At 43.6% G+C, this 55,932-nt stretch carries 63 protein-coding genes, 1 rRNA gene, 1 pseudogene, 1 riboswitch and 1 other annotated feature (1 of these 67 only partly in view); of the genes and pseudogenes, 41 read left to right on the top strand and 24 right to left on the bottom strand.

Annotated elements, in window-relative coordinates; all coding sequences use genetic code 11:
• From LCL89_RS08420 to LCL89_RS08380, 9 genes are all read left to right on the top strand, one after another.
• Positions 1-773 carry the final stretch of an AMP-binding protein gene (locus LCL89_RS08420; protein ID WP_224809715.1) on the top strand. It extends 1,105 nt beyond the left edge of the window, so the window shows 773 of its 1,878 coding nt (coding positions 1,106-1,878); its start codon lies beyond the left edge, outside the window; it ends in the stop codon at positions 771-773.
• Between the two features lies 1 nt (position 774).
• Positions 775-1,659, top strand: a complete 885-nt coding sequence (locus LCL89_RS08415) for a branched-chain amino acid ABC transporter permease (RefSeq protein WP_197317792.1) — start codon at positions 775-777, stop codon at positions 1,657-1,659.
• Between the two features lie 4 nt (positions 1,660-1,663).
• The gene (locus LCL89_RS08410) at positions 1,664-2,725 is read left to right on the top strand and encodes a branched-chain amino acid ABC transporter permease (protein ID WP_224809714.1); all 1,062 of its coding nucleotides are present in this window, start codon (positions 1,664-1,666) and stop codon (positions 2,723-2,725) included.
• Between the two features lie 57 nt (positions 2,726-2,782).
• On the top strand, positions 2,783-3,976 hold the full coding sequence (locus LCL89_RS08405) for an ABC transporter substrate-binding protein (protein WP_224809713.1): 1,194 nt from the start codon (positions 2,783-2,785) through the stop codon (positions 3,974-3,976).
• Positions 3,977-4,037: 61 nt separating this feature from the next.
• Complete coding sequence (locus LCL89_RS08400; protein ID WP_224809712.1) at positions 4,038-4,826, top strand: ABC transporter ATP-binding protein; 789 nt, start codon at positions 4,038-4,040, stop codon at positions 4,824-4,826.
• Positions 4,827-5,115: 289 nt separating this feature from the next.
• Positions 5,116-6,699: a BCCT family transporter gene (locus tag LCL89_RS08395; RefSeq protein ID WP_224809711.1), complete on the top strand. Its 1,584-nt coding sequence runs from the start codon at positions 5,116-5,118 to the stop codon at positions 6,697-6,699.
• Between the two features lie 102 nt (positions 6,700-6,801).
• Complete coding sequence (locus LCL89_RS08390; RefSeq protein WP_224809710.1) at positions 6,802-7,281, top strand: hypothetical protein; 480 nt, start codon at positions 6,802-6,804, stop codon at positions 7,279-7,281.
• A 71-nt stretch (positions 7,282-7,352) separates the two neighbouring features.
• On the top strand, positions 7,353-8,042 hold the full coding sequence (locus LCL89_RS08385; RefSeq protein WP_224809709.1) for a phosphatase PAP2 family protein: 690 nt from the start codon (positions 7,353-7,355) through the stop codon (positions 8,040-8,042).
• 60 nt (positions 8,043-8,102) lie between these two features.
• Positions 8,103-8,261 carry a YqaE/Pmp3 family membrane protein gene (locus LCL89_RS08380; RefSeq protein ID WP_197317785.1) on the top strand — a complete coding sequence of 53 codons (159 nt, stop codon included), beginning with the start codon at positions 8,103-8,105 and terminating at the stop codon, positions 8,259-8,261.
• Positions 8,262-8,377: 116 nt separating this feature from the next.
• Here LCL89_RS08380 and queE read toward each other — a convergent pair whose 3' ends face one another.
• From queE to queC, 3 genes are read right to left on the bottom strand one after another with little or no spacing between them, the layout of a single operon-like run.
• A complete protein-coding gene (gene queE, locus LCL89_RS08375; protein ID WP_224809708.1) occupies positions 8,378-9,106 on the bottom strand; it encodes a 7-carboxy-7-deazaguanine synthase QueE in 729 nt (242 codons plus the stop codon).
• A complete protein-coding gene (queD, locus tag LCL89_RS08370) occupies positions 9,103-9,567 on the bottom strand; it encodes a 6-carboxytetrahydropterin synthase QueD (RefSeq protein ID WP_224809706.1) in 465 nt (154 codons plus the stop codon). The genes queE and queD overlap by 4 nt, the downstream gene beginning before the upstream one ends.
• Complete coding sequence (gene queC, locus LCL89_RS08365; protein WP_224809704.1) at positions 9,567-10,235, bottom strand: 7-cyano-7-deazaguanine synthase QueC; 669 nt, start codon at positions 10,233-10,235, stop codon at positions 9,567-9,569. Before queC ends, queD begins: the two co-directional genes overlap by 1 nt.
• An 85-nt stretch (positions 10,236-10,320) precedes the next feature.
• A riboswitch (PreQ1 riboswitch) is annotated at positions 10,321-10,365 on the bottom strand.
• Between the two features lie 138 nt (positions 10,366-10,503).
• On the opposite strand from queC, the gene LCL89_RS08360 reads away from it, so the two are divergent.
• Positions 10,504-10,923, top strand: coding sequence for a hypothetical protein (locus LCL89_RS08360; protein ID WP_224809693.1), 420 nt, complete (start codon positions 10,504-10,506; stop codon positions 10,921-10,923).
• A 295-nt stretch (positions 10,924-11,218) separates the two neighbouring features.
• On the opposite strand, the gene LCL89_RS08355 is transcribed toward LCL89_RS08360, so the two are convergent.
• Entirely contained in the window at positions 11,219-11,845 is a 627-nt protein-coding gene (locus LCL89_RS08355) for a SurA N-terminal domain-containing protein (protein ID WP_224809691.1), read from the bottom strand.
• A 487-nt stretch (positions 11,846-12,332) separates the two neighbouring features.
• Positions 12,333-12,551: a binding site (T-box leader), on the top strand.
• 52 nt (positions 12,552-12,603) lie between these two features.
• Here LCL89_RS08355 and LCL89_RS08350 point away from each other — a divergent pair.
• From LCL89_RS08350 to LCL89_RS08340, 3 genes are all read left to right on the top strand, one after another.
• Complete coding sequence (locus tag LCL89_RS08350) at positions 12,604-13,839, top strand: argininosuccinate synthase (RefSeq protein ID WP_197317780.1); 1,236 nt, start codon at positions 12,604-12,606, stop codon at positions 13,837-13,839.
• Positions 13,832-15,202, top strand: a complete 1,371-nt coding sequence (gene argH / locus LCL89_RS08345) for an argininosuccinate lyase (protein ID WP_224809690.1) — start codon at positions 13,832-13,834, stop codon at positions 15,200-15,202. Before LCL89_RS08350 ends, argH begins: the two co-directional genes overlap by 8 nt.
• Before the next feature lie 169 nt (positions 15,203-15,371).
• Positions 15,372-15,716: a hypothetical protein gene (locus LCL89_RS08340; RefSeq protein WP_224809688.1), complete on the top strand. Its 345-nt coding sequence runs from the start codon at positions 15,372-15,374 to the stop codon at positions 15,714-15,716.
• A 30-nt stretch (positions 15,717-15,746) separates the two neighbouring features.
• On the opposite strand, the gene LCL89_RS08335 is transcribed toward LCL89_RS08340, so the two are convergent.
• Positions 15,747-16,934, bottom strand: a complete 1,188-nt coding sequence (locus tag LCL89_RS08335; protein ID WP_224809686.1) for a M14 family metallopeptidase — start codon at positions 16,932-16,934, stop codon at positions 15,747-15,749.
• 196 nt (positions 16,935-17,130) lie between these two features.
• On the opposite strand from LCL89_RS08335, the gene LCL89_RS08330 reads away from it, so the two are divergent.
• The 7 genes from LCL89_RS08330 (at position 17,131) to LCL89_RS08300 (ending at position 23,197) form a co-directional block, all read left to right on the top strand.
• Positions 17,131-17,793, top strand: a complete 663-nt coding sequence (locus LCL89_RS08330; RefSeq protein ID WP_224809684.1) for a peroxiredoxin — start codon at positions 17,131-17,133, stop codon at positions 17,791-17,793.
• A gap of 158 nt (positions 17,794-17,951) precedes the next feature.
• Positions 17,952-19,088, top strand: coding sequence for a DEAD/DEAH box helicase (locus LCL89_RS08325; RefSeq protein ID WP_224810049.1), 1,137 nt, complete (start codon positions 17,952-17,954; stop codon positions 19,086-19,088).
• Between the two features lie 159 nt (positions 19,089-19,247).
• A complete protein-coding gene (locus LCL89_RS08320) occupies positions 19,248-19,889 on the top strand; it encodes a class I SAM-dependent DNA methyltransferase (protein ID WP_224809682.1) in 642 nt (213 codons plus the stop codon).
• Positions 19,890-19,893: 4 nt separating this feature from the next.
• Complete coding sequence (locus LCL89_RS08315) at positions 19,894-20,355, top strand: S-ribosylhomocysteine lyase (RefSeq protein WP_224809680.1); 462 nt, start codon at positions 19,894-19,896, stop codon at positions 20,353-20,355.
• A gap of 17 nt (positions 20,356-20,372) precedes the next feature.
• Positions 20,373-21,290, top strand: a complete 918-nt coding sequence (locus LCL89_RS08310; RefSeq protein ID WP_224809678.1) for a PLP-dependent cysteine synthase family protein — start codon at positions 20,373-20,375, stop codon at positions 21,288-21,290.
• Between the two features lie 4 nt (positions 21,291-21,294).
• Positions 21,295-22,431, top strand: coding sequence for a bifunctional cystathionine gamma-lyase/homocysteine desulfhydrase (locus LCL89_RS08305; RefSeq protein WP_224809676.1), 1,137 nt, complete (start codon positions 21,295-21,297; stop codon positions 22,429-22,431).
• Positions 22,432-22,528: 97 nt separating this feature from the next.
• Positions 22,529-23,197 (top strand): TraR/DksA C4-type zinc finger protein, encoded by a 669-nt coding sequence (locus tag LCL89_RS08300; RefSeq protein WP_224809674.1) that lies wholly within the window; start codon positions 22,529-22,531, stop codon positions 23,195-23,197.
• Between the two features lie 47 nt (positions 23,198-23,244).
• Here the strand turns inward: LCL89_RS08300 and LCL89_RS08295 are convergent, their stop codons facing one another.
• Together LCL89_RS08295 and LCL89_RS08290 are read right to left on the bottom strand one after the other, a co-directional pair.
• Entirely contained in the window at positions 23,245-23,604 is a 360-nt protein-coding gene (locus LCL89_RS08295) for a Lin0512 family protein (protein ID WP_224809672.1), read from the bottom strand.
• A gap of 49 nt (positions 23,605-23,653) precedes the next feature.
• Positions 23,654-24,466: a GNAT family N-acetyltransferase gene (locus LCL89_RS08290; RefSeq protein ID WP_224809670.1), complete on the bottom strand. Its 813-nt coding sequence runs from the start codon at positions 24,464-24,466 to the stop codon at positions 23,654-23,656.
• A gap of 139 nt (positions 24,467-24,605) precedes the next feature.
• Here LCL89_RS08290 and LCL89_RS08285 point away from each other — a divergent pair, with 139 nt between their 5' ends.
• Positions 24,606-25,277, top strand: coding sequence for an RsiV family protein (locus LCL89_RS08285; RefSeq protein ID WP_224809668.1), 672 nt, complete (start codon positions 24,606-24,608; stop codon positions 25,275-25,277).
• Positions 25,278-25,923: 646 nt separating this feature from the next.
• Here the strand turns inward: LCL89_RS08285 and LCL89_RS08280 are convergent.
• The 5 genes from LCL89_RS08280 to LCL89_RS08260 form a co-directional block, all read right to left on the bottom strand.
• Complete coding sequence (locus LCL89_RS08280; RefSeq protein ID WP_197317767.1) at positions 25,924-26,475, bottom strand: GNAT family N-acetyltransferase; 552 nt, start codon at positions 26,473-26,475, stop codon at positions 25,924-25,926.
• Between the two features lie 280 nt (positions 26,476-26,755).
• The gene (locus LCL89_RS08275) at positions 26,756-27,439 is read right to left on the bottom strand and encodes a class F sortase (RefSeq protein ID WP_224809666.1); all 684 of its coding nucleotides are present in this window, start codon (positions 27,437-27,439) and stop codon (positions 26,756-26,758) included.
• 3 nt (positions 27,440-27,442) lie between these two features.
• The gene (locus tag LCL89_RS08270) at positions 27,443-28,237 is read right to left on the bottom strand and encodes a DUF4397 domain-containing protein (protein WP_224809664.1); all 795 of its coding nucleotides are present in this window, start codon (positions 28,235-28,237) and stop codon (positions 27,443-27,445) included.
• A gap of 201 nt (positions 28,238-28,438) precedes the next feature.
• The gene (locus LCL89_RS08265) at positions 28,439-29,560 is read right to left on the bottom strand and encodes an amidohydrolase (RefSeq protein ID WP_224809662.1); all 1,122 of its coding nucleotides are present in this window, start codon (positions 29,558-29,560) and stop codon (positions 28,439-28,441) included.
• A gap of 104 nt (positions 29,561-29,664) precedes the next feature.
• The gene (locus tag LCL89_RS08260) at positions 29,665-30,570 is read right to left on the bottom strand and encodes a TIGR01777 family oxidoreductase (protein ID WP_224809661.1); all 906 of its coding nucleotides are present in this window, start codon (positions 30,568-30,570) and stop codon (positions 29,665-29,667) included.
• An 86-nt stretch (positions 30,571-30,656) separates the two neighbouring features.
• On the opposite strand from LCL89_RS08260, the gene recX reads away from it, so the two are divergent.
• Positions 30,657-31,469, top strand: a complete 813-nt coding sequence (gene recX, locus LCL89_RS08255) for a recombination regulator RecX (protein ID WP_224809660.1) — start codon at positions 30,657-30,659, stop codon at positions 31,467-31,469.
• A gap of 73 nt (positions 31,470-31,542) precedes the next feature.
• On the opposite strand, the gene LCL89_RS08250 is transcribed toward recX, so the two are convergent.
• On the bottom strand, positions 31,543-32,334 hold the full coding sequence (locus tag LCL89_RS08250) for an HAD family hydrolase (RefSeq protein WP_224809659.1): 792 nt from the start codon (positions 32,332-32,334) through the stop codon (positions 31,543-31,545).
• 218 nt (positions 32,335-32,552) lie between these two features.
• Here LCL89_RS08250 and glcT point away from each other — a divergent pair, with 218 nt between their 5' ends.
• The 4 genes from glcT to LCL89_RS08230 all read left to right on the top strand — a co-directional run bounded on the left by glcT (position 32,553) and on the right by LCL89_RS08230 (position 36,312).
• Entirely contained in the window at positions 32,553-33,395 is an 843-nt protein-coding gene (gene glcT / locus LCL89_RS08245; RefSeq protein ID WP_197317762.1) for a glucose PTS transporter transcription antiterminator GlcT, read from the top strand.
• A gap of 245 nt (positions 33,396-33,640) precedes the next feature.
• A complete protein-coding gene (ptsG, locus tag LCL89_RS08240; protein ID WP_197317761.1) occupies positions 33,641-35,677 on the top strand; it encodes a glucose-specific PTS transporter subunit IIBC in 2,037 nt (678 codons plus the stop codon).
• 17 nt (positions 35,678-35,694) lie between these two features.
• Positions 35,695-35,961 carry a phosphocarrier protein HPr gene (locus LCL89_RS08235; protein WP_197317760.1) on the top strand — a complete coding sequence of 89 codons (267 nt, stop codon included), beginning with the start codon at positions 35,695-35,697 and terminating at the stop codon, positions 35,959-35,961.
• 159 nt (positions 35,962-36,120) lie between these two features.
• On the top strand, positions 36,121-36,312 hold the full coding sequence (locus LCL89_RS08230; RefSeq protein WP_197317759.1) for a hypothetical protein: 192 nt from the start codon (positions 36,121-36,123) through the stop codon (positions 36,310-36,312).
• A gap of 147 nt (positions 36,313-36,459) precedes the next feature.
• On the opposite strand, the gene LCL89_RS08225 is transcribed toward LCL89_RS08230, so the two are convergent.
• Positions 36,460-37,119, bottom strand: coding sequence for an SDR family NAD(P)-dependent oxidoreductase (locus tag LCL89_RS08225; RefSeq protein ID WP_224809658.1), 660 nt, complete (start codon positions 37,117-37,119; stop codon positions 36,460-36,462).
• Positions 37,120-37,240: 121 nt separating this feature from the next.
• On the opposite strand from LCL89_RS08225, the gene LCL89_RS08220 reads away from it, so the two are divergent.
• Positions 37,241-37,576, top strand: coding sequence for a YfhH family protein (locus LCL89_RS08220; RefSeq protein WP_197317757.1), 336 nt, complete (start codon positions 37,241-37,243; stop codon positions 37,574-37,576).
• 41 nt (positions 37,577-37,617) lie between these two features.
• Here the strand turns inward: LCL89_RS08220 and LCL89_RS08215 are convergent, their stop codons facing one another.
• Positions 37,618-37,761, bottom strand: coding sequence for a hypothetical protein (locus LCL89_RS08215; protein WP_197317756.1), 144 nt, complete (start codon positions 37,759-37,761; stop codon positions 37,618-37,620).
• Positions 37,751-37,927 (bottom strand): small acid-soluble spore protein K, encoded by a 177-nt coding sequence (gene sspK / locus LCL89_RS08210; RefSeq protein WP_197317755.1) that lies wholly within the window; start codon positions 37,925-37,927, stop codon positions 37,751-37,753. The genes LCL89_RS08215 and sspK overlap by 11 nt, the downstream gene beginning before the upstream one ends.
• Before the next feature lie 115 nt (positions 37,928-38,042).
• Between sspK and LCL89_RS08205 the strand changes: the two genes are divergently transcribed.
• Entirely contained in the window at positions 38,043-38,309 is a 267-nt protein-coding gene (locus tag LCL89_RS08205; RefSeq protein WP_197318168.1) for a YfhJ family protein, read from the top strand.
• 40 nt (positions 38,310-38,349) lie between these two features.
• Here the strand turns inward: LCL89_RS08205 and LCL89_RS08200 are convergent, their stop codons facing one another.
• Positions 38,350-39,354 (bottom strand): metal-dependent hydrolase, encoded by a 1,005-nt coding sequence (locus tag LCL89_RS08200; protein WP_197317754.1) that lies wholly within the window; start codon positions 39,352-39,354, stop codon positions 38,350-38,352.
• A 62-nt stretch (positions 39,355-39,416) separates the two neighbouring features.
• On the opposite strand from LCL89_RS08200, the gene mutY reads away from it, so the two are divergent.
• Positions 39,417-40,505 (top strand): A/G-specific adenine glycosylase, encoded by a 1,089-nt coding sequence (gene mutY, locus LCL89_RS08195; RefSeq protein ID WP_224809657.1) that lies wholly within the window; start codon positions 39,417-39,419, stop codon positions 40,503-40,505.
• Here the strand turns inward: mutY and LCL89_RS08190 are convergent.
• Positions 40,495-40,719: a cytosolic protein gene (locus tag LCL89_RS08190; protein WP_197317752.1), complete on the bottom strand. Its 225-nt coding sequence runs from the start codon at positions 40,717-40,719 to the stop codon at positions 40,495-40,497. The genes mutY and LCL89_RS08190 overlap by 11 nt on opposite strands.
• 218 nt (positions 40,720-40,937) lie before the next feature.
• Between LCL89_RS08190 and LCL89_RS08185 the strand changes: the two genes are divergently transcribed.
• The 4 genes from LCL89_RS08185 to LCL89_RS08170 all read left to right on the top strand — a co-directional run bounded on the left by LCL89_RS08185 (position 40,938) and on the right by LCL89_RS08170 (position 44,800).
• Complete coding sequence (locus tag LCL89_RS08185; protein WP_197317751.1) at positions 40,938-41,858, top strand: C40 family peptidase; 921 nt, start codon at positions 40,938-40,940, stop codon at positions 41,856-41,858.
• A 205-nt stretch (positions 41,859-42,063) separates the two neighbouring features.
• A complete protein-coding gene (locus LCL89_RS08180; RefSeq protein WP_197317750.1) occupies positions 42,064-42,237 on the top strand; it encodes a gamma-type small acid-soluble spore protein in 174 nt (57 codons plus the stop codon).
• Positions 42,238-42,429: 192 nt separating this feature from the next.
• Positions 42,430-42,957, top strand: coding sequence for a nucleoside tri-diphosphate phosphatase (ntdP, locus tag LCL89_RS08175; RefSeq protein ID WP_197317749.1), 528 nt, complete (start codon positions 42,430-42,432; stop codon positions 42,955-42,957).
• Positions 42,958-43,033: 76 nt separating this feature from the next.
• Positions 43,034-44,800, top strand: a complete 1,767-nt coding sequence (locus tag LCL89_RS08170) for an ABC transporter ATP-binding protein (RefSeq protein ID WP_197317748.1) — start codon at positions 43,034-43,036, stop codon at positions 44,798-44,800.
• Between the two features lie 419 nt (positions 44,801-45,219).
• Here the strand turns inward: LCL89_RS08170 and LCL89_RS08165 are convergent, their stop codons facing one another.
• The 3 genes and pseudogenes from LCL89_RS08165 to LCL89_RS08155 all read right to left on the bottom strand — a co-directional run bounded on the left by LCL89_RS08165 (position 45,220) and on the right by LCL89_RS08155 (position 47,979).
• Entirely contained in the window at positions 45,220-45,576 is a 357-nt protein-coding gene (locus tag LCL89_RS08165) for a hypothetical protein (RefSeq protein ID WP_224809656.1), read from the bottom strand.
• An 18-nt stretch (positions 45,577-45,594) separates the two neighbouring features.
• Positions 45,595-45,811, bottom strand: a pseudogene (locus LCL89_RS08160) (IS1595 family transposase); the annotation flags it as partial.
• A 1,100-nt stretch (positions 45,812-46,911) separates the two neighbouring features.
• A complete protein-coding gene (locus LCL89_RS08155; protein WP_197317747.1) occupies positions 46,912-47,979 on the bottom strand; it encodes an FUSC family protein in 1,068 nt (355 codons plus the stop codon).
• Positions 47,980-48,330: 351 nt separating this feature from the next.
• On the opposite strand from LCL89_RS08155, the gene LCL89_RS08150 reads away from it, so the two are divergent.
• A complete protein-coding gene (locus LCL89_RS08150) occupies positions 48,331-48,702 on the top strand; it encodes a hypothetical protein (RefSeq protein WP_224809655.1) in 372 nt (123 codons plus the stop codon).
• Positions 48,703-49,004: 302 nt separating this feature from the next.
• Here LCL89_RS08150 and LCL89_RS08145 read toward each other — a convergent pair whose 3' ends face one another.
• Together LCL89_RS08145 and LCL89_RS08140 are read right to left on the bottom strand one after the other, a co-directional pair.
• Complete coding sequence (locus LCL89_RS08145) at positions 49,005-50,300, bottom strand: glutamate-1-semialdehyde 2,1-aminomutase (RefSeq protein WP_224809654.1); 1,296 nt, start codon at positions 50,298-50,300, stop codon at positions 49,005-49,007.
• A gap of 230 nt (positions 50,301-50,530) precedes the next feature.
• Complete coding sequence (locus LCL89_RS08140) at positions 50,531-50,617, bottom strand: YjcZ family sporulation protein (protein ID WP_074735040.1); 87 nt, start codon at positions 50,615-50,617, stop codon at positions 50,531-50,533.
• A gap of 227 nt (positions 50,618-50,844) precedes the next feature.
• On the opposite strand from LCL89_RS08140, the gene LCL89_RS08135 reads away from it, so the two are divergent.
• From LCL89_RS08135 to perR, 5 genes are all read left to right on the top strand, one after another.
• A complete protein-coding gene (locus tag LCL89_RS08135) occupies positions 50,845-51,240 on the top strand; it encodes a potassium channel family protein (RefSeq protein ID WP_224809653.1) in 396 nt (131 codons plus the stop codon).
• A 64-nt stretch (positions 51,241-51,304) separates the two neighbouring features.
• Complete coding sequence (gene bcp / locus LCL89_RS08130; protein WP_197317743.1) at positions 51,305-51,775, top strand: thioredoxin-dependent thiol peroxidase; 471 nt, start codon at positions 51,305-51,307, stop codon at positions 51,773-51,775.
• A gap of 104 nt (positions 51,776-51,879) precedes the next feature.
• Positions 51,880-52,833, top strand: a complete 954-nt coding sequence (locus LCL89_RS08125) for a D-2-hydroxyacid dehydrogenase (RefSeq protein ID WP_224809652.1) — start codon at positions 51,880-51,882, stop codon at positions 52,831-52,833.
• A gap of 1 nt (position 52,834) precedes the next feature.
• Positions 52,835-53,392 (top strand): cob(I)yrinic acid a,c-diamide adenosyltransferase, encoded by a 558-nt coding sequence (locus LCL89_RS08120; RefSeq protein ID WP_224809650.1) that lies wholly within the window; start codon positions 52,835-52,837, stop codon positions 53,390-53,392.
• Between the two features lie 141 nt (positions 53,393-53,533).
• The gene (perR, locus tag LCL89_RS08115) at positions 53,534-53,971 is read left to right on the top strand and encodes a peroxide-responsive transcriptional repressor PerR (RefSeq protein ID WP_197317740.1); all 438 of its coding nucleotides are present in this window, start codon (positions 53,534-53,536) and stop codon (positions 53,969-53,971) included.
• Positions 53,972-54,059: 88 nt separating this feature from the next.
• Here perR and LCL89_RS08110 read toward each other — a convergent pair whose 3' ends face one another.
• Positions 54,060-54,437: a YgzB family protein gene (locus LCL89_RS08110; RefSeq protein ID WP_197317739.1), complete on the bottom strand. Its 378-nt coding sequence runs from the start codon at positions 54,435-54,437 to the stop codon at positions 54,060-54,062.
• Positions 54,438-54,569: 132 nt separating this feature from the next.
• Here LCL89_RS08110 and LCL89_RS08105 point away from each other — a divergent pair, with 132 nt between their 5' ends.
• The gene (locus LCL89_RS08105; RefSeq protein ID WP_224809648.1) at positions 54,570-55,457 is read left to right on the top strand and encodes a nucleotidyltransferase-like protein; all 888 of its coding nucleotides are present in this window, start codon (positions 54,570-54,572) and stop codon (positions 55,455-55,457) included.
• A 404-nt stretch (positions 55,458-55,861) separates the two neighbouring features.
• Positions 55,862-55,932, top strand: a 16S ribosomal RNA gene (locus LCL89_RS08100); the annotation flags it as partial.

Below are 55,932 nucleotides of genomic sequence, written 5' to 3'. Positions count from 1 at the left end.
GGATGGGGGTCAATGTCAAACAGACGTACGGATCCGTCGAGAGTACCGGTTACATCTCGATTCAACGGGACGGGGAAGTGGACAGGGAAACCTCCGGAAAGCCGCTCCCTTCAACATCGGTAACGTTAGCGGAAAATGGTGAACTACAAGTCGAGGGTCCTCAAGTGTTTGCCGGTTACTTAGGTGAAGAAAAGCCGGAGGTCGTGAGCACAGGAGATTATGGAGAAATCATGGAGAATGGAGATCTGAAAATCATAGACAGGTTGGAAGACTTCATTCGGTTAGAAACCGGGACAGAGGTATCTTCGAGTCAGATGGAAGCTGAAATGAAGAAAAGTCCATACATTCAAGATGCCATTGTTTTTGGACATCAACGGTCTTTCTTGACAGCCATGGTCCATATCAATCGATCCAGCGTAGGAAGATGGGCTGAAAAAAATCAAATCACTTATAAAAGTTTTTATGATTTAGTCACTGCTGAAGAAGTCGTCCAACTCATCCGGGAAGAGGTCGGGAACATCGTTAAAACTCTTCCGGAAGAAATTCAGGTGAAGAGGTTTGTAATCCTGCCTGAAGAACTGGATGTGCCAGAGGGAGAGCTGACACCTACACAAAAAGTGATTCGAAGTAGGATAGCTGAAAAATATGAGGAGTACTTGAATGCATTGTATCGTGCTCCAGGGTCCATCGCTTTAAATGATACTGAAACAGGAAATCTCAAGGAGAATGCTGTACAGATTATTTCCCTTGAAATTTCACAGGGGGTGGCTTGAATTGACGTTCTTTATTCAAATGTTAGTGAGCGGTATCGTAGTGGGCAGTATTTATGCCCTTGTCGCATTAGGGTTTGTTTTAATCTATAAAGCTAGTGATGCTCTTAACTTGGCGAATGGTGAATTTGTGCTGATCGGGTCTTATGTGTGTCTGACGCTGATTACTGTGCTGAAGCTGCCATTCCTGCTTGCGATTTTGATTACACTTGTTTTCAGTGCTCTGCTCGGTTTGATGGTAGAGAAGATGGTTTTAAGACCTCTTTTGAATGCTCCCACCATATCGGTCATCATGGCGACCATCGGGCTTGGGAATCTGCTTGCAGGATTGACGCATGTGGTCTGGGGCCACCAAACACGCATGTACCCACAGATTTTTCCTGACACACCAGTAACATTCGGGGGAGTCATCATCACTCCTGTGTATTTATGGTCGTTTGTCATTGTCATGTCCCTATTGATCGCCTTCACGGTATTCTTTAAATTTTCCAAAATGGGAATTGCGATGCGGGCGGTTGCAGATGACCTGCAGGCAGCTGCATCGATGGGGATCAGTGTGAAGAAAGTGTTTGCCATCACCTGGGCGATCGCTTGTGTGGTTGCTGCGGTAGGCGGTGTACTACTTGGAAACATCAATGGAGTCAACGCTACGATGTCCGTCATCGGTTTGACAGTTCTTCCCGTCGTCATACTAGGAGGTCTTGATAGTATTGCAGGCGCCATTGTCGGAGGTTTCATCATCGGTATCGCACAAAGTATGGCAGGCGGTTACCTGGATCCGATGGTCGGCGGAGGATTGAAAGACGTATTTCCATTCATCATCGTCATCTTGATTTTGATGATCAAACCTTATGGATTATTCGGCAAGGGTGGAGTAGAAAGGGTGTGAAGATATGAGAAATCCATTTGTCATGGAATGTGGAACATACAAAACGCGTTACAAAAAAGATATGGCGATTTTCAGCTCGAGAAGAGTGAGGATCCGGATGCTGATTTTGACAGCGTTGGCTTTTCTGTTTCCATTGCTCACCAATGATTACATCGTCGGTTTAGCTACGTTATGTGCGATTGCATCAATCGGTGCAATCGGATTGAATATCTTGACAGGTTTTACTGGGCAGATCTCCATTGGAGTCGGAGCGTTTCTTGGCGTGGGGGGGTATACGTCAGCCATTATAACAAGCACACTCGGCTTGAGTTTCTGGTTTGCGATTCCGATTGCCGGAATCGTCACAGCTGCAGTCGGAGCGCTATTCGGGATTCCTTCGCTCCGGTTGAAGGGTCTTTACTTAGCGATTGCCACTCTCGCTGCTCAATTCATCATTCTATTCGTGATTACACGATGGACAAGCTTGACCGGCGGGACGTCCGGGATGGTCCTGCAGCGTCCATCCATCGGCGGATTCTCGTTCATGTCTGCTGACAGCTATTATTATATCTGTCTCGCGGTATTGTTATTTACGATCATTTATACTCTGAATCTATTTCGGAGCCGTATCGGAAGGGCTTTCTTAGCTGTTCGTGACCGTGATGTCGCCGCTCAAATCATGGGGATCAACCTTTTTACATATAAGGTACTTTCCTTTGCTATCAGTTCCTTTTTCGTAGGAGTTGCGGGTGCACTTTTAGCTCATTACACGATGATCGTAAGCCCGGAACTCTACAGCATTACGGTATCGATCCAGTACCTGGCTATGATTCTCGTTGGAGGATTAGGAAGTATTCTGGGGTCTATCCTTGGAGCGATCTTCATTGTACTCCTTCCGGTCATCCTTGGTTATGGGGTGGATTTCGCTTCCATTTTCCTGCCGGATATGCACCATATGTTAGCTGCATTCCAGGAGGTTGCATTTGGCGCGATCATTATCTTTTTCCTGATTTTTGAGCCTGGGGGTCTGGCCCATATTTGGAATAACATCAAAAATTATTTCAAGCTGTGGCCGTTTTCTTATTAGGGATAAGAACAAATCTTTTTGTTCTTTAAAAAAATAAAAACAGAGGGAGTCGAGCGAATGATTACTAAATGGTCAAAAGGTATCTTGTTAGGTGTTTGTATGATTGCTTTGGCAGCTTTAGCCGCATGTGGAGGCGAGTCTTCCGGTGCGACCGCAGAAGACGGGGACACAGTGAAAATCGGGGCCCTTTATGATATCACAGGTGGAACCGGTGATGTCGGTACTCCTTACTCTGAAGGAGAAGAAGCCTATTACGAATATTTGAACAGCAAAGGTGGAATCAACGGCGTTCAAGTTGAAGTCATCGGTGATGATTATGCTTACGATATGGCAAAAGGACAACGCTTATATCAAGAGCTGAGAGACCGTCACAAAGTAGCAGCGATCCTTGGCTGGGGAACGGCTGATACAGAAGCATTGAGACAACAGGTCGCTCATGATAAATTCCCATACTTCTCTGCATCGTACTCTGAAAACCTGAAGAACTTGGAAGAAAGTCCGTATAACTTCCTGACAGCAGCCACCTATTCCGATCAAGGGCGTGCTGTAGTCAAGTGGATCAAAGATAATCATGAGGGCGGCGAACCGACGCTTGCTCTTCTATATAATGATACAGCTTTCGGACGTTCACCGGTCGAAGATATCAAGGAATATGCAGCGGATATGGGCGTTAAAGTGGTGGATGAACAGGTCATCCCGGTCACTGCTACAGAAGCGCAGTCTCAAATGTTGAATATGAAGAAGAAGAATCCGGACTATGCAATCATCCAGCAGACGTGGGGCGCAGCAGCAACGATTTTACGCGAAGCTAAAACGCTGGATATCGATACACAGTTCATCGGCTTGAACTGGGCTACCGGTGAGGGAGTCGTAGAGATTGCCGGCGATGCAGCTGAAGGGATGCTTGGGGTCGTGACTCACGCCTTCCCTTATGAGGATTTGGAAGGAATGAAAGAAATCAAAGAGTATTTGGATTCCAAAGGTTTAAGCACGGATGATGTGAGTCAGAAATTCGTCCAAGGCTGGGTCACCGCTAAAATCATGGCAGAGGGGATCGGTAACGCTGAGGAATTGACTGGTGAAGGAATCCGTAAAGGCCTCGAGCAGATCGATCAAATGGATTTAGGTGGATTGGCTGCGCCTGTAACCTTCACGAGTGATAATCACTCAGGAACGAACCAGGTCCGCCTGGCTCAAGTAAAAGACGGCAAGTTCGAAGTCATTTCAGATTATTTCAGTCACGAAGATTAAATGAAAAGAAGGAGGCCGGTAGAAATGGCCTCCTTTTCTTCAAAAGGTGGGAGGGAACAGTTTGTTACATATCAATAATATAGAAGTCGTCTATTCAAAAATGATTTTAGTATTGAAAGGGATGTCGCTGGAAGTGCCAGAAGGAAAAATCGTCGCCCTGCTTGGAAGCAATGGCGCAGGGAAATCGACGACCCTGAAGTCAATCTCCGGTCTCCTGGCCGGGGACGGTGGAGAGCTGACCAAAGGGTCGATCACTTATCACGGCGAAGAAATAAGTGGCTTCAGCCCTGATCAAATTGTTCAAAAAGGAATTTTTCAAAGTATGGAAGGAAGACGTGTCTTCAAGCATCTGACGGTGGAAGAAAACTTGATTGCAGGTGCGCATACGAGAAAGGATCGGAATCATCTAAAGCATGACATGGAGCGGGTTTATCATTACTTCCCTAAGTTAAAGACACTACGTTCCCGTCACGCCGGTCTTCTATCAGGAGGGGAACAGCAGATGCTGGCCATAGGTAGAGGCATCATGGCCAAACCGAAATTACTTTTGCTTGATGAGCCCTCTTTAGGGATCGCCCCTTTGTTAGTCAAAGAAATCTTTCAGAATATCAAACAGATCAACAAGGAAGAAGGAACCTCCATTCTAGTAGTGGAGCAGAATGCTAACGTAGCCTTATCCATCGCTGATTACGGTTATATCGTCGAAGATGGCCGCTCCGTATTGGAAGCACCTGTCAGTGAGTTGATGGAAAATAAGGAAGTGCAGGAACACTACTTAGGAATGAGTGATGAAGGCAGAAAGAATTATCGAGAAGTGAAATCTTACCGAAAGAAGAAGCGGTGGGTTTAACTTCGGACAAAAAAGCACCCTTAAATGGGTGTTTTTTTATTGTCTAAGACCCACATTAGAGCTTATCCCTTGTTGTTAGGTGGCATAATGACGTTTCTTTAACACTCAGTGAACATGAGCTATCCTATGCGCTCGTTTCCTCTATATTCAGGTGTAACCAGCTAGTTGACGGGTTGTCCGTACATCTCTATAATTAACCACTATGTGTAAAAAGCCGGATTCAAACATTTTTATATATGATGGCTTTTTCATAAAAGAAAAAAGGTTAAAAACACCTAGGAGGAAAATAATGAACGAAAAGATCGGTAACAGAACGAAGGTGGACTGGATCGCTTTCGGTATCAGTGGAGGCATGTTGGTCTTATTCCTACTCTTGTCTCTAATGAACAAAACCATGATGGGTGAGTGGATTTCCAGTTCGTTCGACTTCTCTGTTACATTCTTTGGTGCTTTCTGGCAGCTCTTATTGCTGGCTACATTCGTAGTGGGAGTGTGGATGGCACTATCGAAATATGGAAAAGTGAGATTAGGTAAAAAAGATAAACCTGAAAACGGATGGTTCCGTTGGGTTTCCATGATATTATGTACATTGCTCGCAAGTGGAGGGGTTTTCTGGGCAGCCGGTGAACCGATTTATCATTTCTTGTCCACTCCACCGTTATTTGCAGAAGATGGCATGACAAGAGCAGAAGCGGTCATCCCTGGATTGGCTCAGAGCTTTTTCCACTGGGGATTCACGGGATGGGCGTGTCTCGGTACCGTAGCGACAATCGTATTGATGTACGCGCACTATCACAAAGGATATCCGCTTAAGCCTCGTACGATTTTGTATCCGATAGCCGGTGAGAAAATTTTCAACAAAAATAGTGTGCTTGGGTCAACTGCGGATATTGTATCGATTGTAGCTGTGGCAGCTGGTACGATCGGTCCCATCGGTTTCTTAGGACTGCAGGTGGGATACGCGTTGGACTATCTATTTGGTATTCCGAACACGATGTTCACTCAGTCGCTCGTCATTATCTTTTTAGTTACCATTGCAGCTGTATCAGCAGCTTCAGGCGTTGACAAAGGAATCCAGCTGCTTAGCCGGATGAATGTGGGCCTTGCTATCGTATTGATGATCGGAATGTTGATTTTAGGACCGACGTTATTCATCATCGATTCTTTCATCGGTGCAGAAGCGTATCAAATTCAAAACTTCATTCAAATGAGTCTGTACCGTGGGGATAGCGGCTGGTTAGGATACTGGACTGTGTTCTTCTGGGGATGGTTCCTGGGATTCGGTCCAGCTATGGCGATGTTCATCAGCCGTATTTCAAGAGGTCGCACGATTCGAGAGTTGATTCTGGCGGTAGCGATTATCGCACCGATCGTCAGTAACTTCTGGTTTGCCGTTGTTGGCGGCTCAGGATTGTTTTACGAACTTGAAAATCCGGGAGCGATCTCTACAGCATTGAATGAAACAGGCATGCCGGCAGCTGTCATGGCGATTATGGAGCAAGTGCCATTCGGTATGGTCATGGCGGCAGGATTCTTGGTCGTGACTATCATCTTTGTCGCGACGACTGCGGACTCCATGTCCTACTCTGTCGCTGTTACGTTGACAGGAAACACTCATCCGCCTCGCATGCTGCGTGTGTTCTGGGCGCTGCTGTTCGGTGCTATTGCCGCAACGTTGCTCGGAATTGGAGAGAGTAGTATTCAGACGTTACAGAACTTCATCGTTGTCACGGCTGTTCCAGTCTCCCTCTTACTTCTTCCACCGGTTTGGCTTGCTCCGAAGCTGGCCAAAGTGATGGCGAAAGAGCAGGGGATCATCAGTGATCAACCTCTCCCTTCTGTTGAAGATGTGAAAAAACGGAAAACTTCATAAATAGATGAACCCGCACTATGTCGATTAAAGTGCGGGTTTTTATTATTTAATTAGGGGTATGTATAAGTTAATTGTAAAAATATGGTTGAAAGGTGTGTGGAGATGAAAGAAAATCAAACGATTCGGAGCCTCAGGATCAGACATTTCATTCAAATAATAGTTTGGGTGCTGCTGGCAGAAGGGCTGGCCCATTATTTGTTAGTCTCTGATGTATCTAAGAATATTTTTGCTGTGGTCTTAGGTGTTTTATTGGTTGGGGTGGTATTCATTTTCTTCTATCAGAAGAAGACCGGTAAAGTAGTCGGGACGCGCACACATAAAAAAATCATGGAATATGAGCGTGATCGTTTAGGGGAAAAGAAGTGGCAGCGCCAAAGAAACATCGGATTCTCATTTATGGTACTGCTCGCCATTCTTGCTTTTTCAGCGTTATGGTTCCTCGATTTACCGGTGGAAGAAACAGGAAGAAGTGTATTCAGCTACTATATTGGAAGTATCATCGGTGTCAGTGGAGGCTACTGGAGTCGTGCGAAGAAGATCGATCAAAAATCACATGAGGAGAAGGAAAATTACGGCACATGACCAATTGATTTGTTTTATAACTGGAAAACAGGGAAATAGGCAAAAAAGATCGAGTATAAGAGGTGTTGCCTATGTTGTTTTCTGGAACGAAAGTATCAGACCTATCTAAAGCATCTGTATTCACTATTTTAATCGGATTCATCACGATTGGCGTAGCGTTCAATTTGTTCTTTGAATTAGCGGATCAAGTAATGGAAGACGAAAAGTTTCTTATTGATCAATGGGCGATTGATGTCGTTGTAGCCATCCAATCCGGGTGGCTTGATCAAACCTTCACCTGGATTACAGAGACAGGATCTGTATGGTGGATTACGACTGCATCCATTATCCTGGTTGTCTATCTGTTTTTAGGTTCCGCATTCAGCCGTTGGGTGGCGGTTTATTTTATCATCAACATGCTGGGAATCAGCGCTTTGACGAAGCTGCTGAAATTATATTTCGAACGGCAGCGGCCGGAAGTGCTCGCAGAATATGATGGCACGGGCTTCAGCTTTCCGAGCGGTCACTCTACCGGAGCGATCGTGTTCTATGGATTTCTTGTTTATCTCGTAACCATCACTCATTGGAAAAAGTCACTCAAGTGGATCTTGAACAGTTTTCTAGTTTTATTGATTTTAGCTGTCGGATTGAGCCGCGTCTACTTAGGTGTCCATTACCTTACAGATATTCTCGCAGGATTTCTGTTTGGACTGGCCTGGTTGTTCGTATGTATTTCAGCTCTTGAAATGACGCTTTGGAATCAAAGGCGGAGAAGAAAGTAGTTATAGAACCTATGAGAGAGGGTACGTAATTAGTAGAACTGCTAAAGGAGTGAATCGTTGATGTTATTATACATTCTAGCTATATTTCTACCACCTGTTGCTGTTTTATTGACAGGCAAACCGATGAAAGCAATTTTGAACTTGATATTGACGTTGATTTTCTTCGTGCCGGGGGCTGTCCACGCAGCTCTTGTCGTAAAAGATCACTACGCTCATTAAATAAGAAATCCACCTGCAATTGTAGCAGGTGGATTTTTTTGAGTTTGGTCGATAAATGAACTTTTTCGCTGATAAATCCAATTTTCCGCTGATATAATCAGAAAATCGCTGATACCCTATACTCCACGCTTATTTCCCCATACGAGCGCATGTACTTGTGGCAGTACCCGCGCTTGGTTCAATTTCTCTGAAGCGACGGCCTGGTCGATCAGCCATTCGTACTGATCCAATAGATGACTTGCGAGATTCGCAGACTCATCTTCTTCCAAATCATCATTTCCTACCTGCAGGAAGAAAGGAACATCAGGATAACGTTCGTGTACGTCCTCTGCATAACGCATATCTTCTTCATTAAAAATGACCACTTTCAAGCTTGTGTTCCGAAGGCGGCCGGCTTCTTTCAAACGGTGGATGATATCATCCAATATGCTCCAGTTCGTTTTCATTTTCGAACTTGGCGGCTTCGGGGAAATGGTCAAGTCATCAATGGAAGTGAACCAATCCTGCCAGCGGCTTCCCTGTGTTTCAAGAGCCACTTCGACCCCTTGTTCGTGTAGAGGATCGATCAGCTCATGTAAATTTTTCAAAAGCGCAGGGTTTCCTCCTGATATCGTGACGTGGTTGAATTTGTTGCCACCGATGTCATTCAACCGATCAATGATCTCTTCGGCGGTCAATCGTTCGATATCCTCTTTGGCGCTGCCGTCCCATGTAAACGCAGAATCACACCAGGCGCAGCTATAGTCGCACCCGGCCGTCCGGACGAACATCGTTTTCCGGCCGACGACCATTCCTTCTCCCTGGATGGTCGGTCCGAAGATTTCTAATACGGGGTACTTATTCATGTGTTCATCCACTCCCGGCGTGCTTCTGCAAAGCTTGTCGGCGTCTCATACAGTTTGACGAATTCGACACGGCAGTCATTCGGATCGTTTTTCAATGCTTCTTCCATTTTTTCATAAATCCAGACGACCATATTTTCAGCGGTCGTGTTCATTTTTGGCAGTGTATCATTCAAGTAGCGGTGATCAAGGTGGATTTCGATTTGCTCTTTCCAGATTTTCTTGATATCACCGAAGTCCATGACGATTCCGATGTCATCGACGAAACCGCTGATTCCAAAAATGACTTTATACGTATGTCCATGAAGGTTTTTGCATTTTCCTTCATAACAGTGAAGGTGGTGAGCAGCATCGAAAGTGAATTCTTTGCTGACCATTACACGCTTTTTGTGGTATTTCAATTCTTCGCGTTTAATATCCTGATCGATTTTCTGCAAGTTTTCTACAATTGTAAATCCGTACATTACTGCTTCACCTCTTTACGTTTTTCAAGATACGTCTCTAAACCGTTTTGGCGCAGTTCACAGGCAGGGCATTCCCCACATCCATCACCGCGGATGCCGTTGTAGCAGGTGAGTGTTTTTTCACGGACGTATGTGAATGCGTCTAATTCATCCGCCAATTCCCACGTTTCTGCTTTATCGAGCCACATGAGAGGTGTATGAATGACAAATTGATCATCCATAGATAAATTCAAGGTGACATTCAAGGATTTTACAAACACGTCACGGCAGTCAGGGTAACCACTAAAATCTGTTTCACATACACCGGTAATGACGTTTTTCGCGCCGATCTGGTTGGCGACGATGGTTGCAAAAGATAAGAATAATAGATTACGGCCCGGGACGAAGGTGGATGGCAGTTCTCCATTTTCTCCATCTTTCACCTCGATGTCATCACGGGTCAATGCGTTGGGCGCCAGCTGATTCAACAGAGACATATCGAGAATATGATGCTTCAAATCCATGTCATTGGCAATTTCTTTGGCTACTTCTATTTCTTCTTTATGACGCTGGTTATAATCAAACGTCACCAATTCGACGTGATCGAATTTTTTCATTGCCCAGAAAAGGCAGGTCGTACTATCTTGACCGCCGCTGAAAACGACGACTGCTTTATTGTTTTTTTCCATAAAAAAATTCTCCTTTCAATCAAGAAAAAGAGAATTCTACACACCCAAAAACATAAAAAAACCATACCTAAGGCAAGGTATAGTTCCATCCTTAGTTTTTTATAGAGGGTGTCGCTAGAACCTCTCCCGTTATATTTACGGATTTATTATTTTATTATCAGACCAACAGAAATTATAACATGAACGGGGTGAAAAAAGGAAGTATTCATTCGTTATCCTGAATTTGAATATGTTACCATTATCTAAGCATACATAGAGAGGGGAGAGTATGGTGAAAAATAGAATCATAGAAATTGCAGTCGTCGTCATTGCTTTTTCGGGTTGGTTTTTCTTGATGGATTTATCCTATGAAGGCCTGGAAATAGCGAAAGAAAGATTCGATGGCTTATATGTGTACTACTACATATTTACTTCACTGGGAGTTTTATTTGGAATAATGCTGGAATATAAAAAGGTCATTCAGTTATTCAAAGGAAATTGGAAGCTGGATTGGACGTTGCTGTTTTCGGTTTCTCTTCTGATCCTTGCTTTTATTATTTCCCCGTGGAATATATTACAGTGGTTCAGTGCCGATCCTCCATTATTCATTGAAGTCTTTTCTATGCCTCAAACAGAATTGATCCTGCCGATATTAGCAGGTGTTGTACTTGTCAGATCGTTGACCGGAGAAGAAGGGGATCAGCGGTAGTTTGTAAGAAATTGAATAGGATACAGGTTTAGTTAAAAGGCTGCCAGGCATATGGCAGCCTTTTTTGTCTTAGGGTCAGTGAAATTTTAGTCTCATCAATCATGTGAATTCCATAGGAGTTTATTCGTTTTCTGAAGCTACGTTACGTTTTGGTACTTTTGAAACTTCCATATTTCATTAGTACATTCCCTATTAATCACAGAAGAGTGCCCTTAACAAAACAGTTCCTTCAGAGGCGGTTGTTTATAAAAAAATCCCCTCCACCAAAGTGGCGAAGGGAATTATTCATGCATCCTTACTTTAAAGAAGATGTGATTTGTTCGATTTTGTCTTGATTATTTGATTTGAAATCTTGCACCCATCCATCTACCTTAGAATTCCAGTTATTTATCTTCTCGCCAAATCCTTCTTTGTCTTTACCTATTTCTTCAGCGAATTTACTTTCCAAAATATGATAACGATACTCTTCAGATTTGTATTCATATAGGTATTCATCGATTGTTAAATCTAACCCTTTTAGTAAATTCATTAAATCTTCAGGCTTTTCTTCTTTAAAGGTTTTAGAATACTGATCCAAGACTTCTTTCAGTTCAGCATCACTGACTGAAAATCCTTGCTCTTTCGCTTTGTGATAAATCGCTTCTTTTTCAATCAAAGATTCGATGGCTGCTTGACGAGCTTCGCCTGCATTCATTTTTTTGTCTTCCACTTTCATTTCTTGGTTGAAATAAGTGACCTGTTCAATGTTCTTGTGCGTAAGGAATTTCATTTCTTCAACACTTGAAGGCTTTCCGCCAATTGTATCCTCCAGCGAGGACATCACCGCACCGAAGTTCTCCTGCTTGCTGTTCATCAACGAAGCTCCTGCTGCTACAACCAATACCAAGGCAAGAGCACCAAATAAAATAATTTTTTTCTTCAAAATAGAACCTCCTTACAGATTGTTATTACGAAGCATCCACTGGATGTCCAATAGGTTGGACGTTACCAGCTTTCCATACGATGTTGAATTCTGACTCACAAAGATAGTTACTATTAGTTATGTATAAATCATCTGCATCTCGTATTGTATCATCTTCTCAGTTTACCTCTGAATAGAAACGAGAAAGAGATTCAAGCGGTGCAGCACACGCTCAATCAAAAAGAATACATCTATAAGCGTTCTTTCAGGTCGTTTAACTATTAGTTTTCAATTTTAACAATAAATATGATTTTCGAAAGTCAATTTGGAAAGGGGCGTCGAAAAAGCGGCCCCTTACTCGACGACCCGGTACTCCGAATTCAAATAAGTCCCTTTTGATTAAAAGAGAAGATCAACATCAGCTTGATTCATAAATCTCACATTCTTTGAAAAAGAGGGTTGACTTCTTTGAATGCTTTTGTATAATTATAAACATAAACTAATAAAAATACATTCTGTGATGAAGAGAGTACGAATGGTTACGGTGTTCAGCGAGTCAGGGGTGGTGCAAGCCTGGTGATCGATCCTTTCGGAAGCGCACTTCAGAGAAGTTCAGTGAAATTGAGTAGCTAGAACCGGGAGCCCCCGTTATCAGCTTCGAGTTGGTCCAGCAGTCTGGACAATGAGAGTGGCACCGCGGTTCTTGAATAGAGTATCCGTCTCTTACTTTAAGTAGGAGACGGATTTTTTTATGGACATAAATAAGAGGAGGAATAGAAATGACAAAACCAAAGGTTGTATTAGCATATTCAGGTGGATTGGATACATCGATTTCTGTGAAATGGATTCAGGAGAAATACGGGTATGACGTCATCGCGCTGGGGCTTGATGTAGGGGAAGGAAAAGACTTGGAAGCGATTCGTCAAAAAGCACTGGATGTCGGAGCGATCAAAGCGATCATGGTGGATGCGAAAGAGTTACTCGCAGAAAATTATTTGATGCCTGCTTTGAAAGCGAACGCTTTGTACGAAGGGAAGTATCCACTATCTTCAGCTCTATCCCGTCCTTTGATTTCGAAACTTCTCGTTGAAGTGGCAGAACAGGAAGGAGCGGTGGCGGTTGCTCACGGCTGTACCGGGAAAGGAAATGACCAGGTGCGGTTCGAGGTTTCGATACAAGCGCTGAATCCTGATCTTGAAGTCATTGCTCCTGTAAGAGAATGGGGAATGACTCGGGATGAGCAGATTGTGTATGCAGAAGAAAAAGGGATTCCTATTCCAGTGAACCTGGAAAACCCGTTCTCGATCGATGCGAACATTTGGGGGCGTGCTTGTGAAGCCGGGGTGTTGGAAGATCCTTGGAAGGAAGCACCTGAAGCCGCATATGCCTGGACGAATCCGATTGAAGAGACACCGGATCAGCCTGAGATCATTTCCATAGATTTTGTCGAAGGAAAGCCGGTCGCTTTGAACGGCCAGCCGATGGACCTCGTTCCATTGATTGAAAAGTTGAATGATCTTGGCGGAGAGCATGGCGTCGGACGGATCGATCACACCGAAAATCGTCTCGTAGGAATCAAGTCGAGAGAGGTGTATGAAAACCCTGCTGCAATGATTTTGATCAACGCTCATAAAGAGTTGGAGTTCTTGACCCTGACGAGAGAAGTTTCTCAATACAAGGTGAATGTCGATCAGCAATTATCGAAACTCATTTATGACGGTCTATGGTATTCCCCGCTTCAGCCGGCATTGTCTGCATTCGTAGATACGACACAGAAAGTGGTCACAGGTACAGTGAAAGTGAAATTGTTCAAAGGCCATCACACGGTCATCGGTAAGAAATCACCAGTCAGCCTTTATAATGAAAAGCTTTCTACGTATTCCAAAGAAGATGCGTTCGACCATAACGCAGCTGTCGGTTTCATCAAGCTTTGGGGGCTCCCGACCAAAGTGCACGCAGATGTCCACAAAGGGGAAAAATTATTGAATTCAGCGAAGGTGAGCAGTCATGACTAAATTGTGGGGCGGGCGTTTTACAAAACCAACCAATAAGCTGGTCGAAGAGTATACCTCTTCGATCAACTTCGATCAGAAACTTGCCAAGCAGGATATCCAGGGCAGCCTCGCCCATGTCGATATGTTGGGGAAGTGCGGGATCATTTCTCAAAATGAAGTTTCTGATATTAAAAAAGGGTTATCGATCATCGAAGGCAAAATAGAAAAAGGTGAAGTTGAATTTTCTGTCGCGGATGAGGATATCCATATGAATATTGAAAAATTACTGATTGAAGAAATCGGTCCTGTCGGCGGCAAGCTGCACACGGGGAGAAGCCGGAACGATCAGGTGGCGACAGACATGCATTTATACATGCGTGAAAAGACAGAACTGATGGTAGAACTCGTTGAACAAGTGCAATCGGCCTTGCTTCAGCAGGCAGAACAACATGTAGAAACGATTCTTCCGGGCTATACACACCTGCAGCGGGCTCAGCCTATCTCGTTCGGACACCATTTGCTCGCTTATTTCTGGATGTTTGAAAGAGATAAAGAACGCCTGCAGGACAGCTTGAAACGAATCAACTGGTCACCGCTTGGGGCAGCGGCACTTGCAGGGACGCCTTATTCCATCGATCGTGAAATGACAGCAGAAGCGCTTGGGTTTGAAAGGGTCTATCCTAATTCTCTGGATGCGGTCAGTGATCGTGATTTCATTCTCGAATTTTTATCGATTTCTTCTATCATGATCACCCATATTTCACGTCTATCTGAGGAGTTGATTTTGTGGAGCAGTCAGGAGTTCAACTTCGTTGAGCTGGATGACGCCTTTTGCACCGGATCGAGTATCATGCCTCAGAAGAAAAATCCTGATGTACCTGAATTGCTACGTGGAAAGACAGGACGGATTTATGGCAACTTGATGGGACTTTTGACTTTACTGAAAGGTCTGCCTCTCGCTTACAATAAGGATATGCAGGAGGACAAAGAGGGCATGTTCGATACAGCAGAGACTTTGGAAGGAGCACTGTCCCTTTTGGCACCAATGCTGGAGTCAATGGAAGTGAACGTCGGGCAGATGCGTAATGCGGTCAAAGAAGACTACTCCAATGCGACGGATATTGCCGATTATTTAGCTATTAAAGGAATGCCGTTTCGTCAGGCGCATGAAGTGATCGGGCAGATCGTCCTTTATGGAATTCAAAATGAAAAGTATCTGCTCGATTTGACTATCGAAGAGTATCAGCAGTTTTCTGATCTGTTTGAAGAGGACATTTTTGAGAAACTTGCGCCGGAACAGGTGGTGGCTGCGAGAAACAGTCAAGGCGGCACGGGGTTCAAGCAGGTTCATAAGCAAATACAATTAGCTAAGCAATATTTGTAGAGCGGGTGGATTCCACCCGTTTTTTAATTATACTGAGCTCATTTATCAGCGAAAATCTAATTTTATCAGCAAAAAAATATCGACCAAACTGAAGTTAACATGTTTGAGATTTCTCCTGCAGGCTATTATAAAAGTACTGCACTCTTAGATAAGAGAAGGAGGAACGAAGATGAGTAAATATATTGAAGCTTTTTTCAAAAATGAAAATGATGCAGAAAGTGCGAAAGCGGATCTGCAGGCATTGACGGTTGAAAAAGAATTAGTGGAGCCTATTCCAGATGAAACAGAAATGGCCCATGTGGTGCCGGTGGTCAGTTCATCCCATACAGGAGGCGCCTTGAACTTCACTGAGGTGCTTAAGCCAGAGTTTGATAAGGACGGGGCATTATCTGATAAAAGGCATCTCACTCATACTCTTCATTTTTATGTTCAGGAAGAAGAATATGACCGCGCCCTAAGCATAATTGAAAAGCACGAAGGTCATATGCAGAAAATTCACTTGAAAGAAAAGTAAAACAGATGCCTTAACCGGCATCTGTTTTTTTTACATATATAAACTCGCTAAAAAAATCCCGATGGTCTCCTGGTAAATTTCATCGAATTGACTGATAGGCAGCGGGTTCGTGCCTTCCCCGAGTTCAACCGTGAATCCCGGGCGTTCATAAACTTTGATGAACCAGTCTTTGTATCCTGCATAACTGTCGACATATCGAATCGGTTCATACCCGCTGACTCTCCGGAATTCATTGACGATCGTGAAAGCACGTGGAGGTTCTTTTCCTTCATATCCCCAGTAGATGACCTCCCCTTGGGTATGGAAAGCGAGCATCTTTTCAAACTGCCTCGCCTGTGCCAGTTCAGCCATAGCAATCGCTTCCGGCTCCGTCAGAGGCTTTTCGCCTGGAAAGTCTCTATAACGGGGTTTTTTAGGTTTTCGTTCAGCTTCCACTTCCCATTTGGCAGGGAACTGATTGTTCAAGTCGACACCACGGATATTGGCCTTCCATCCTGAAAAATCCTCATTCCCATTGTTGATTCTGAGAGCCTCTTCCCCGAACGGACCCTTGGGCGGCCCTTGAAGCACAAGGTTGACGCCATCCGGATCGACCATGGGGACAATCGATAACGTGACCTGCTCATAATAAGGGCTGACGTCGAGACCACGGATCGGCTCTTTGTTCGTCAAGGCAATCAAGTAATCATTCAAAAACTGCATGATGGTAGCTGTAGTGATCCACTCATTGGCATGGAAGGATCCGTTCCAATGAACGACTTTGGAACCGTGACCGATTTGGAGTTCCAGCAAATCTTTGCCCATCACACTCTGGCCGATTTTTTCCGTACGGATAAACGGGTAGGTATCCAATAATTCTTTTAAGTGTTTCGTCAGAACATCAAAATCATAGGCCTGCCTGCCATCGACGATTCTGAACCCGACTTGGACCGGAATGCGCAAAGTCTGTCCGACCTGTAAATTCCGCGGGCTCTCATTCGGGTTCAACAATGCCAACATGTCAAGAGCCAGTCTCCGCTCACTTGCCAGTCTCCAGAATGTATCTCCTTTTTGCACCTTGTAATAGCTGACCTGGTACCCGGGGATATGAACAGTATCTCCAATCTGAAGAGTTTTCGGATCGGAATCGGGATTGGAGTCTATGATTAATGTCAAAGGCACATTGAAGAGGTTTGAATAATACCAAAATGTATCCCCTTTTCTCACTTGAACCTTCAATGGACCGCCTCCTTACATAAATGTCCTCATACTACTATATGGTGCCATTCGATCATCCATGAACCAGACCGGTAAATATGTGTATAAGGTAATATATGGATATTACTTTAGGCTCATTCTCTAATTAAAAGGATTAATCTGGACGGAATGTGGAATTTGTAATTATGTGGAACAAATATTTCAAAGGAGGTAAACAATGGATCAAGTACAAACAGAAGAACGTCAAGTGACGATGCCGAGAATCGGAGATGATGCACCTGGTTTTCAGGCTGCGACGAACCAAGGGAATATCAAGCTTGAAGACTATAGCGGGAAGTGGCTTGTGTTATTCTCCCACCCGTCTGATTTTACGCCGGTTTGTACGACAGAGTTTGTAGGCCTTCAAGAAATTTATCCGGAATTGAGAAAGATGAATACAGAATTGCTGGGCTTGAGTGTGGACAGCGTTTCTTCACATATCGCCTGGATAAGAAGCATTGAAGAAAATTTTGATACGAACATCGAGTTTCCTGTCATTGCGGATTTGGACAAGGAAGTTGCAATGAAATACGGAATGATCATGCCGGGAGAAAGCCAGGTGGAGACCACTCGTGCGGTTTTTGTCATTGATGATAAACAAAAAATCCGCTCGATCATTTACTATCCACTGACGACCGGACGGAATATGCATGAAATTTTACGGCTTGTCAAAGCGTTACAAACAACGGATGAACATCAAGTATCGACACCAGCCAATTGGCTTGAAGGGGACAAAGGCGTACTGTCACCGCCTAAATCCCAGGAAGAAGCGGCAGAGCGTGCCAAGCGTGACGACATTGAATATATCGACTGGTACATTTCTAAAAAAGAGATCAAATGATGAATCGGCTGCTGTAACAGGCAGCCTTTTTGTTTTTTACATATACAACAGAGCTTACATTCGGGTACAATGAGCAGATAGGTTAAAAAAAGGAAGAAGTGAATAAAGTGAATACAACATTCAAGCAATTAGGCGTACACGCCGATCGTATAGAATTAATGAAAAAGCAGGGGATCGCTCAACCAACCCCCATTCAAGCGCAAGCAATCCCGTCCATCATGGAGGGGGAAGATGTCATCGCTCAAGCTCAGACAGGAACGGGGAAGACATTGGCTTTTTTGCTGCCGATCTTAGAAAAAATCAACCCGGAAGCTGCGGAAGTCCAGGCCTTGGTCGTTACTCCTACAAGAGAGCTGGCTTTGCAGATTACCAAAGAGGTAGAAAAGTTCAAAAGTGAAGACACGAAGGTGCTCGCGGTTTATGGGGGACAAGATGTCGCTAAGCAGGCGAATCGTCTGAAAGGAAACGCTCATATCGTCATCGCCACCCCGGGAAGATTATTGGATCATATAAGAAGAGGGACCGTCTCACTGGATTCGGTTAATCATGTGGTTTTGGATGAAGCGGATCAAATGTTGGAAGCAGGGTTTCTTCCGGATGTACAACAGATTCTCGATGAAACCCCGGGCGAACGACAGACACTGCTTTTTTCAGCGACTATTACAAAAGATGTCCGTTCTCTTGGGAAGAAAATCCTCCGTCAGCCAAAACAGATTGTAGTCGAAGAAGAAAAAGTGACATTGACGAACATCAAGCAGCTGCTTTATGAAACGACGGATCGTGCCAAGCAGGACACTCTGCTTACGATCATGAAGGAACACCGTCCGTTTTTGGCGGTCATTTTCTGCCGGACGAAACGCAGGACAAAAAAATTGCATGATAAGCTTTCCGCCGAAGGCTTTGAAGTCGATGAGCTTCATGGCGACCTTTCTCAGGCCAAACGTGAAAAAGTGATGGAGCGGTTCAGAGAAGCCAAGATCCAATACTTGGTAGCGACTGATGTAGCTGCCCGCGGTTTGGATGTAGAGGGCATTACTCACGTGTTCAATTACGATATTCCGCTGGATGCAGAAAGCTACATTCACCGGATCGGACGGACGGGTCGAGCAGGTGGAAAAGGGTTGGCGATTACGTTTGCCGCTCCAAAAGATCGTCCTTACCTGCGTCAGATTGAAAAAAATATCGACCAGAAAATTGAGCGGCGGTTTATAGACCAACTCTCGCCTGGGAAGGAAAAAGAACCTTCCACTGCCGGAAAGCAAAATATGACGCGCCGAAAAAACAGAAGAAGATAATTACAGTTCATTGCTGCCAGCCTTTTTTAAAAGGGCTGGCTTTTTTATGGAATCAGGACATGAGCCTATTCCATTGAGTATCTTTTTGAAATATGATAAGTTAAAAGAGTAATTCCGAGTTAATTCATAGGAATTATAAACATTAAGGGGCTGGAAGCAGTGGGAATTGAGTTTGTAGATTTATTCGATCAATGGGCGAGTACGTATGATGAGACGGTAGCAGGCAACGATCCGGAGTACAGGGAAGTTTTTTCAGGGTATGATGAAATGCTCGGAAAACTTGCCGGGTTAGCCCAGTCACCGGTAATGGAGTTCGGAGTGGGCACGGCGAATTTGACGCGGAAAATCATTCAACATAATAAAGTCGTATTCGGAATTGAACCTTCCAGGGAAATGAGGAAAATCGCCAAAATCAAATGTCCGGAAGCGGGTATTTATGAAGGGGACTTCTTGAATTATCCGACCCTCGTTGCACCGATTCGCTCGATTGTCAGTTCTTTCGCTTTTCATCATTTGAATTCCGAAGAGAAGAAAGAAGCGATCCGCAATTATAAGGAACTGTTGGAACCTGAGGGAGAAGTCATTTTTATCGATACATTGTTCAAAGATGAATCCTATAAACATACATTGATAAAAAATGCAGAAGAACAAGGTTATTCTAAATTAGCTCAAGATTTGCAGGAAGAATACTACCCTTATCTCGAAGACTTAAAAGAGATGTTTGTGAAAGAAGGGTTTGAGGTTTCATTCCAGCAGTTGAATAAATATGCCTGGTTGATCCGGGCAAAAAAAGGAGAATGAAGACATGACGAAAATGAACGTAGAAAGCTTCAATTTAGATCATACGAAGGTGAAAGCTCCTTATGTCCGTTTAGCTGGTGTAACGGAAGGCACTCATGGAGACAAGATTTATAAATATGATTTACGTATCAAACAACCGAACAAAGAACATATGGAGATGCCTGCACTTCATTCATTGGAACATCTGATGGCAGAAAACAGCCGTAACCACCACGACCGCATCGTGGATGTCGGACCAATGGGATGCCAGACAGGTTTTTATATCGCTGTTTTAAACGATGACAGCTATGACAATATCCTTGAGGTCATCGAAAAGACACTTCAGGACGTATTGGATGCGGAAGAAGTACCTGCCTGCAATGAAGTTCAGTGCGGATGGGCGGCGAGTCACAGCTTAGAAGGTGCCCAGGAACTTGCACAGGAGCTTTTGGAAAAACGTGACGAATGGACGGAAGTGTTTCAATAATCGGAGGGTGATGGATCATGGGTTATGTGCGTAACATCCAAGCGTTGGTCGGTCATACTCCAATGATTGAACTGACTCATTCAAAAATCCCTAATCAGGCGAGGATTTTTGCCAAGCTTGAATTCATGAACCCTGGTGGAAGTGTCAAGGACCGGCTGGGAGTGAAGCTGATTGAAGATGCTGTTGAAAAAGGGAAGCTGAAAGCTGGAGGAACGCTGATTGAACCTACTGCAGGTAATACCGGAATAGGTGTTGCACTGGCAGCCATCGGGAGAGGATTCCAAGTCATTTTTGTTACGCCGGAAAAATTCAGCCGTGAAAAACAGACGTTGATGCGGGCGCTCGGAGCTCAAGTGGTCAACACACCTACGGAAGATGGGATGCGTGGAGCTATTCTTAAAGCCGAGCAGTTATGTGAAGAGATTCCGGGGGCTTTCAGTCTGCAGCAATTCAATAATCAAGCGAACCCGGATACGTATTACGAAACATTGGGTCCTGAAATATATAAGGATATGGATGGGGACATCGATATCTTCCTCGCAGGAGCAGGGACAGGGGGGACCTTCATGGGAACCTCCCGCTACTTGAAGGAGAAAAACGAACGAATCAAGACATGCATCGTCGAACCAGAAGGATCGATTTTAAATGGCGGAGACCCGGGACCACACCGGACAGAAGGGATCGGCATGGAGTTTCTACCTTTTTATATGGATACGAATTATTTCGATAGCATCCACACGATTTCAGACGATGCTGCGTTTAAAAGGGTCAAAGAACTGGCTTTGAATGAAGGTCTGCTTGTGGCAAGCTCATCCGGTGCAGCTTTTGAAGCGGCTTTGATTGAAGCGGAAAACGCTGAGCCGGGAGCGAAAATCGTGACCATTTTTCCAGACAGCAGCGAACGATACTTAAGTCAAGGGATTTACGAGGAGTGAACATATGAGGAAAAAAACACAGCTGATACATGGCGGAATAACAGGAGATGAAAAGACCGGGGCCGTTTCAGTACCGATCTATCAAGTGAGTACGTATGAACAGGACGGCGTAGGACAGCATCGAGGTTACGAATACTCCCGTACAGGGAACCCGACTCGTTTTGCTCTAGAAGAGTTGATCAAAGATTTGGAAGGAGGCCACCGCGGCTTCGCTTTCGGTTCAGGGATGGCGGCCATCACAGCCGTATTGATGACGTTCAACCAGGGGGATCATGTCATTTTCACCGATGACGTGTACGGCGGCACGTATCGTTTAGTGTCGAATGTCATCAACCGATTCGGTCTAGAAGCGACCTTCGTAGACACGAGTGATGTTAAAAACATTGAAGATGCGGTGACGGAGAGTACGAAAGCGATCTATATCGAGACGCCGACCAACCCGCTTTTGAAAATCACGGACCTGCAGAAAGTTTCTGATTTAGCGAAGGATAAGGATTTAAAGTTGATTGTCGATAATACGTTCAGCACTCCTTATTGGCAGAACCCGATTGAATTCGGAGCGGACATCGTCCTTCACAGTGCCACGAAGTATCTCGGCGGACACAGCGATGTCGTAGCAGGACTTGTGGTCGTTAATTCGGAAAAGCTTGCTGAGGATGTCCATTTTATCCTGAATTCTTCGGGAGGCATTCTTGGTCCTCAGGATTCCTGGCTTTTGATGCGGGGAATCAAGACGCTTGGAATTCGTATGGAAGAAATTGAATCGAATACACGTCAGTTTGTTGAATTTCTCGAAGAACTGCCGGAGGTTACGGACATTTATTATCCTGGACTCGCAAATCATCGTGGAAGTGACGTTCACCACAAACAAGCACGAGGAAACGGCGGCATGATTTCCTTTGATGTTGGATCTGGAGAAAAAGCGGATCAGGTGCTTCGAAATGTACGCTATTTCACTCTGGCAGAAAGCTTGGGAGCTGTCGAAAGTTTGATTTCTGTTCCTGCGATGATGACACATGCTTCTATACCTAAAGAACGGCGTGCGGAGTTGGGGATTACAGATGGTCTTGTTCGTGTCTCTATAGGGCTCGAAGATATTGAAGATCTCAAGGAAGACTTTTTACAAGCGTTAAGAAAATAAACGATGAAAGGAGCATCTCAAAGTGAAGGTGCTCCTTTTTGTATACTCAATTAAGGATGAGCCAAACTAAAGGGGAATACCTTTAGGAGTGACTGATATGGATTACACACACTACAAAAAACAATTGGAAGAGCGCAAGCTTGAAATTGAAGAGCGCTTGCTGGAGCAGGGTCGCTACGGATTGGAAAGAGGGTTCGCGAGCGATGTTGCTTCCGGGGAATTATCTCAATACGACAATCACCCCGCTGACTCAGGTACAGAGCTTTATGAACGAGAGAAAGATATTGCCTTATTAGGCCATTTAAAAGAAGAGTTATCCGATATTCAATATTCACTGAAAAAAATGGAAAATGGCACGTACGGAATTTGTGAGAAGACTGGTCGTCCAATCGATCCGGAGCGACTCGAAGCTTTACCGACAGCAAGAACTGTCGCTGAAGCTTCACCAAATCAATCGATTTCTACGGATCGTCCCGCAGAAGAAGACGTCCTCGAAGACATGGAGGACAGTTATGGGAGACAACCTTCACACCCTCATTTCAATGAAGAAAATGCATACGAACGAGTCGCTGCGTTTAATGAAAGCAGTATGGTATATGATGGCTCATCGTTGATGGATAGCGAGGAAGGTGTGGGCTATGTTGAAGACTTCGAGTCATTCGTAGGTACTGATATGAATGGCTATACCGGACCTGACAATGTAGCGTTTCAGCGGAATGAACACTATGAAAAATTCATGGATGAAGCGGATGAACTGGAGCAATAAAGCAGATACCGAATAAAAGGAAAGAGGCGCCTGTTGGGCGCCTCTTTTTAATAGCCGACTTCTATGGCTGCGTTTACGATATACATCAAATCATTCTTATCTTCTTTGTCCTCCAGCAGTATGCCGCTGCTTGTAAGCATGCCGCCTTGAACAACTTCGATATTCACTTCACCATAGGGGATCGCTTTTCTGACTTGTTCATGATCAAGTTGATCATGATCGCAGGGCAGAGCTAATTTGACGTTGATTTTCATATGGTCCAGTGATTGTTCAGGGAGAACCGTACGAATGCCTGGCATGGAATTCGTATGAATCGCATTTTTGATAGCGCGAACAGACGCTTTTGTAATGTTTTGTCCGTGGACGTCCGTTCCCATACCCGTTTGTATGAACATGAGTTGATCCATGTGAAATTCCACCTTTCTTTATTTCACGGCTATTTTAACACATGTATGATCAAGTTGGCTGTTTCGCCGTTTCAAAGGAATGCATCATCCACATGCCGATGTCCCTGAAGCCAAGGCGCTTATAAATTTTACCGGCTGCAGGGTTATCGTAGAATAAACACAACATTTTCCCTTCGTTCAATAATTCTCTGCACAGTCGTGTCATGACCAGACTTGCGTATCCGCGCTTCGTGTGATCGGGATCCGTACAAACGCCTACGATCATGGCTGACATAGAATTTTCAGCTGTAGTGGCGGCGGAGGACAAAATGGTATTGTTTTCTTTCAAGAAGAATATTCTCTTCGATTTACTTTCCAACCCGTTTTTCATAATCTTTTCGATATTTTCATTTTCTCTGAATTCAGGAATTTTTTTTCGTAAGGCAAGGATGTCCGGTATGTTTTCAATTCCAGCAAGCTGGACCGTGTCCAGTTCCAATGTTTCATCTAAATTTTGAGGGTCTTCACATTTTGCATAATAAAGTTCCCTCGTAGCGGATGAAGATCGTTTGATGTAGGGAAGGATCTGTTCTGTCATCGACTTGAGTCCGGATAATTCATTGGAACGAGGATCTTTGTTGATGATGTCGGCAAATCCTTCAGCATCAAAAGGTCCTTCGGCATAGCAGATATAATTCCCATGGTATTTCAACAAGATGCCTGTCAATCGGCCCGTCTCATCAAAATTTCCCCACAATTTTTGAAATGGTTCATTGAAACCGAAATTCTCAATATCTCCAATGATGAATAAGTTCTCTGCAGGTTTGTTCGATAACAATTGGAAGCAAATCGCTTCATCTTCTTCGCACAAGCGTCGAATCATACTAACCCCTCCTACAATAAATAACATTCATTGTACCAGAATTTTCCGACAATACAACCGTTCCTTTTCAAAAATATCTTTTGATTTCCTTTAGTTTTGTTATTTTAGGTAAAACTAAGAGGCAGAGGAGGGATCAGGATTGAAGCATCTATGTTCAATCATCTTAAGCTTATTAATTATTGGAAATACAATCAATGTGGAAGCAGAAAGCCTTTATAAAATCAGACATAAAGATAAAATCACTCAAGATTGGGAAATACACGTCGACTATCCGCTGTTCGAACATCTCAAAAACAAAACCTTGCAGGAAGAAGTGAACCGGGAAATCGTTCAGAAACTTGAGCACACATTCAGAAATATCAGGAGAGAAGCAAGTGAATTTGTAGGTTTTCCTGTGTTGTACTATGAAGAATCCACCGTTTATAAGCAGGACGATTATTATTCCGTAGTGATGAATACGAGTATCACACGAGGTGAACAGTATCATTCGACTGTCTCATCCGTGAATTTCATTGATTCTGCAGATGGGAAAATTACTTCTTTAAAGGATCTCGTCCATATGGACATATTGAATGGAGAAGTGAGAAAAGTGATGGCCCAGGACAGGGATACGTTTTTATACCATAAGTTCAATGGTGTAAGGGAAAATACAGCCTTTTACATTACGGAAGGACAGCTTGTCCTTGTTTTCAACAAATATGAAGTCGCTGCAGGCGTCCACGGCAACCCGGAAATACGGATTGAGTTGAAACGTGTATTGAAAAAAGAGGATGCAGGGGAAACATATGCACCTTTTCCGATAATCACATAATTATTCACAACACTATTCCTTTCAGATCAACATATGCACAATTATATCCACAATATCCACAATCAAAAGCAGTGAGTTTATAAACAATGGGTGAAAATACCAATCTCAATAGTGTCAAAGGTTTTGTGAGTTTATCAACACTGTGCACAGTGTTGTGGATAATTAATTGGTTTCAGTGGATATAACGATTTTTTTCAAGCTCGCTCGTCTGGGGTGGCGGTTTTGGTAACCTTTTTATCAGAGTATGGGAGGGAAGGGAAAACAGTCCGCTTTCCGTGGGGAACGGTGAGCCTCTTCGAACTCCGTTCTCCGGGGTCTCACCTTGTTCCTTTTCCCGCAGGAGTCTACCTGTTTTCCCTTCCCTCCCATTCGTAGGTGGTATAAAGGAGTTTTCTATTAAAAGGTATACGGTCATTTTGTTCCACCCATTTTGAGGAGGGCATGGGAATATCGAGACTCCAGTGGGATATAGGAACATCGTGAGACCCCGGAAGGCTTCAGCCTGAGGAGACGCACGGTACCCCTCGGAAAGCGAGTCATTCCCAAGGCAGACTCACTAAGAATACGTTTACGTGAAGAGTTGATACAAGCTCACAAGTGGAATAACAAAACATGCCAATACAAAAAAAGAAGCATAAGCGCATGCTTATGCTTCCAATGCTTCTTCGTTCTGAGACTGGTCACCGTAGTAATGGAACAAATATTGCTCTTTCGTAATTACAAATAAATCATATACATCTTCAATCCGGTTTACCCAAGCGTGGATGTCAGGGTAGGAGAAGTTGGCAGAACTGACATAAGGAATTTTAAGAGCGGCTTTCATCGAGCGTTGGTTCGTGCGGCGGATTTTCATGAAAATCGCTTCAATATTCAAATGGAAGAAGAGCTCTTCAAAAAATGCCTCTTTCGCTATTTTATTATACCCTTTCCCGAAATACGGCTTGCCGATCCAAGTGGCAAGGAATCCTTTGTTGTCCTGGACGTCAAAAAGGTTGATCGTTCCGATCGGCTGCTCCCACTCATCAAGGATGGTACGTGAAATCAATTCACCCCGATCTTCTGCTTCTATGGTTTGTTTAGTCACGAAGTAAAACTCATCTGTCGAAGAAGCTTTGTGGCGGACATAAGGAAAAACTTCCGGGTGGCTCATCAACTCGTATAAAACCGGGGCTTCGTGTAAATCACGTTTTTTCAGCATAAAAAATCCCTCCTTGATGTTAGGAGGGTGGCCGAACGCGCGCAAAAAGGCAAACGCCACGCCGGTAGTTGGTCCGGACCACCCTCGAATTTTTATCAAAAGCTCACAAAAATTCGGGGTGGGAATCGAACCCACTAGAACCAGTATAAACTGGTGGCGCACCATTTGCCTTCCCTGTACCATAAACGTTTACAGTAACAACTACCTTTATCATAATCGATTTTGCTGAAAATGTGAATAAAATTTTTCGTACTTCTGCTAGAAATTTTTGGGGTCTGCATCAAGCTTTTGTACGGTCGGTTAATACTGTATATACGGCTAACCGTTCCAAATATCCCCCTGCACTTTTATCATAAGTCCCTGTACACGTAATCAGGTTAAGTGCTTTTTTATTTGTCGGTCCGAAAAGCTTTCGGATGGGTGCTTGATCGACGGGGTAGGCGACGACCTCCTGCACCGTGTAGGTGAGTCTGTTTCCTTTTTTATCATAGACATGAAGTTCATCTCCGGATTGAAGCTTTTTTAGGTCGAAAAATACGGCAGGACCATATTGACCATCCACGTGACCGGCGATGACGGCATTTCCTCTGCGGCCTGGTTCTGTCCCGGGTTCAAACCATCCTACGTCAGTGACGCTGTCAGGAACGGCCATTCCACCGTCTTTTGTATACCCTTTGGCTTGAACTTTTGCATCCACCTCGATAGAAGGAATGACGATTCGATCTGGACGGATTCCTGTACCGTCATTTTCTCCGACGACTGTTGCGGGTGTATAGTTCTTTTTGATGGGAGCGGACTCAAGATCATCCTTGACCCATTCGGTGCCAATATTTGTGACTTCCGTGTTTTTTGGTGATGAAGAAGAAAGAACCCTGGCTTCCTTAGCGGGTTCATCTTTAAGCAATTGGAAGCTTACGATAAATACGAGGAAGCCCAGGGTTACAGGAAACCATATCTTTTTCATTGTTTACGCTTCTGAACGTCTGCGGAAAATCACGAAGCCAGCGCCCATTGCAGCTAGTCCAAGAGCAGTCGCTGCTAGTAAAGCGTTGGAATCATTGGCACCACCGAAGCCTGTTTTAGGCATGGAAGTCGGCATCGCAGCAGAGTCTTCAAGCAATAGAACTTCAGGGTTGTCAGCCGTTCCTACAGCAAACGCACTATAAACCTTACTGCCTTCTAATGTCGTTCCAGAAAGGTCGATCAACTGTGTGCCGTCTGTTGTGCGGACTTCCAGATCATACGTACCCGGGTCAAGTTCTTTGTAGTCTGTAACCATCGGGAATTCAGCGCCAGAGAAGATCGCATCTCTACCGACCAAACCTACGTCAACCGCAGGTGCACCTGGAATGAAGTGGCCTACGCGTACTTTAGATTTTCCTTCAGCAGCTTCCATAGAATCCTGGATCGCCTTTAACTCAAGGTTTTCCAACGTGTTGATGGCAGCGGCAGTATAAGCCATTCCAGCCTCAACGTTCACGTTCGCAGAGATGACCGGATCCTGGCTGCCTTTCGTACCAGCAGCATAAATTTCTACTTGGTGCTCTCCGGCTGGTAGTTCCATATAGTCAGTTGCGGCTTTGAATTCAGCGCCTTCGACAACAGCGTTTCCATCGACATATACATCTACAGCTGGAGCATCAGGTGAAGCGTGAAGGCCACGGACCTTGGCCATATCAGCGTGATCTTTCGCAAACACGGATGGAGCAAACATTCCCAAAATCAATACAACAGCAGATAATGAAGCTAATAATTTTTTCATTTTCCCACTCCTTAAGTATTATGTTTTGAAAACCAACACAGGTGGCAGATGGACGAATATTTTGTTTTGTTTTTGTTTAAAGGTTGCGCAACCTTTGTACAACTATAATATTCACCTTTTTAAATAATTTCAAACCTTAAAACTCTCTTAATGTGCTGAACATAAAAAACACCGGTGCTATTCCCGGTGTTATCCTCTGTATTATTCTTGAAAATAGACCATGTTTCCGTCAATCATCGTCCATATCGGTTTGGACATGAACTCGAACGGATGACCACTCCACAGTACAAGGTCTGCGTCTTTTCCTTTTTCAATCGAACCGACTCGATCATCGACACCTAAGTTTTTAGCGGGAATAATCGTGATGCCTCTCAAAGCATCTTCGATTTCCATCCCTTCTCTAGCAGCTAGAGCCGCACAGATGTTCAAGTATTGTATCGGCGTATAAGGGTGATCGGTCGTTATCGACACTTTGATTCCATGATCGTGGAGAATTTTATAAGTCTGCCACGTCTTGTTCCTCAGTTCAATTTTGGAAGCTCGTGTGAATGTAGGGCCGACAGAAACTTGGAGTCCTCTTCCTGAGAGTTCTTCTGCAATCAAGTGACCCTCAGTACAATGCTCGATTCGTAAATCCAGGTTGAATTCTTCAGCGAACCGGATGGCAGTGACGATATCATCTGCGCGGTGCGCATGAATCCTGACTGGGATTTCTCTGTTCAACGCTTTTAAAATCGGTTTGGCACGTAAGTCCGGTTCAGGGTCGTGCATCGCTGCATAAAACGTTTCCCTCAATGTGCCCATGATTCCGAGTCTCGTTATGGAAGCATTCTTGGATTGAGAATGGATGCGTTTCGGATTTTCACCTAAAGCAAGTTTTAGGCCTGCTGTCTCTTTCACGATCATTTCGTTGATCGTGTGACCGACTGTTTTGATGACTGATGTCATTCCTCCGATCATGTTGGCACTTCCCGGCATGATATGAGCTGTCGTGACCCCGGCTTTCCTGGCATTAAAGAATGCGGGGTCGAGGGGGTGGGCACCGTCAATGGCTCGTAAGTGAGGCGTAACCGCTTCAATCGTTTCGTTGGCATCACTGCCTGCCCATCCCGTCCCTTCATCATAAAGTCCAAGGTGGGTGTGGACATCGACAAAGCCCGGATAGAGATGGAATCCCTTCCCGTCTATATATTCTGCCTGTTCCGGCAGAGGAATTTCCGTTCCATAATCATGAATCTTTCCATCTACGATATGGACCTTACCATCAGAGATGGATGGTGACGTGATGGGGTGAAGGGTTACATTGGTAATGACGGTGTTCATAATGCATACAGCCTTTCTTTTTTCGTGTTATTCTTATTATACTTTTTTTTCGATCAAGGAACATAAAAAGAGTGAAGCTTTTTATAAAACTTCACTCTTACTTTTTATTTCACTAAAATGGATTCCAATGCCGTTTTTAATTCAGGGTAGCGGAAATGATATCCTCGGGTCGTCGCTTTTTTAGGAACAACGCACTGCCCATTCAAAAGAAGCGTGCTCATATCTCCGAGGGCGATTTTCAAAGCGAAGGCTGGAGCAGGAATCCAATGAGGTCGATTCAATACATCACTTAAAATTTTGCCGAAATCTTTATTTCTTTTCGGTTCAGGTGCTGTTCCATTCAGCGGCCCTTCGATTTCCTTATGATGAATGGCAAAATCGATTAATCCGACGACATCCTGGATATGAACCCACGACATCCATTGTTCTCCGGAACCCAGATTCCCTCCGATCATCATTTTGTATGGAAGGATCATTTTTGGCAGAGCTCCTTCTTCACCCAGTATGATCCCGAAACGGACATAAACAGTACGGAGGCCTTTTTCAACAGCTTGAGAGGCACGGTCTTCCCATTGAGTAACGACGTTGGCAAGGAAATCGTTACCTGGAGTAGTCGTTTCCTCTGTAAAAGTTTTAGTTTTTGATTGACCATAGTAACCGACAGCTGAAGCGTTGACGAGGACTTCGGGCTTCTTTGGTAATCGATCGATCAAATCCAGCACTCCCTGGGTTGCATCGAGGCGGCTGTTCAAAATGGATTTCTTACGTTCTTCTGTCCACCTACCGCTATTCAGCGATTCTCCTGCCAGATTGACGATGGCATCAATGTGAGGCAGATGTTCGGACGGGTCATATTCCTCTTTCAACCAGCCCACGTAAGTGACGGAACCTGTGTTTTCCTTATTTTCCGGGCTCCTGGTAAGTATGTAGACATGATGTCCCTCACGTACCAACGTCTCAGTCAAATGTCGACCGACAAATCCTGTTCCACCTGTAACAACTATATTCATATGATTTTCCTCCTTCAACGATTATCATGAATGACATGGGTCGGTGCTCACATGCTACAATAAATATTAAAAAGGGGTGGACCATGATGGCAAAACTGACAAAAATCACGACGCAAAAAAAGCATAAGAATCGGTACAATATCTTTTTGGACAGAGGCCAGGGGGAAGCCTACGGGTTTAGTGTGGACGAAGATGTCTTAATTAAGTACCGTCTGCAAAAAAATATGGAACTGGATGATGCCACGATCGAGGCTTTGATCCAAACAGATACCTTACATAAATCCTATACCCTTGCAATCAATTATTTAAGCTATCGGATGCGCTCTGAAAAGGAAATCAGGGATTATTTGAGCGAGAAAGAAGTGGATCCGGAACATATAGATGAAATCGTAAAGCGCTTATACGATGAGAAGTTTTTAGATGATCAGGAGTTTGCCAATTCACTTGTCCGCACAAGAATCATGACTTCTAGTAAAGGTCCGCTGCTTTTGAAGAAAGAACTGTTGGAAAAAGGTGTGAGTGCCCAGCAGGCAGAAGAAGCTCTCACACATTTCAGTTTTGATAAACAATATGAAAAAGCTCGGAAGTTCGCGGAGAAGAAATTGAAGAATAGCGGGAAAAAATCATTCCGGCAGCAACTTCAAAACCTACAGCAGACATTGATGCAGAAAGGGTATGGAGGAGAGATCATCCAAGAAGTAATCGCCAATCTTCCGGTGGATGAAGAGGAAGATCAGGAGTGGGAAGCGGCCGTATACCAAGGAGAGAAGTTACTAAGGAAGTTTGAGCGCAAGGCGGAAGGGTTTGAGTTGAAGCAAAAAATCAAGCAGGGGATGTATCGGAAAGGATTCTCTTTTGATCTCATCGATCGCTTCCTTGATGAATATTGTGAGGAATGAGTATTTTATAAGTTCAGGTATTCAATAATAGAAGATGAAAAAGACTGAGCATTGAAAGCTCAGTCTTTTTTCATCAAAGTAATCCTTTTTTCTCTAAATCTTCTATCGCCTCATGGACATGATCCACAATAGTGTTGGCTTTTCGCTTTACATCATCATGGGCTGTGGACATGGCATAACTGTGAGGAGTGAGCTCGAACATTGCGATGTCGTTGAATGAGTCACCGACACATGCGATTTCTTCAGGATTTACATCCAGTTCTTTCATCAAGGAACGAAGACCGTTTCCTTTGTTGATGGCTTTAGGCATGACGTCGACACAAGTTTCATGAGAAATGAAGCTGTCGATTTCATCAACGAAATGGCTGTCAATTCTTTTGAAAGCATCCATCACCTCATTTTCATGTCCGTGCAGCGTTATTTTTGATGGTGCAATTGCAGCTCCGAATTGATCGACCATATCTGGGGCAACGATAATATCATGGAATAAATGCTGGGAGATAAAGTCGATCCATTCATTGTGTTCTTCCGTGTACGTTTTATCTGCTGTGGACACGGTTTTGACTAAAGGTTCGCTTTCAATTGCGGCCATAACCTTTCTGGCTAAAGCACCATCAAATGTTTTAGAGTATATATGCTCGTGATTTGAATCATATACAAATGCGCCATTCTGGCTGACTCTGTGTGCAGGTACACCTACACGCTTCATGACCTCCTGAATTTCATGGTCCATTCGACCAGAGGCAACAGTGATTGGGACATTGCGGTTAACGATATCGTGAATCGCATCTATATCTTCATTCTTTATGAAATGGTCCATGTCGAGTAATGTACCATCCAAGTCACTGACAAATAATTTAATCATGGAAGAAGATCTCCTTTCAATCTTTCATCTCTTTCTTTTTTTCACACCTGAAGGATTATACACCACGTGAGCGCTTTCACACAAAAAGAAACACTTCATTACAGGTGTAAACCTCTTGTAAAATCTGCTCGAGAATTATACCATAAGATTTATGGACTATTTGGAAACGCTTTTAGTAGGAAAGAATTCTTAATTGGACGATTAGGTGGAGGACCATTATGAAACAGCAGGTAAAGATCAAAAAAGTATTGAATAACAATGTCGTCATCGCTGAACATCCGATGTATGAAGAAGTTGTTCTGATAGGCAAAGGCATCGGGTTCAACAGGAAAAAAGACGATGATATAGCTTTTGATAAAGCTGATAAAACCTTTCTATTGAGCAATGAGCGGGAAAAAGAGCAGTATGTAAACCTGCTTCCGTATATCGATGAAGGGTTGATCGATTTCATGAATGACATCCTTGTCCATATTGAAATGAGGATGGGGCAGGAATTGAATCAGCACATTCATGTGGCATTGACCGACCACTTAGCGTTCGCCATCAACCGCGCCAAAAAGAATCTGCAGTTCTCTAATCCGTTCCTATTAGAAATCGAATCTCTTTATCCTAAGGAATATCAAGTAGCGATGGAAGTCGTGACGATGATCTATGATAAAATGGGAATTCAGTTTCCGGAAGGGGAAATCGGATTCATCGCCCTTCATATTCACAGTGCGATTACCGATAAGACCATCCGTGAGATCAACCGCCACAATCAATTGATCACTCAACTCGTGACATTAGTGGAAGAGACGATGGAATTATCCATTGATAAAAACAGTGTCAATTATCATCGCCTGGTCCAGCATTTACACAGAGCGATCGACAGGGTGCATCAGGAAGAAAGTGTCGGAGATGAAATTCGTCTCGCAAAAATGTTGAAACAAGAATACCCTGTGTGTTACAATCTTGCATGGAAGTTGATAAAAGTGATGCAAAAACAATTGAAAAAGCCGGTGGATGAGTCAGAAGCAGTTTATCTGACAATCCATTTGCAGCGTTTAACCAATAAATCTTAAACATACGTGTTACTGACTCGATCAGGCATGAGTATCGGAAGATGAAATGGTTATCATAGGGAGTAGTATACCCGCTGATAATCGATTGATCTTCTATACTCATGCCTTTTTTAGTGCTCTAATAGATTTTCAGCGTCGATCCGGCGCTATTCATTTTCTAAAATATGTAACCGTTTTATTTTTCTGAAAAATTGGTTGACCGTTTGATTGTTTTGCGCACAAATCTAATATTAGGAGGAACAGACATGTTTAAAAATGCTTTTGGTACTTTACAAAAGATTGGTAAAGCCTTGATGCTTCCTGTCGCTTTGCTGCCTGCAGCTGGTATTCTGCTTGCATTCGGTACAAGCTTTGCGCAGGACAGCTTTGTTGAAAAAGTACCTTTCTTCGGCACGCCATGGGTACAGACTTTCCTACAAGTCATGGCTGAAGCCGGTGGAATTGTATTTGCTAACTTACCGCTGTTGTTCGCGGTTGGTGTAGCGATTGGTCTTGCGAAAGGAGACGGTGTTGCTGGTTTAGCGGCAATCATCGGTTACTTGATTATGAACGTCGTTATGGGAGTGCTTGGAAAAGTTACCCCTGAAATGACGTCTGACCCTGCTTATGCAGATGTGCTGGGTATTCCTACTCTGCAAACGGGAGTATTCGGAGGTATCATTGTCGGTATCCTGGCCGCTTCGATGTACAACCGTTTCTTCAACATTGAACTGCCACAGTTCCTTGGTTTCTTTGCAGGTAAACGTTTCGTTCCGATCATAACAGCATTCACTTCCTTGTTCTTGGGAATCATCATGCTGTTTATATGGCCTTATGCACAAAGCGGATTGAATGGACTATCTCACTTGATGCTGAATGGAAATCAGACGATTTCTGCATTCTTCTTCGGTGTCATCGAGCGTTCCTTAATTCCATTCGGACTTCACCACATCTTCTACTCTCCGTTCTGGTTTGAGTTCGGTACTTACACGAACGCTGCCGGAGAAGTTGTCCGTGGTGACCAAAGTATCTTCTTCGCTCAGTTGAAAGACGGCGTTGAATTCACTGCCGGTACATTCATGGTTGGTAAGTTCCCATTCATGATGTTCGGTCTTCCAGCGGCTGCGCTTGCGATTTATCACACAGCGAAGCCAGAGCGTAAAAAAGTTGTCGGCGGTATCATGGCGTCTGCTGCTTTGACTTCATTCTTGACTGGTATCACAGAGCCGATTGAATTCTCATTCCTATTCGTAGCTCCGGTACTATTCGGTATTCACGCGATTTTTGCAGGATTCTCCTTCATGGTTATGGAAATCCTTGGTGTGAAAATCGGTCAAACTTTCTCAGGTGGTCTGATCGACTTCATCCTGTTCGGTGTCATGCCTAACCGTACAGAATGGTGGTGGGTCATCATCGTCGGTGCCGTATTTGCTGTCGTTTACTACTTTGGATTCCGTTGGGCGATCCTCAAGTTCAACCTGGCAACTCCAGGACGTGAAGATGAATCTGAAGACGCAGACGATGACGGTGAAGTAGGCGACCTTCCATTTGAAATTCTTGAAGCTATGGGCGGTAAACAGAACATCGCTCATCTTGATGCTTGTATTACACGTCTTCGTGTATCCGTCAATGAAAAAGGTGACGTAAACAAAGCTCGTCTGAAGAAACTTGGTGCTTCCGGAGTCATGGAAGTAGGAAACAACATTCAAGCAATCTTCGGGCCTGTATCTGATACGCTTCGTGGACAAATGCAGGACATCATTGATGGTAAAACACCACGTTCCCGTGAAGATGCAGCTGAGACGGTAAATGATACGAAAGAAGCTGAAGCACCTGTAACAAAAGGTGAGCTTGAATTCGTAAGCCCTATCAAAGGTAAAGTGATGCCGATCACGGAAGTGCCTGACCAAGTATTCTCTGGTAAAATGATGGGCGATGGCTTTGCAATTGAACCAGTTGATGGTAAGATTGTTTCGCCGGTCAACGGTAAAGTATTGAACGTCTTCCCTACGAAGCACGCTATCGGTCTTCAAGCCGACAATGGAATGGAAATCCTGATCCATATCGGTATTGATACGGTTGGCTTGAAAGGGGAAGGATTTACAGACTTGATCTCTGAAGGAGACGAAGTGAAACAAGGTCAGGCGATGATGGAAGTGGATCTTGATTATGTAAAAGAAAATGCACCATCCATCATTACGCCGATCGTCTTCACGAACCTTGAAGAAGGTCAGTCTGTAGAAGTGAAGGCTTCTGGAGAAGTCAATCACAATGATCCAGATATCATCGAAATCAAAGGATAAAAAAGGAGAGATTGATCATGGCAGAACAAACAATGAAAATCACTGCAGCTGACGGCGTCCACGCGCGCCCAGCGACAGCACTTGTACAAGTAGCTGGACAGTACGAAGCAGACGTAAACCTTGAGTATAACGGAAAATCCGTTAACTTGAAGTCCATCATGGGCGTAATGTCCCTTGGAATCCCGAATGGCGCGGAAGTTACATTCTCAACTGAGGGTTCTGATGAAGCGGAAGCTCTTGAAGCTGTCGTAGCAAAAGTGAAAGAAGAAAACCTTGGTGAATAATTGAGGGGAGAGGAGCTGGCCATTATGGCCGGCTCCTTTTTTATGCATTTATAACAATGAGTTAAGAGTGAAGAAAGTAAATCCACATCAAAATCACGATTTTCATGAAACGAATTGGACAGGATATTCGTAGAAGATAGAAGAAAGGAGGGGAGTGCCATGGATTGGCTGCCATACGTCGTCATTCCTTTAGTGGTTATATGGATTGCATATGTGAAATATAAAGATATTAAACATCCATCAAGAAAGTGGGAAGGTGAAACGGATGATGCCAATGAAAGGCGTTGGCATGATGCGGAAAAATCCGCGGCTAGACGTCCCCCTCCTCCCGGTGGCGGGGGAGGAGTATAGACGCTCTCCCAAATAAAAAAGAATCCCGCAGTGCGGGATTCTTTTTTAAATTTTTGGCTCTGTTAAAGTCTGTTGTTGATATTTTAAACGATTACTAAATAGTCTCCGTCCGCTCTATTCGTTACACCGAAAGCTTTTTAACGCCCATCAACGATCGACAAAGATTTCAGCTCTTCCATCATCTTCATGATATATTTTTTCCGCAACGACCTCCGGGCCTTTCAAACGGCTGGGGTCATCGATATGGTCTGTTTCAGACCAGAAGGGTGTATTCATGCCACCCATATAGACAGCAGTCGCTGATAAAGATTCTTCTTCCCATTCCTTCACCAGGCTCTCCGTAAATCCGCGAACTGCAAATTTAGAAGCGCAATAGACGCTTTCGTTCTTTTTGCCGCGAAGCCCGGCTGTGGAAATGATGTTCAATACTCTTCCACCGACTTCTCTCAGTTTAGGAACTGCCATCTGAGTCATGAGGATTGTGCCTTTTACATTCGTATTCAGCATTTGGTCGATTTGAGATTCGGTATATTCAGACACGTCCCCGAAAATTCCGAGACCGGCGTTGTTGATCAAGATATCAATGGAGCCGATCTGCCGCATCGCTTCTGTAACGGATGCTGTTTCGGTTACATCGCAGATCAATATTTCAGCATTGCCGCCATTCTCACGGATCTCATTCTGCACAATCAAAAGGTTCTTCTCGGTACGTCCGGATAAAACGATTGTATGCCCTGCTTTTGCATATTGGTGTGCCAAGGCACGGCCAAGCCCCGTCCCTGCACCGGTAATGAGTACAGTTCCCATATTCATCCTCCTCTTATTTGGATCATAACCATATTCATTGTGACGAATCCTTGATAAAATGTAAAGATGGTACTAATGGCGAGATTAAACTTGAATTGTCAAACTACAGGGGGACATAAAAATGGAACGTCGATATAGCGATTATACTTATGAAGAATTAAGACAGGAAGTAGCTGAGCTTACAGAAAAAGCACGCAAAGCTGAACAAATGGGAATGGTCAATGAATATGCCGTTCATGAGCGGAAAATCATCATGGCAAAATCCTATATGATGAATCCTGAAGAATTCCAGTCAGGAGAAACATATGAGGTTGAAGGAGATCCTGCACATACGTTCCACATCCAATATATGAACGGCGTATTCGCATGGGGATTCCGTCAGAATAAACAAGGAGAGAAGGTAACGGAAGAGGAAGAAGAAGCGCTGCCCATTTCTATGCTTGGGAAAAAAGTATAAACATAAAGAACCGCGCACGAACATTCGTGCGCGGTCTTTTTTTACATGCGTTTCTTAGCCTGAATCTCAGTAATCTGGTCTGCTTGAGTTGGTGCGGTTTCTCCGTTGACTCGTTTGCTTATATGCTTGAATCCACGGCGGGCACGGAGGTTTGAAGAATTCGGGTTAAAATTCTTATTTCCCACGGTGATACCTCCCAACTTGGTTCACATCTCGTTCTCTCGAGCGGGCAGCCTTTTCTTGAGGCTTACTATTGATTGTCCCGTTTGGTCTTAAAGCCAAGTGCTGACTCTCGTCTTCCGGTGCACTCGTCATTTTGATATTGGGAAAATTTTTGGCTTTGTTACGCATCGTAAACCCTCCTCATGTCTCCTTGAAGAGACAAGCTTAGTTTGTGTCCATACCCAGGAAGTATGTGATACAATACGTATGTAAACATTGCCAAACATGGAGTGAATTGAACGTGATGGATGAAATACATCAGCGGTTAGCTGAACTTTTATATGAAAAAAATGGCCACTTGACCATTGATGAAGCTAGAACATGGGTCGAGCTTTTATGGGAAGATTTCGAAGCCACCTACGCAAAAGCGGGTCATGAATACCAAGGGAAGAAATTGACGGAACAAATCGTCCTCCGATGGATCGAAAACTACGGTCCGAGGCTTCACGATTTCGTTGCGACGAACCCGAAGTATAAGGAAATGTTCGATAAAAAAAGACCCTTGAATTAAAGTGAAAGCCGTGTCCACGTCGACACGGCTTTTCCTTTCGTTATCCTTTTGATTCCATAGGGCTCAACTTGTCTTGAAGTTTTTCCTCCGTAAATACCCAGCCGGTGTAAGAATTGAGGATTTCTAAATGATCACTGCCATGTTCGTCGTCGATTTGAGCGACTGCGACAAAGGGATATCTCCCCCTGGAACGATAGCGGAGGTCGATGAATCGGACCTCTGTATATTCATCAAAATAACTCATTTCATAACGGTAAACTGGAGAAAATGATAAAAAGGCTTTAATATTATGATCGGTCAACGCTTTTTGGACGACTGGATCATCATAATCGATCGGTTTATTGATGAACTCGTCGAGAATCTTTATATGTCCGTTTTCAGCCCGGCCGACGTAATAATGCGTTTTTGTAGTGATCGCTATTTTCCATACATTTTGCTTCATTGTTGGTGAAGTAGCGATTTGTTCCACGTCATCAAAATAATCGTGAATCATTTTTACCATTTCACGCTTATCGAAATATCGTTTGACGTAATAAATGGCAATGACAAAATAAATGATGAGCCACAACAAGCCGGGATCTGCGCCCAAGTTCCAGGCGACGATTCCTGCAAGGTGCAGAGTAAAGATGTAAGGGTCGAACGTATTGATGAATCCATAAGCGACCCAGCGTTTCGTAAACGGGCGGTAAGCCTGTGTCCCGTAAGCGTTGAAAATGTCAACGAATACGTGGAGAATGACAGCTAAGAAAGTCCACAGCCAAAGATGTAGAAAATTGACTTCAGGTGAGAATAAATAAATGAGACTCGGTATACTGATTCCCCACAAGAAGACCGCTGGAATCGAGTGGGTGATGCCTCTATGGTTACGTATATAAACGGCATTATTTTTCAACTTAAGTACAGTGTCACAATCAGGTGCCTGCGAACCGACGATCGTACCGATCAAGACGGCATTGAATAATGCAGGGTCTGATTGAACGGCAGGGTCTAACGTCGCTAGTCCGCCTAAGGCCACTCCCATGACGACATGAGTTCCCGTGTCCATATTGATGATTCCTCCTTTGGCCAGACCATACATTAGTAGTTTATCACGAAGGATGATGAAGCATGAACAGAACAGAGAGAGTTGAACAGATTTTAGAAACATTCAACAAAGATAATTTCAAAACTCAATTGATTGACTGGTTCAAAAAAGAACAACGTATATTACCATGGCGGGAAAACCAGGATCCATATCGAGTCTGGGTATCAGAAATTATGCTCCAACAAACCCGTGTTGATACAGTGATTCCTTATTTCAATCACTTTTTATCGAAATTCCCGACTCCTGAAGCTTTAGCTGAAGCTGAGGAGCAAGAGGTATTAAAAGCGTGGGAAGGTTTAGGATACTATTCCCGTGCCCGTAATCTGCAAAACGCAGTAAGGGAAGTTGTCGAGCAATACGGTGGTAAGGTCCCGGATAACCCTGAAGAGTTAGGGAAACTGAAGGGGGTCGGTCCTTACACGAAAGGTGCCATTTTAAGTATCGCTTATGACACTCCTGAACCTGCGGTCGACGGGAACGTCATGCGTGTCCTTTCCAGGATTCTTCATATAGAAGATGATATTGCGAAACAAAGCACAAGAAAACTTTTTGAAGACCTGGTCCGGGAACTGATTTCAGAAGAAGATCCTTCATCATTCAACCAGGGTCTGATGGAACTTGGTGCGATGATCTGCACCCCAAAGACGCCATCCTGTATGCTGTGTCCCGTTCAGAGTGAATGCCGGGCATTTGACGAAGGGGTGGAAACAGAACTTCCGATCAAATCATCTAAAAAGAAACAAAAAAAATCACCCTACTTATTGCTACTTGTCAAAAACGAAACCGGTGATCTTTTAATTGAACAGCGACCGTCGGAAGGACTGCTTGCTTCTCTATGGCAGTTCCCTATGGTTCCTATGAAAGATCTGGATATGGAAGCTGCCAAGCATTGGTTCTATGGAGAATATGGACTCAAAGTCGAATTCGACGAGGGGGTCGATCAAATCAAGCATGTTTTTTCCCATTTAATTTGGGAAATGGAAGTCATACCGGCGAAGGTGGTTGAAGGTACGCTTGATTATGAACGCGGTACATTTGTTCACCCCGACGAAGTCGTCGACTATCCATTCCCCGTATCTCATCAAAAAGCATTCAAACACATTAATCTGTAACCGGATGTGTGCCGTGGGTCCACGTCGCTTCCCGCTTCGTGAGACCTCCGCGGCGTTTAATTTCATTATTGATTTCTCTGAGCATGGTTACGCCCTCAGAATTCAGATAAGGAGCACTTTGTGACAAAGCATAGTGGAAATAACCCAATTCTTTATCCTGCCAATCCTGCTTGGACTCCATTGTCAATTGAGATAGATCTCTTCCTACATACATGTTTACCCCTCCTTGATGTTAATTTGTGCAGGCGTTGAATTCACATACCTCTCAATAAAAGGATGAAGCTCAAACGGCACGAGTGTTCATTATTCGACTTTTTTAAGAAGGATTATGGAAGCTTATGTAGAATAGTTGTAGATACACTATAATGAACACTTTTTAAAAAAACCATTTATCATATAGTCACACGACTACTCAAAAGGAGAGGGTTATCGATGAAGAAAAAAATGACGGCTGTCTTATGTGGGGCGGTGCTGGGCGCTACCCTGATGGGGACGACGGCCTATGCCGATCAGACCTACCGGGTGACAAGCGGTGATACGCTGTGGGGAATAAGCATGAAGCACGGGGCGACGGTTTCTGATTTGAAATCGTGGAATAATTTGAATACTGATCTCATTTTTATCGGGCAGAAACTGATTGTAGGGAAAGATAAGCAAACAGCTCCGGCACCTGCAGCTCCTAAGAAAGAAGAAAAAACAAAATCTCCAACGCCAACACCAACACCCACCACGTCAACTACATATACAGTGAGCTATGGAGATACGTTGTGGAGAATCGCCACAAGTCATAATGTTTCTGTGACGGATATCAAAACTTGGAACGGATTGTCCAGTTCCGTCATATTCCCCGGCCAGCGACTGAAAGTATCAGCGCCAGAATCATCAGTCCCTCAACCCGATCCTGAACCTGCTGCTCCTGAGCAGCCGAAAGAGAAGCCGAAGGAAGAACCGAAAGACAATTCAAACGAAGCGAAAGCTATGACCGGCGCGGCCCTGATTGAAGAAGGGATGAAGCACATCGGCTCCCCGTACCAATGGGCGGGCACAAGTCCTGCCGGTTTTGACTGCAGTGGATTTCTGCATTACGTTTTCGCCCAATTCGACAAAACGATACCAAGGAGTGTGGCAACGATCCATGCCTATCCTTCGTTCAAAATCGTTGAAGAAACAGAACGTAAACCGGGGGATATCGTTTTCTTTGAAACCTACAGACCAGGACCTTCTCACGCAGGCATTTATTTAGGGGATGACCGATTCATTCACAGCGGCTCTTCAAGTGGAGTGACCATCAGTGACATGAATAGTCGTTATTGGCATGACAGGTATCTTGGTTCCAAACGGTATATCGATTGAAGATAGGAGAAGCACGTCCTTTAAGGGCGTGCTTCTCTTTTGTTTTGTGATATAAATGCCATCGGGTGAACGATGCGGTTTACAAGTGAACCAGCGGTCAAAATCAATAACCATCACGGTTGAAAAAGTATTTGTGATTATTTTTGCTTTTGTGGAATGAAAACATTGAAACCTGTACACAATAATTTTTGCGGAGGTGATAACAATGGCTAAGCAACCGAAACAAAACAAAACAGCTGCTGAAAAACAACAACAGCAACAACAAATGAACAAGAACCAACAAGCTGCTCAAAAACAGTATGGTGCAGAATTTGCTTCTCAAACTGATGCACAGGAAGTGCGTGAGCAGAACCAACAATCTCAGGCTAAAAAACAATAACCTGAATTATTGGTGTGGCTTGTCCAGGCTGTTTTCTTAGCCTGAATCAATCCCCCGATGAAGGAGTCGCCCGAATAAGGGCGGCTCTTTTTATTACATAGGCTCGACGATTCAATTGTTTTCATTCATCATCAATTGTCGTTATAATAGGGAGAAGGCATGAACCGGAAATAGAAATGAAGGGGGGATATCATGGTCGGCCCAGAAGCAGGCAAACGAATCGAAATACAAAGTTATAAACATAATGGCAGTCTTCACCGGGTGTGGGACAGTACGACAGTCCTTAAAGGAACCCGGCATGTCATCATCGGTGCCAATGACCGTACCACTGTGACAGAGAGTGATGGCAGACGTTGGACGACGCGGGAACCCGCCATCTGTTACTTTCATTCCAGGCATTGGTTCAATATCATCGGTATGCTAAGAAATGATGGAGTTTATTATTACTGTAATATCAGCTCGCCGTTCATTTATGAAGATGAGGCGATCAAATATATCGACTATGACCTTGATGTCAAAGTCTTTCCTGATATGACCTACAAACTCTTGGATGAAGATGAATACGAAATCCATAAACGGAGGATGAATTATCCTCATGTTCTTGATCGGATTCTTTATAATAATGTAGACACCCTTATACGCTGGATCAGACAGCGCAAAGGTCCTTTTTCTCCGGAATTCATCGACCAATGGTACGAAAGATATTTAACTTACAGATAATGAATGGTGATGCGCACTCATTGAAGTGCGCTTCATTCATGTTGTATCAAGATTGTCAGAAAGAAGGTGTGAACGATTGGATAGTATCAAAAGGTATTTACGGTTCGTAAAACCATACAAGGGCAAAATCATTCTTACCGTTCTTATCGGTGTTCTGAAATTCTCTATTCCATTGCTAATGCCTTTGATCATCAAATATGTTATTGATGACATCATCAATGCCGAATCACTGGCCCAGTCGGAGAAGTTCGATCAATTACTCATGATTATGGGAGCTGCATTTTTCGTTTTCTTAGTATTGAGACCTCCGATTGAGTACGCCAGGCAGTATCTTGCACAGTGGATCGGAAGCCATATTCTATATGATATTCGTGAAAAATTGTTCGATCATATCCAGCGATTGAGTCTGCGCTTTTATTCCAAAACGAAGACGGGTGAAATCATTTCCAGAGTCATCCACGATGTCGAGCAGACAAAGACATTCGTCATCACAGGCTTGATGAATATCTGGCTCGATATGTTTACGATTGTGATTGCCATCATCATCATGTTGACGATGGATCCGTGGCTGACCTTAGTTTCCATCGCTCTTTTCCCTTTCTACGGATTTGCGGTGAAGTTCTTTTATGCAAGGCTTCGGAAGTTGACGAAAGACCGTTCACAGGCGTTGGCTCAAGTCCAGGGTCACCTGCATGAGCGTGTGCAGGGAGTTCCGGTCATCCGCAGTTTCGCCTTGGAAGACCACGAACAGGAACAGTTTGATGTACAAAATAAAAACTTCCTGGACAAAGCGATTACGCATACCAACTGGAATGCCTACACGTATTCTGTCACCAATACCATTACAGACATCGCTCCTTTGCTCGTGGTCACTTTTGCTGGTTATCAGGTTATCACGGGTTCATTGACAGTCGGAACAATGGTAGCCTTCGTCGGATATATGGATCGTGTATATAATCCACTTCGAAGACTGGTCAACTCTGCGACTGTATTGACACAATCCATCGCATCGATGGACCGTGTCTTCGAATTCGTTGATGAAGAGTATGATATCGTCGACAAACCAGGGGCTAAGAAACTGCAAAATGTTCATGGAGATGTAAAAGTGGAAAACGTCTCTTTCAAATACGATGATGAAGAACCTCTCGTATTGAAAAATGTCAGTTTGGATGTAAGAAAAGGGGAGACCATAGCTTTCGTCGGTATGAGTGGAGGAGGCAAATCCACATTGATCAGCCTGATTCCCCGCTTTTATGATGTGACTGAGGGGCGTATCCTTATCGATGGGACAGACATCCGTGATGTAGAAGCCCGATCACTGCGTGACCGGATCGGGATGGTACTGCAGGACAATATCCTGTTCAGTGAGTCCATCGCCATGAATATACGGATGGGGAATCCTGATGCCACAGATGAAGAAATGATCGAAGCGGCTAAAGCGGCTAACGCCCATGACTTCATCATGAACCTCCCTCACGGGTATGAAACCCAGGTAGGAGAGCGTGGCGTGAAGCTGTCCGGCGGCCAGAAGCAGCGTGTCGCCATTGCACGCGTATTCCTGAAAAATCCTCCATTGTTAGTCCTTGACGAGGCCACTTCTGCACTGGACCTTGAAAGTGAAAACTTGATTCAAGGCGCATTGGAGAGACTGGCTTCTAACCGGACCACATTCATCGTCGCTCACCGATTATCGACGATTACACACGCGGACCGAATCGTCCTCATTGAAAATGGTGAAATCATCGAAGTCGGATCCCATAGTGAATTGATGGAGAAAAAAGGGCATTATTATAATCTCTATCAAGTACAGGAATTAGACGATCACCCGAAAGAGTATATTTGATATCTATTTAAAAAATTGACTCTGTTAAAGTCGGGTGTTGATATTTTGGTTGATTTTTACTAGTCCACACATCAGCGATTTTGGTTTCGGTCCAATCTTTGCTAAGAGTATGGGAGGGAAGGGAAAACAGTCCGCTTTCCGCGGGGAACGCTGAGCCTCCTCGAACTTATCGTTCTCCGGGGTCTCACCTTGTTCTTTTTTCCCGCAGGAGTCTACCTGTTTTCCCTTCCCTCCCTTTCATAGTGGGTGTAACGGATTTCTTTTATAAGGCTCTGTTAAAGTTTAGTGTTGTTTTTTAGATAGTAAAATGGACTTCCGATAATATGGAAGTCCATTGATTGTTTTTATTTGCTTATTATACAATCTGCACCCTATTGCTGAAAAACTTTTTTAAGTTACTAGCAAGATGTTGTATCCAACTAAGGTGTATTACTTTTCAAAAAATCAATCAATTCACCATAATCATAAGTCTTCAATGCTAATCCATTCTTATCGAAAACGATAAAAGCTGGTGTTTGTTCCAATTCTAATTTAGGGTACAACCCATTTAATTGTTCATAAGATTGAGTGTTTGTTATAGGATTCACATTAGAAATATCTTTTTGACGTAACATCTCTCTAGTTACTTCTTTTCCAGCAGCTTGTAGAGAATATTTATTATCTTCATCAGGTAATAGCTCTGGATTTATACGTCCAAAATCATCTTTATTACTGGTACAAGCAGTTATCATTGTTAGCAAAAAAATCAGGGTGAAAATGGTAACGATTTTTCGCAATTAAAACCCTCCCTTTACTTCGCCATCTACTATAGTGGAGTATTTACCAAAGCGCACAATATGTTCCGACACGCAATCACCGATAGCCATCCTTATTTTTACGTTCCGAGATTTCGTTCAGTACCGTTCCTGTGGACGATGAGGCGGTAAGAGCATCGATTAAATATTCCCTTAAACGCTGTTATTCCGCTGGATTAAGTTTTTGAATAGCTTTAAGGATATCGGTTGCTCTCACGGTCCTCACCGACTTATATTTGATGACTCCATTATAGAACATTTGTTGATTTGGGCAAATATCAACAACCAACTTTAACAGAGCCAAAAAATTAGAGGGGGTAGAAGCGGTAAATTTAAAGCTGCCTCTATCCCCAGTAGCTTTGATAGAAGTGGGTATACATAAGGAATTTAACAGTCCATTAAAAGAGTTTTAAACGGGACCATAAAACTTAATAGTTGTTGTTTCGAGCCAACCACAAGCGTAAGGGGGCTTTAGAAAACGGGGAGACTCCTGTGGAATGTACATGATAGGTGAAATCCCGCAAAGGCTTTGCCTTGAGGAAGCTCACCACATGTCCACGGAAAGCAGTCGTTTTCTAAAGCCCCCTTCTTCTCATCAAAGGTTTCGAAACGAATTAAACTCTAAAAGAGCACTTTCATAAATAAGAGGTTGAAATTTGATATAAAGTCATGTGCCCAACTTTTTAAAAAAGTAGGCTCTGTTAAAGTTGATTGTTGATATTTAGTCTTCAAAACAAGGACATAATAGTTGAAGAGTTTATATCGATTTGAGCGGAGGGGCTGCGGGGAATCACTCGCTTTCCGCGGGAGCGCGGTGAGCCTCCTCAGACTTTTCGTCCTGTGGGGTCTCACCAAGCACTCTCTTCCCGCAGGAGTCTCCTGATTTCCCTCCGCCCTTTGCATTATAAAATCCCTGACATCTACGTAAAAAAAGACCTATTATCAAGATCGTTCGGTCCTTATGCCACTCCTAAGAGAATGAAACACAGCATCTAGGTTTTAAGATTTTATACTTCCTCCCATCAAGATGAAGTGTTTCTTTTTAAAAGATCTTGTTTCGAGGCACTCTGATGAAGCAAAGGGCGGAGGGAAACGGTGAGACTCCTATGGGACGTGTGGGACAGGTGAGGCCCCGGAAGGCGTAGCCTGAGGAGACTCAGCGCCCGCCCCATGGAAAGCGAACCTTTTCCCGGAGCCCTACACGCATACAAACATTTCGTAATGAATTCTTTTTTTGATGGATATATCAATACTAAACTTTAACATAGAAGTAAAAATAAAGAACGGCTGTTGCTAAAGATGCAACAGCCGTTCTTTTTATTTCTGTGTCGTCTGAATGTAAGCTTCTTTGTGATGCGTTTGATAACTCTTCAATAAACGTTTCAACTTTTCCAATTGATCATGGTACTCCATCAACTGGGAGGCGAGAGGGAGGAAGACCAGCTTATCCGGGTTGTTGCTTTCTTCATACACATGGATCAACCGCTCTACAAGCTTTGGAATATCAGGATCCTCTATCCGTCTCAATGATTGCTTATGGACATTTTTGATTCGCCCTTTCAAACTGAGGATCAATTTTTCATGGGCACTGATCAGTTTGTCCAATTCATTGACTACTGCATCCTGAAACTCTTCCGGAATCTGTTCAATTTTATCATCCAAGCGATGGAATGTTTTTAAAACATCAAATGATTTTTTCGTAGTCGTGATCAATTGACGGAAGAGTACCAGCTTCCTTCCTTTAGCAAAAGCCTGACCCTTGAAATATGTCCGTTCTTCGGAGTAAAGCAAGTACGTGTGATCGATCCACCTGACATCATCCTGGATACGCGTAATTTCATATTTCAGAGCAGGTTCATCCGAAAGTTGACGTGTCGTCACACGCAGCCATTGCAGAATATCTGTGCTAGCCAAGTCGATTTTATTAAACAACCGTGTTTCGTATCGAGGGGGTAGAAAAACTAAATTGACGACGAAGGCTGCGAAAATCCCTAATAACATGGATGTGAATCGGGAAAATGCGAAATACATGAAAGTCTGGTCGGTCGAATCCATCAAAGCGATAACAGCTACTACTGCAAGTGCTATCGTGTTTTCATTCATTTTCATACCAGTTGTCACACCGATGACGATAATGATAGCGAATCCGACGATGAACGGGTCGTTTCCGAGCGTATATACGCCGATAATCGCAATTAAAGCGCCGATGGTGTTTCCCTGGATTTGTTCAATAATGGATTGATACGAACGATATATGGTCGGTTGGATGGAAAAGACGACCGCAATCGCTGCAAGTAACGGAGAAATGAATCCGAATAAATTGCTGACATATAAGGCGATGCCGACAGCCAAGCCTGTCTTCATCATACGTGCTCCAAGTTTCATTCTAAGCCTCTTTCTTTTTAATGATAATTTCAATATCCCCATTATAACGCATTCAGGACTATAACTATAAAAAGTCTTTTAATTTTCTGCTAGACTTAATTGAAAGGTTTTAAACATTGATCACTGACTTAAAGGTTAATGAGAGGGGAGGAGGATACTTTTTTAACGATGTTCCTTTCCACTATACAAATGGTTGTTTATATAGTTGGAGGAAGGGTAAGAAGTAAAGAATTAGACAGGGGAATTGATACAGTAATCAAATAACCCTTGTCCGAAATAAAGAAGAGGAGTGTTTGTTTGGGAGAAATTGCATGGGTCAATCATTGGTGGAATCTACGAAAGAGAAGCAGAATGGGAAATAATATTTTATTCCTTATGGAAGTGCGGGGAGAAGTGAGGGATTTTTTCCTGGAATCCGTCATTACAGATTTTTCGCTGGACTTTTATATGGAAGACAAGACATTGAATGAAAAAATGGCAGTCATCAATGTCCAATTTAGTGACAGGGAAAATAGAACATTGAGCGTCCGCCTCTACCAGGGAAATTGTAATCTGCATCAATCGTACCCCGACAGTCACTATCAATCAGAAGATTCTACACTGAAAAAATTAACGGATAATGAAAAGAAATTCATTTGCCAGGTTTTATCCAATCCTTCCTTACTTGAACCTTTCCAGCCTCCCGTACTGAATAAGAGAATCTCCTATTATTCCAATGGATGACTGATTTTATATTATATACAGGATGCTTGCTGAATGGATCTCAGTTCTAAATTAGCTCAAAAAAATGAGCCTATGCATGCAGGCATAAGCTCCAAGGGGAACCAGAATTAACTGGAACCATGAAAAGGGAAAGAAATGAAACAAAGATCATAATTCGTGGGAATATTCAGAATTATGTTTATATAATAGCATTGACTATACGATTTTTCAATTGTTTCCTCGCAAAATAATTCCTTTTTCCTGCCTTTCGACAAAACTCGAAAAAAAGCAGGGGCGGTTTTCAGCCCCTGCTTTTTCGAGTATTAATCATTTGCCATAATGCTGAAAGTTTTTTGAACAGCCTCAAGGGTAAGGTCGATATCTTCGTCCGTATGGGCTGTAGTCAAGAACCAGGCTTCATATTTTGATGGAGCGAGGTTGATGCCTTCAGCCAGCATGAGCTTGAAGAAACGCGCGAAGCGTTCGCCATCCGTATTTTCTGCCTGCTCATAATTCTCAACTTCTTCTTCGGTGAAATAAACGGTAAGCGCACCTTTGAGACGGTTGATTTGTACCGGAATTCCGTATGACTCTGCATATTTCAAAATTCCATTTTCCAATCGCTGTCCGAGTCTGTCCATCTCTTCATATACGCCTTCCTGCTTCAGTACTTCCAAACAGGCGATTCCTGCAGACATCGAAGCAGGGTTTCCGGCCATCGTACCCGCTTGGTAGGCAGGTCCTAGCGGAGCGACTTGTTCCATAATGTCTGCGCGGCCGCCATAAGCACCGATTGGTAATCCGCCTCCGATGATTTTACCCATCGCTGTCATATCCGGTTCGATGTCCAGCAGCTGCTGAGCGCTTCCATATGTAAAGCGGAAAGCAGTAATGACTTCATCATAGATGACAAGGGCACCTGCATCGTGAGTGAGGCGGTTGACTTCTTCTAAGAACCCTGGCTTCGGTTCAACGATGCCGAAGTTTCCGACAATCGGTTCTACAAGGACGCCCGCAATTTCATCCCCGAATTTCTCAAGCGCTTCTTTGAAAGGCTCGATATCATTGAAAGGAACGGTGATGACATCTTGAGCGATAGAAGCAGGGACACCTGCAGAGTCCGGCGTACCTAAAGTGGAGGGTCCTGAACCCGCAGCCACAAGGACAAGGTCAGAGTGTCCATGGTAACAGCCTGCGAATTTGATGATTTTGTTTCTTCCTGTATAAGCACGCGCCACACGAATCGTTGTCATGACCGCTTCTGTACCTGAATTGACGAAACGTACTTTATCTAAAGAAGGGATCGCTTCCTTAAGCATTTTTGCAAAACGGTTTTCCAATACAGTAGGAGTACCGTAAAGAACTCCGTTTTGAGCCGCTTTTGTAATAGCTTCAGTAATGTGAGGGTGAGCATGTCCGGTAATGATTGGACCATAAGCTCCTAAATAGTCGATGTATTCATTGCCGTCTACATCGTAAAAATGAGAACCTTCGGCACGGTCCATGTAAATAGGTGTACCTCCACCGACTCCTTTATAGGCGCGGGAAGGGGAATTGACACCTCCGACGATATGTTCTGTAGCTTCATTATAAAGTTGTTCTGACTTGGTGATGTTCATGGTTTACCTCCTGTTCTTTCATTCATCCCTTATTGTAGCATGGACACAAAAACCTAAGGGATAATGAACGAAAAAATTCTCTCTTCAAAGCAGAAGAGAGAATTTTTTCAACTGATTTATTGGTTGGGCTCTTGACTGAGCCGACATAACGAACCGAACGTCATCGTAAGGAAAAAAAGCACCATAAAGAACACTACAAGTACTTACCTGGTGCTTATACTGGGTGAATCTTAGTATACAAACGCTGCCCCGACGATGATCAGAAGGATGAAAAGAACAACGATTAGCGCGAAGCCTCCGCCGTATCCGTAACTCATTCACAATTCCCCCTTTCCTTTATTTACTGTATCGTATGCCGCTCATCGCTCGGGGGAATGTGCATATGCCCATTTTGTAGGCAGACTCCTATGTGTTTGATAGAAAAATAGATAGATTTCTCATTTATTGTTTCTATCAGACGAGCATATCTCAGCGGATTCGTACATACAAAACAGTAGAAGGTCTGCTTTTACGAAGAGAGGCGTGTGAGATGTTTACGATATCGATGACAATGGTTTGCCTTACTCTCATTGCCGGAAGCTTGAGGCAGTTATTCGTCTCATTAGAATTTGAACATAGAATTTTTTCATTCCAGCTGTTCATTTCCATTCTGCTTTTATATATGGTCGTCCTTATGGGATTCGGTATCATTTACTTTTCACTTTTAACTCAAGGGTATCCTGTGTTTCAAGAGGCCGACCGGACTTATCCGGGGATATGGATCGAGGATATGTTCAGCAGCATGTATTTCAGTGGAGTGACCCTTTTTACGGTCGGATATGGAGATTTGGTACCTGTAGGGATCGGTCGCTGGATCGCTATATTGGAAGCCATGGTCGGTTATTCGCTTCCTGCCGCTTTGGTTGCGAAGGTTTGGCAGAATGTCCAGCGCGATCGTTGATATTGGAAGTTTGGTCTCATATACGGTACTCTGTTAATAGAAAAATTATTAGGAGGGTCCATATATGACAGTCGAAAAAGGAAAACAAGCACCAGACTTTACATTACCAGCAAACAATGGAGAACAAATTACACTCTCTGATTTAAAAGGGAAAAATGTAGTTTTGTATTTCTATCCTAAAGATATGACACCAGGCTGCACGACGGAAGCGTGTGATTTCCGCGATCATCACGAAAGTTTTGCTGATTTGGATGCGGTCATCCTGGGAGTAAGCCCTGATCCCGTAGATTCTCACCAGAAATTCATCGATAAACATGATCTCCCATTCCTTCTGTTAGCTGACGAGGACCATGAAGTGGCTGAGCAGTACGGCGTATGGAAGCTGAAGAAAAGCTTCGGTAAAGAATATTACGGAATTGAACGCTCTACTTTCATCATCGATAAGGAAGGAAACCTTGCTGAAGAATATAGAAAAGTGAAAGTACAAGGGCACGTGGAGTCAGCTCTTGAATACATCCGCGAAAACTTAAGTTGATCATTTAAACCACAGCCGATTCGGTTGTGGTTTTTAACTGCTTTATTTTTGTGTAAAGGGTGAAAAACACTTACTATAGAAGAAAGAGGGAGAGGAGGCGTTGTATGAAAGTCGTATCCGCAATCAAACGGGTGCCGGAGGAAATCCAGAACCGTTTGAAAGACCGTTTTCCTGAAACAGAATTTTTGTTTTGTCATGGAATTGATGAAGCAGAAGCCCATCTGCCTGAAGCAGAGGTGTTCATTACATATGGAGAAGATTTGACACCCGGCCGTATAGAAAAAGCGGTGCAGTTGAAGTGGATCATGGTTCTGTCGGCAGGATTGGACAAGATGCCATTTGCTGAGATTGATGAACGTGATGTGGTCGTGACCAATGTAAGAGGGATCCACGCTAAACCGATGGCTGAGTATGCCTTGTCTATGTTTTTGCAAGTTTCCAGACAAGCGAAGACATTGATCGAACAAGAGAATCAGCATCAATGGAACCGCAGGCCGACCATGAACGAAATCAGCGGGAAGACGATGGTGTTCCTCGGTACAGGTGCCATAGCGCAGGAAACCGCCCGGCTGGCGAAAGCATTCCAAATGAAAACGATCGGCTTTTCGAAAACCGGGAAAGACAAGCCGCACTTTGATGAAACGTATACTCAGGATCGATTGGACGAGTTTCTTCCTAATGGAGATTTCGTAACAGCTGTACTCCCAAGTACGGTGGAAACGAAATACATATTGAATATCGATCATTTCAAGGCGATGCCGGACCATGCCATTTTTCTCAATATGGGGCGTGGGGATCTGGTGTCTTCAGAAGTCCTGTTGGAAGCGGTCCGTTATCCGCATATCCACCATGCTGTATTGGATGTATTTGAACAAGAGCCTTTACCGGAAGGTCATCCGTTCTGGGATGAAGAGCGTGTCACAGTCACACCTCACATTTCTGGTATCTCTCCCCACTATGTTCCCCGGGGTTTTGAGGTGTTTGAGGAGAACCTCGAGTTATATTTGAATGGGAACGGGGAAATGAAAAATATAATCGATCTTAAACGGGGGTATTAATATGCGTATTTATACTAGATCAGGTGATAAAGGTCAGACGTCTTTGATTTATGGGAACAGAGTTGCTAAAAATGACCTTCGTGTGGAGGCATATGGCACATGTGATGAAGCGAATTCCTCAATCGGTCTTGCACTGAGCCATTTGAAAGGGGAAGACTGGCTGGGGAAAGATCGATTCATGGAGGTTATGCAGAGGATTCAAACCATCCTTTTTCATGTAGGGGCTGAACTCGCCACTCCGAAAGGGAAAGAAGTGAAATGGCAGTTGAAGAAAGAATATATCGATGAACTTGAAAAGCAGATTGATGAATGGGATGAAGATTTGGGGCCACTGAAAAACTTTATTCTGCCATCCGGTCATGAAGCATCAGCTGGACTGCATATGGCACGTACAGTCGTACGACGTGCGGAGAGGTATGCGGTCGCATTGGGTGATGAACTGGAAAATCAGCTCGTCGTCTCCTATTTGAACCGTCTTTCCGACTTTTTGTTTGTTGCCGCCCGGTACGTAAATAAACATCTAGGGGGCAGAGAAGTCACACTTGACCCGGATGTTTAATCTTCAAGCATATTAAAGTCTCTGGTGCTGCCGTCCTTTATATTGACAGCAAGTTATTGATGGGGTTACACTAATTATAAGGATTCTAATTTAATAATTTTATAAATCAAGAATCAGTTTATGAAAGCGAGGTGCATGACTATGGCGGATAATCGACTCCAGGAAGCGATTGATACTTTGAAAGATTCAGGTGTTCGAATTACTCCACAACGTCATGCGGTGCTTGAATACCTACTGAATTCTATGACTCACCCAACAGCTGATGAAATATACAAAGCTTTGGAAAGTAAGTTTCCTAATATGAGTGTAGCGACCGTTTATAATAACTTGCGCGTATTCAGGGAAATCGGGCTTGTCCGAGAGCTTACGTACGGTGATTCATCCAGCCGTTTTGATTGTAACACCAGTGATCACTATCACATCATTTGCGAATCATGCGGTAAAATCGTCGACTTCCACTACCCGAGCCTTCATGAAGTGGAATCATTAGCTGAACAGGTGACTGGATTTGATGTAAGTCATCATCGCATGGAAGTGTATGGAACATGCTCTGAATGCCAATCGAATAATGCTCACTAAAACTGGAAGGCTACAACTTCCAGTTTTTTTAGATTTGCTGGGAATATAAAAAAAGCTCCGCTTTCGTCAAGCGGAGCTTTTTCATCGTTTATGATTCTTGTGGTGCTTTTCCTTTTTTATATCGTTTCGAATTATACTTTTCATCAAATTCTTTACCTTCAAGTGATTTGTCCAGTGTCAACGGCTGGTTGCAATGCATGCAAGCATCCACGCGGCCGAGCATTTTCGTCGGTTTTTCACAGGATGGACAGACGATTTGTATCGTTTTTGTGGAAAGCATACCAATCCAGAAATAAACGACTGTGCTCAATCCGACGAACCCGACACCTAAAATCATGAAAAGAGCCATCAACCATGTAGTTTCTTTGAATATGAGGCCGATGTACATGACGCCGATGCCGACGAAAATCAACCAGAAAGCAAAGGAACGGATTTTGTTGATCTTGCTGCTATATTTTAAAGCCACAGGATTCCCTCCTTACAATCTATAATGAAGTATAGCACATTTTCTTACATTCAATATAACTTGAAAAAAGGATTTTAGGAAAAAATATCGAATAAACACAAAAGAAATGAATTAAAATGTGGGGGACATAGAATGGAAGATGTATTACGCCCGATATATCAAGAAAAAGCAAGCCAAAGCAATACGTTAGGCATTCTTATCTTGGAAAAGAACAAACCGATCAGTCCTGTAACTGATAATTTCGATGTCATTTTGTTCATTATCGTACAGGATGCAGAGGAAGCGTGGTATGTAAAACACTACGAATTTGAAAATAAATCTGCGGCCATGCATATCGTCGACGAGAAACTTCTTCAACATTGGATTGATACAAGCTCTTATAGGAGAGCGGTCGAGTGGGTAATTAATGGTTCCATCATATTTGAGAGAAATGAATATGTCTCAGAACTGAAGGAACATTTACGTTCATTCCCGCAAGAAAAGAGAGAGTTGAAGAAAGCGATCGAGTTTGCGAAGTTGATCCGCAGTTACAGTGAATCCAAAGACTTGTTCGAGTCTGGGCAATATTTGGACTCCTTCAGTCAAATGGTTCGTTCACTTCATTATTTAGCTCGACTGGCTATTATTGAAAAAGGGTTCCATCCGGAAGTGACGGTTTGGAATCAGGTAAGAAAGATTGAGCCGGAGATCTATAAGCTTTACCAGGAATTGATTGAAAGCGGGGAGCCGACTGATAAGCGGATTCAATTAATGATCATCGCTGTGGAACATTCCATCAGTAAACGGTCACGGTCAAGTGCGCAGCATTTGCTTCAATTGATGAACAGCCGGGAAGAGCCATGGTCATTCGGTGAATTGAAAGTGCACCCGGAAATTCAGGAGTACATTCTTGATCTATCTTCCATGATCGAATACTTGGTAGAAACGAATGTCATTGAAGTGATCTTGCAAAAAACGAAAGGACCGAGCATATTCCATCGGACGTACAAGCCGGCAGAGAATGAGCTTACATTTGAATAAATGAATGTTTTCCTCTTTCTATAATAGAAAGGGGATTTTTTTATTAAAAAGTCATTGACGGTCCTATTAAAGCCGTGCTATATTATTACTTGTCGCGTTGAAAGACACCGACACCGGCCGAAACGGCCGCAAAAAATCATGAAAAAAGTTGTTGACAACAAACAACAAACCATGATAAATTATTACTTGTCGCCGAAACGGCAGACAAAACAAATTAAAAAAGTTGTTGACACCAACAATTATCCATGATAGGATGGATGAGTCGCTGTTTTGAACAGCCGACAACATTTTGATCTTTGAAAACTGAACGAACCAACCAGTACGTCAAGATATTTCTTCTTATATAGAAGAAAATGAAACAAGCACATTCGGTGTGCAAATGAGCAAGACAAACTTTTTCAACTTTTATGGAGAGTTTGATCCTGGCTCAGGACGAACGCTGGCGGCGTGCCTAATACATGCAAGTCGAGCGCGG

Origin of the sequence: Halobacillus yeomjeoni, assembly GCF_020171525.1 — a bacterium.
GTDB classification, from domain to species: domain Bacteria; phylum Bacillota; class Bacilli; order Bacillales; family Halobacillaceae; genus Halobacillus; species Halobacillus yeomjeoni.
This window is presented reverse-complemented; position numbering and strand designations above follow the sequence as displayed.

What these genes read in the sequence shown, in the direction of transcription:
- LCL89_RS08200 (WP_197317754.1), bottom strand. Translation starts at nt 39,354, where the DNA reads ATGGACACGGGAACTCATGTCGTCATGGGAGTGGCCTTAGGCGGACTA.
- glcT (WP_197317762.1), top strand. Translation starts at nt 32,553, where the DNA reads ATGAAACAGCAGGTAAAGATCAAAAAAGTATTGAATAACAATGTCGTC.
- LCL89_RS08275 (WP_224809666.1), bottom strand. Translation starts at nt 27,439, where the DNA reads ATGAAAAAGATATGGTTTCCTGTAACCCTGGGCTTCCTCGTATTTATC.
- LCL89_RS08120 (WP_224809650.1), top strand. Translation starts at nt 52,835, where the DNA reads ATGCGTATTTATACTAGATCAGGTGATAAAGGTCAGACGTCTTTGATT.
- LCL89_RS08300 (WP_224809674.1), top strand. Translation starts at nt 22,529, where the DNA reads ATGGATTACACACACTACAAAAAACAATTGGAAGAGCGCAAGCTTGAA.
- LCL89_RS08150 (WP_224809655.1), top strand. Translation starts at nt 48,331, where the DNA reads ATGGGAAATAATATTTTATTCCTTATGGAAGTGCGGGGAGAAGTGAGG.
- queC (WP_224809704.1), bottom strand. Translation starts at nt 10,235, where the DNA reads ATGGAAAAAAACAATAAAGCAGTCGTCGTTTTCAGCGGCGGTCAAGAT.
- LCL89_RS08305 (WP_224809676.1), top strand. Translation starts at nt 21,295, where the DNA reads ATGAGGAAAAAAACACAGCTGATACATGGCGGAATAACAGGAGATGAA.
- LCL89_RS08155 (WP_197317747.1), bottom strand. Translation starts at nt 47,979, where the DNA reads ATGAAACTTGGAGCACGTATGATGAAGACAGGCTTGGCTGTCGGCATC.
- LCL89_RS08405 (WP_224809713.1), top strand. Translation starts at nt 2,783, where the DNA reads ATGATTACTAAATGGTCAAAAGGTATCTTGTTAGGTGTTTGTATGATT.
- mutY (WP_224809657.1), top strand. Translation starts at nt 39,417, where the DNA reads ATGAACAGAACAGAGAGAGTTGAACAGATTTTAGAAACATTCAACAAA.
- LCL89_RS08260 (WP_224809661.1), bottom strand. Translation starts at nt 30,570, where the DNA reads ATGAATATAGTTGTTACAGGTGGAACAGGATTTGTCGGTCGACATTTG.
- LCL89_RS08325 (WP_224810049.1), top strand. Translation starts at nt 17,952, where the DNA reads ATGAAAAAGCAGGGGATCGCTCAACCAACCCCCATTCAAGCGCAAGCA.
- LCL89_RS08145 (WP_224809654.1), bottom strand. Translation starts at nt 50,300, where the DNA reads ATGAACATCACCAAGTCAGAACAACTTTATAATGAAGCTACAGAACAT.
- queE (WP_224809708.1), bottom strand. Translation starts at nt 9,106, where the DNA reads ATGAATAAGTACCCCGTATTAGAAATCTTCGGACCGACCATCCAGGGA.
- LCL89_RS08270 (WP_224809664.1), bottom strand. Translation starts at nt 28,237, where the DNA reads ATGAAAAAATTATTAGCTTCATTATCTGCTGTTGTATTGATTTTGGGA.
- LCL89_RS08315 (WP_224809680.1), top strand. Translation starts at nt 19,894, where the DNA reads ATGACGAAAATGAACGTAGAAAGCTTCAATTTAGATCATACGAAGGTG.
- bcp (WP_197317743.1), top strand. Translation starts at nt 51,305, where the DNA reads ATGACAGTCGAAAAAGGAAAACAAGCACCAGACTTTACATTACCAGCA.
- argH (WP_224809690.1), top strand. Translation starts at nt 13,832, where the DNA reads ATGACTAAATTGTGGGGCGGGCGTTTTACAAAACCAACCAATAAGCTG.
- queD (WP_224809706.1), bottom strand. Translation starts at nt 9,567, where the DNA reads ATGTACGGATTTACAATTGTAGAAAACTTGCAGAAAATCGATCAGGAT.
- LCL89_RS08235 (WP_197317760.1), top strand. Translation starts at nt 35,695, where the DNA reads ATGGCAGAACAAACAATGAAAATCACTGCAGCTGACGGCGTCCACGCG.
- LCL89_RS08205 (WP_197318168.1), top strand. Translation starts at nt 38,043, where the DNA reads ATGGATGAAATACATCAGCGGTTAGCTGAACTTTTATATGAAAAAAAT.
- LCL89_RS08125 (WP_224809652.1), top strand. Translation starts at nt 51,880, where the DNA reads ATGAAAGTCGTATCCGCAATCAAACGGGTGCCGGAGGAAATCCAGAAC.
- perR (WP_197317740.1), top strand. Translation starts at nt 53,534, where the DNA reads ATGGCGGATAATCGACTCCAGGAAGCGATTGATACTTTGAAAGATTCA.
- LCL89_RS08220 (WP_197317757.1), top strand. Translation starts at nt 37,241, where the DNA reads ATGGAACGTCGATATAGCGATTATACTTATGAAGAATTAAGACAGGAA.
- LCL89_RS08105 (WP_224809648.1), top strand. Translation starts at nt 54,570, where the DNA reads ATGGAAGATGTATTACGCCCGATATATCAAGAAAAAGCAAGCCAAAGC.
- LCL89_RS08140 (WP_074735040.1), bottom strand. Translation starts at nt 50,617, where the DNA reads ATGAGTTACGGATACGGCGGAGGCTTCGCGCTAATCGTTGTTCTTTTC.
- LCL89_RS08290 (WP_224809670.1), bottom strand. Translation starts at nt 24,466, where the DNA reads ATGATTCGACGCTTGTGCGAAGAAGATGAAGCGATTTGCTTCCAATTG.
- LCL89_RS08185 (WP_197317751.1), top strand. Translation starts at nt 40,938, where the DNA reads ATGAAGAAAAAAATGACGGCTGTCTTATGTGGGGCGGTGCTGGGCGCT.
- LCL89_RS08225 (WP_224809658.1), bottom strand. Translation starts at nt 37,119, where the DNA reads ATGGGAACTGTACTCATTACCGGTGCAGGGACGGGGCTTGGCCGTGCC.
- LCL89_RS08340 (WP_224809688.1), top strand. Translation starts at nt 15,372, where the DNA reads ATGAGTAAATATATTGAAGCTTTTTTCAAAAATGAAAATGATGCAGAA.
- LCL89_RS08280 (WP_197317767.1), bottom strand. Translation starts at nt 26,475, where the DNA reads ATGCTGAAAAAACGTGATTTACACGAAGCCCCGGTTTTATACGAGTTG.
- sspK (WP_197317755.1), bottom strand. Translation starts at nt 37,927, where the DNA reads ATGCGTAACAAAGCCAAAAATTTTCCCAATATCAAAATGACGAGTGCA.
- LCL89_RS08310 (WP_224809678.1), top strand. Translation starts at nt 20,373, where the DNA reads ATGGGTTATGTGCGTAACATCCAAGCGTTGGTCGGTCATACTCCAATG.
- LCL89_RS08380 (WP_197317785.1), top strand. Translation starts at nt 8,103, where the DNA reads ATGTTATTATACATTCTAGCTATATTTCTACCACCTGTTGCTGTTTTA.
- LCL89_RS08330 (WP_224809684.1), top strand. Translation starts at nt 17,131, where the DNA reads ATGGATCAAGTACAAACAGAAGAACGTCAAGTGACGATGCCGAGAATC.
- LCL89_RS08135 (WP_224809653.1), top strand. Translation starts at nt 50,845, where the DNA reads ATGACAATGGTTTGCCTTACTCTCATTGCCGGAAGCTTGAGGCAGTTA.
- LCL89_RS08395 (WP_224809711.1), top strand. Translation starts at nt 5,116, where the DNA reads ATGAACGAAAAGATCGGTAACAGAACGAAGGTGGACTGGATCGCTTTC.
- LCL89_RS08250 (WP_224809659.1), bottom strand. Translation starts at nt 32,334, where the DNA reads ATGATTAAATTATTTGTCAGTGACTTGGATGGTACATTACTCGACATG.
- LCL89_RS08265 (WP_224809662.1), bottom strand. Translation starts at nt 29,560, where the DNA reads ATGAACACCGTCATTACCAATGTAACCCTTCACCCCATCACGTCACCA.
- LCL89_RS08385 (WP_224809709.1), top strand. Translation starts at nt 7,353, where the DNA reads ATGTTGTTTTCTGGAACGAAAGTATCAGACCTATCTAAAGCATCTGTA.
- LCL89_RS08180 (WP_197317750.1), top strand. Translation starts at nt 42,064, where the DNA reads ATGGCTAAGCAACCGAAACAAAACAAAACAGCTGCTGAAAAACAACAA.
- LCL89_RS08295 (WP_224809672.1), bottom strand. Translation starts at nt 23,604, where the DNA reads ATGGATCAACTCATGTTCATACAAACGGGTATGGGAACGGACGTCCAC.
- recX (WP_224809660.1), top strand. Translation starts at nt 30,657, where the DNA reads ATGGCAAAACTGACAAAAATCACGACGCAAAAAAAGCATAAGAATCGG.
- ptsG (WP_197317761.1), top strand. Translation starts at nt 33,641, where the DNA reads ATGTTTAAAAATGCTTTTGGTACTTTACAAAAGATTGGTAAAGCCTTG.
- LCL89_RS08390 (WP_224809710.1), top strand. Translation starts at nt 6,802, where the DNA reads ATGAAAGAAAATCAAACGATTCGGAGCCTCAGGATCAGACATTTCATT.
- LCL89_RS08410 (WP_224809714.1), top strand. Translation starts at nt 1,664, where the DNA reads ATGAGAAATCCATTTGTCATGGAATGTGGAACATACAAAACGCGTTAC.
- LCL89_RS08360 (WP_224809693.1), top strand. Translation starts at nt 10,504, where the DNA reads ATGGTGAAAAATAGAATCATAGAAATTGCAGTCGTCGTCATTGCTTTT.
- LCL89_RS08230 (WP_197317759.1), top strand. Translation starts at nt 36,121, where the DNA reads ATGGATTGGCTGCCATACGTCGTCATTCCTTTAGTGGTTATATGGATT.
- LCL89_RS08190 (WP_197317752.1), bottom strand. Translation starts at nt 40,719, where the DNA reads ATGTATGTAGGAAGAGATCTATCTCAATTGACAATGGAGTCCAAGCAG.
- ntdP (WP_197317749.1), top strand. Translation starts at nt 42,430, where the DNA reads ATGGTCGGCCCAGAAGCAGGCAAACGAATCGAAATACAAAGTTATAAA.
- LCL89_RS08350 (WP_197317780.1), top strand. Translation starts at nt 12,604, where the DNA reads ATGACAAAACCAAAGGTTGTATTAGCATATTCAGGTGGATTGGATACA.